Origin of the sequence: Psychrobacter sp. WY6, from assembly GCF_018448495.1 — a bacterium.
GTDB lineage: Bacteria > Pseudomonadota > Gammaproteobacteria > Pseudomonadales > Moraxellaceae > Psychrobacter.
In genome coordinates, this window is the sequence record NZ_CP049902.1 from 1,499,459 (window position 1) to 1,557,129 (window position 57,671).

Sequence of the window (57,671 nt, forward strand, 5' to 3'; positions counted from 1 at the left end):
CGTCCAATTGTTTTCATCACCTGTTGGCACGACGTCGGTATGACCAGCAAAACAGATAACTGGATCAGTGGTGCCACGGCGCGCCCATAGATTTTTGACTTCTGCATGTTCGCCGCTTTGATCTCTATCGCCAAAATACATAAATTCGCAGTCAAACCCAGCTTGTGATAGTCGTTTTGACAAGATATCTTGACAGCCATCATCATCTGGGGTGACGGAGGGACGTTCAAGTAGCGCAATACTTAAATCTAGCGTTTGCTGCTGATGGTTTTCTTGTTGATGGATGGTTTGTTTATTAAAGTCCGACATGAATAAACCTTTTTATTATAAATTAAGATGATAATTTTTTAAAATTGGCAGCCACGATAAAATACAATCAGTCGTTGCTTGTTACTTGCTAATGCGTTTTAAATCTTGTCTTCAACAAAAGGCACCAAACCATCACGGCGCATCCACGTAGCGATAGAGTAACGCTGCCGATGGGCAATTTGTACTTGATGTTGTAGGTCACTGTCAAATATCACCAATCTATTGGCGACAGGCATGACGTTATGATGAACGCCATGTTTATCAATGATTTCTAGTGCGCCGCCGTCAGTTGGTTCCCATTCATCATTGAGATAAAACACCGCAGAGATAACGCGTTCATCACGCCCAGCTGGATTGTCACTATGCCATTGATAGCCAAAACCTACCGGATAGCAAGCATAATGCGCTTCACTGTGGCGAATACCGGCAAATAAACTGCGATTAAATAAGGCGGCAAGCGCATTGATACTTTGTAAATAATAAAACCCAGCAAAGAAGTTTTCTGTAATCCAGCGGATGCGATCACCGCGAATATCACTGACACGAATCCCAGCCGTCAGCTCTGCGTCACGATAGTCAATAAAACCACTCTCTGCTTGCAAGGCTAACAGCGCTTTCGTTTCAAAGACCTCATCAATAATGATCCAACCATCATCAACGAATGTATCCAGTTGTGTATCAGTCAGCTTATCTTGCCAACTGATATCGAAATCAGACTGTTGTAATACGCGCTGAGTCAGTGGTTTTTGGCTTGGGTCGTCGCTATGAGGAAATAATAATGGTGGATTATCTTCTCCTATCGGATGATCAATCACCAACTTTGTCACATCAAGATTGCTAATAATCCTGTCATTTCGTCTCACTATGGTCAGTTAGCTAGCAATACATAGCCAATCAATGCCTTTTTACCAAAACCATCGTTATCTTTTACTCTGCCTATGCTACCATAGATGTAATTTTTCTTATTTAAACTTTTGAGATTATGAACTATAAACACGCCTACCACGCTGGTAACTTTGCTGATGTGGTTAAACACATTTTATTGGTACAACTCCTTAATCAATTGGGGCAAAAAAACAAACCTTTTTATGTGCTTGATGCTTATGGTGGTCGCGGACTGTATTCACTGAGCAGTGAAGAAGCGCGCAAGACAGGTGAGGCCAAAGGTGGTATCCAAGCGTTACTAAATGCCAATACCGACAAGGCACCCGCTGCTGTCAAAGATTATATGGAAGGCATTAAGCAGCGCGTTTCACTTATGACAATAAAGTCTATCCTGGTTCTCCTTGGTGGGTTGCCCATCATATCGAGAAAAATCCAGATGCGGGCGTGCGCGGTGAAGCTTTTGAAGCCAAAGCTAGCGAATATGATGCGCTAAATTATCAGTTGCACAAGTTACCCATTGGTATACAGCATCGTGATGCCTTTGAAGGTATTACCGCCGTTATTCCGCCAAAAGAAAAGCGTGGTCTGATTTTTCTTGATCCGCCTTATGAGCAAGAGCACAAAGATTTTACCCGCCTTATAAATTTACTCGTTGCTGCTTATAATAAATGGCCACAAGGCACTTATGCGCTTTGGTTCCCTATTAAGAACGTTGAAGCCGTTGAATTGTTTTATAAAAAACTGAAGCGTACTGAAATGCGCCGCCAGTTGGTTTGTGAGCTGAATATTTATCCAAATGATGTGGCGGTTGGTCTTAACGGTACAGGTTTACTGGTAATCAATCCACCTTGGCAATTTGATAATCATGCACGTGAGATATTACGCTTCTTACAGCCTGCATTAAAAGTGGCTGATGCTCCAGACTTAACGCCTGATAGCGCAACCAATGTACGCTGGCTAGTCGGCGAATAACCATGTTAGTGAATAACTATGCCGGCAAATAAGGATATTGAGATGACTAACGTGCAATCACCTAAAGACGAATCAAATCATCCGCTTCTAAATGATGGATTGTTACAAGACAGCGCAGCCGCCCAGCCGCCCTTTGTCGATGAGCATGATTTCAATATTCGCTTAGCGGATAATGAGAGTATGATGGCTTGACCTTTGAAGTGATTGAAGCAGAAGTTGCTGAAGGGCAGCGAGTAGTCAGTCGCGGTGTCTATTTAGCGCCAAACCTAATTACAACCTTGTCACTGCTATCTGGCTTTTATTCGATTTTAGCCAGTACGCAAGGCGAGTTCTACAAAGCTTCTTTAGCCATCTTTTTGTCCGCTATTCTCGACGGTGCTGATGGGCGAGTGGCGCGTATGCTTAATGCGCAAAGCCCCTTTGGCGAGCAATATGATTCGCTTGCCGATATGCTGGCTTTTGGTGTTGCACCAGCGATCTTAGTTTATAGTTTTGCGCTACAGCCGTTAGGTCGCATTGGCTTGGGCTGTGCGTTTGTCTTTACCGCCTGTGCCGCCTTCCGTCTCGCACGTTTTAACGTTCAGGTCGGTATTGTTGATAAAAATACTTTGTCGTTGGCCAGTCCACTTGCTGCTATATTAGTAACGGCAGCCGTTATGGTCGCTGTTGACCATAATGAATGGGTTGGGCAGTACGATACGGCAGTCATATTCTTATTTGCTGCTTGGGTGGTGATTTGTGGTTTACTGATGGTTAGTAATGTCAAATACTATAGCTTTAAAGAGTTTGATAAAAAAAGTACCTTTTGTAGTTCTAATAATTGGTGTGTTGGTTATGAGTATTGTGCTCTATGATATACCTGTTGGTATCTTGGCGATTGGTATTATTTATGCGTTATCGGGTATTGTTACGACGATTAAAGCAAAAGCAAATTTTTAGAATTGATTGTTCGTGTCATATTAAGGAATTTACCGTAGGGTAAGTTCCTTTTTTTATACGCTTTATATCAAACCGGCTATCAGTGTATTCATCACGATAAGATAAGAAAGACCAGCTCATTTTTTAGATAATGATCATTGATAACGACTTGTTAAAGAAACCCACATGATTGAGATGAAAAAGCATGCTTATTTACGAGCTTACCTCAGCCCAACGCAAAACCCCGTAGACTGCCATTCAGTTAAAGCAAAAGTAGTGTCGCCATCCTGCTAATTTAGTTTAATCACCAAGTTTATTTAAATTAAGCTAAAATAGCCCTTGACTAAACATTCAAACCCTCTATAATACGCCCTCATCAAGACGAGCTGGAAGCTTATATGTAAGATACATATAAATAACCCAATTCACTTGAAGAAACAAAACATAAAAAAGCTTGACAAATCAAATCATTATGATAAGATAGTCGGCTCGCTAGATAGCTTAACCCGTAAGGGATTGAGACTAAACAGCAAGAGAGATACCCTATATATCAGTTACTGGACGACAGTGATTGAGCACTATTTAAAAGCATAACTAAAGAACAACTTGTGTGGATTTTTGCTGATTCAGAATGCTAAAAAATAAAGTTGGTTTTAACTCCTTTTCGGAGTTCATTCTAACTATAAAAATTATCATTTAAGACAGCAGAAAAACTCAAAGTTAATTCATTACGAACATAATTTTTAGCGATTTTGCCAGATTAGATGAGCCAAGTTTAGAAGCTTCTTTAAAGAGCTTCATAGCAAGATTAAACTGAAGAGTTTGATCATGGCTCAGATTGAACGCTGGCGGCAGGCTTAACACATGCAAGTCGAGCGGAAACGATGATAGCTTGCTATCAGGCGTCGAGCGGCGGACGGGTGAGTAATACTTAGGAATCTACCTAGTAGTGGGGGATAGCACGGGGAAACTCGTATTAATACCGCATACGACCTACGGGAGAAAGGGGGCAGTTTACTGCTCTCGCTATTAGATGAGCCTAAGTCGGATTAGCTAGATGGTGGGGTAAAGGCCTACCATGGCGACGATCTGTAGCTGGTCTGAGAGGATGATCAGCCACACCGGGACTGAGACACGGCCCGGACTCCTACGGGAGGCAGCAGTGGGGAATATTGGACAATGGGGGAAACCCTGATCCAGCCATGCCGCGTGTGTGAAGAAGGCCTTTTGGTTGTAAAGCACTTTAAGCAGTGAAGAAGACTCCGTGGTTAATACCCACGGACGATGACATTAGCTGCAGAATAAGCACCGGCTAACTCTGTGCCAGCAGCCGCGGTAATACAGAGGGTGCAAGCGTTAATCGGAATTACTGGGCGTAAAGGGAGCGTAGGTGGCTCTATAAGTCAGATGTGAAATCCCCGGGCTTAACCTGGGAACTGCATCTGAAACTGTAGAGCTAGAGTATGTGAGAGGAAGGTAGAATTCCAGGTGTAGCGGTGAAATGCGTAGAGATCTGGAGGAATACCGATGGCGAAGGCAGCCTTCTGGCATAATACTGACACTGAGGCTCGAAAGCGTGGGTAGCAAACAGGATTAGATACCCTGGTAGTCCACGCCGTAAACGATGTCTACTAGTCGTTGGGTCCCTTGAGGACTTAGTGACGCAGCTAACGCAATAAGTAGACCGCCTGGGGAGTACGGCCGCAAGGTTAAAACTCAAATGAATTGACGGGGGCCCGCACAAGCGGTGGAGCATGTGGTTTAATTCGATGCAACGCGAAGAACCTTACCTGGTCTTGACATATCTAGAATCCTGCAGAGATGCGGGAGTGCCTTCGGGAATTAGAATACAGGTGCTGCATGGCTGTCGTCAGCTCGTGTCGTGAGATGTTGGGTTAAGTCCCGCAACGAGCGCAACCCTTGTCCTTAGTTACCAGCGGGTTAAGCCGGGAACTCTAAGGATACTGCCAGTGACAAACTGGAGGAAGGCGGGGACGACGTCAAGTCATCATGGCCCTTACGACCAGGGCTACACACGTGCTACAATGGTAGGTACAGAGGGCAGCTACACAGCGATGTGATGCGAATCTCAAAAAGCCTATCGTAGTCCAGATTGGAGTCTGCAACTCGACTCCATGAAGTAGGAATCGCTAGTAATCGCGGATCAGAATGCCGCGGTGAATACGTTCCCGGGCCTTGTACACACCGCCCGTCACACCATGGGAGTTGATTGCACCAGAAGTGGATAGCTTAACCTTCGGGGGAGCGTTCACCACGGTGTGGTTGATGACTGGGGTGAAGTCGTAACAAGGTAGCCGTAGGGGAACCTGCGGCTGGATCACCTCCTTATAGATGGCATTCGGTCAGCAAGAATTCACAACAAGTTGTTCTTTAGTTTAAGCTTACGTTTTAACAAGCGTAATTGGGTCTGTAGCTCAGCTGGTTAGAGCACCGTGTTGATAACGCGGGGGTCAGTGGTTCAAGTCCACTTAGACCCACCATTTTATAATGGGGCCATAGCTCAGTTGGTAGAGCGCCTGCCTTGCACGCAGGAGGTCAACGGTTCGACTCCGTTTGGCTCCACCACTATAGACGAATAAGCTTTAAGTGCTAATAGTATAAATAGAAACAAGTGATTTATCTTTGAATAAAGACACGATTACTTCTTTCTGTTTTATACAGAATCTGTGACTCGACGAGAGCATAGAGACTATTTAAAAACATAGATATGAGTCTGGGTTAGGAAGAGCGTGTTCACGCGCACTTCCTAACCTTAATCACTCACCTCTTAACGACATCAGTTGTTATCCCAGGGGTGAGTGATTAAAAAAAGTAAAGAGAACTGAATCAAGCGTATAAACATAGGTGATATCGTTATCATAATTAGACTTTATAACACTTAGCAGTCGAAAGACTACTTGGGGTTGTATGGTCAAGTAATGAAGCGCACATGGTGGATGCCTTGGCAGTCAGAGGCGATGAAACGTGACAGCCTGCGATAAGCTTCGGGGAGGCGGCAATATCCTGTGATCCGGAGATTTCTGAATGGGGAAACCCACCTACCATAAGGTAGGTATCTTGTACTTGTACAAGAAGCGAACGAGGGGAAGTGAAACATCTCAGTACCCTTAGGAATAGACATCAAATGAGATTCCCCTAGTAGCGGCGAGCGAACGGGGAGAAGCGATTAATGCTAATGTAGAAGAACAGCGTGGGAAAGCTGACCGTAGTAGGTGATAGTCCTGTATTCGAAACATTAGCGTTAACATATTAAGTAGAGCGGGGCACGAGAAATCCTGTTTGAAGATGGGGGGACCATCCTCCAAGGCTAAATACTCCTGACTGACCGATAGTGAACCAGTACCGTGAGGGAAAGGCGAAAAGAACCCCTGTGAGGGGAGTGAAATAGAACCTGAAACCGTGTGCGTACAAGCAGTGGGAGCCTTAATTTATTAGGGTGACCGCGTACCTTTTGTATAATGGGTCAGCGACTTATATTCTGTAGCAAGGTTAACCGTTTAGGGGAGCCGTAGGGAAACCGAGTCTTAATAGGGCGTTTAGTTGCAGGGTATAGACCCGAAACCGAGTGATCTATCCATGAGCAGGTTGAAAGTGCCGTAACAGGCACCGGAGGACCGAACCCACTGTCGTTGAAAAGCCAGGGGATGACTTGTGGATAGGGGTGAAAGGCTAATCAAACTCGGTGATAGCTGGTTCTCCCCGAAAGCTATTTAGGTAGCGCCTCGGACGAACACCATTGGGGGTAGAGCACTGTTTCGGCTAGGGGGTCATACCGACTTACCAAACCGATGCAAACTCCGAATACCGATGAGTGATATCCGGGAGACACACAGTGGGTGCTAACGTCCATTGTGGAGAGGGAAACAACCCAGACCGCCAGCTAAGGCCCCAAATTCCTAGTTAAGTGGGAAACGAGGTGGGAAGGCATAGACAGCTAGGAGGTTGGCTTAGAAGCAGCCATCCTTTAAAGAAAGCGTAATAGCTCACTAGTCGAGTCGGCCCGCGCGGAAGATGTAACGGGGCTCAAACTAGGAGCCGAAGCTGCGGATTTGAATTTGTTTTCAAGTGGTAGGGGAGCGTTGTGTAAGCCTGTGAAGGTGTGTCGTAAGGCATGCTGGAGGTATCACAAGAGCGAATGCTGACGTGAGTAACGATAATGCGAGTGAAAAGCTCGCACGCCGGAAGATCAAGGGTTCCAGTCCAACGTTAATCGGGGCTGGGTGAGTCGACCCCTAAGGCGAGGCCGAAAGGCGTAGTCGATGGGAAATCGGTTAATATTCCGATACTTGTTTATAATGCGATGGAGGGACGGAGAAGGTTATGTCAGCCTGGCGTTGGTTGTCCAGGTGAAAGGATGTAGGCTTACAACTTAGGTAAATCCGGGTTGTTATATGGCTGAGATCTGATAGCAAGCTGTACTTGTACAGTGAAGTGGCAAATACCATGCTTCCAGGAAAAGCTTCTAAGCAATAGTTATAAACGAATCGTACCCTAAACCGACACAGGTGATCAGGTAGAGAATACCAAGGCGCTTGAGAGAACTCTGCTGAAGGAACTAGGCAAAATGGTACCGTAACTTCGGGAGAAGGTACGCTGCTGATGGTGATAGGACACGCTCCTTGAGCTGTTGGCAGTCGCAGATACCAGGCTGCTGCAACTGTTTATTAAAAACACAGCACTCTGCAAACACGAAAGTGGACGTATAGGGTGTGATGTCTGCCCGGTGCTGGAAGGTTAATTGATGGGGTTAGCGTAAGCGAAGCTCTTGATCGAAGCCCCAGTAAACGGCGGCCGTAACTATAACGGTCCTAAGGTAGCGAAATTCCTTGTCGGGTAAGTTCCGACCTGCACGAATGACATAATGATGGCAGCGCTGTCTCCAGCAGAGACTCAGTGAAATCGAAATCGCAGTGAAGATGCTGTGTACCCGCGGCTAGACGGAAAGACCCCGTGAACCTTTACTACAGCTTTACATTGAACTTTGACCTGACTTGTGCAGGATAGGTGGGAGGCTTTGAAGCCGAGACGCTAGTCTCGGTGGAGCCAATCTTGAAATACCACCCTGGTCATGTTGGGGTTCTAACTCAGGTATAACAATACCGAGGACAATGTATGGTGGGTAGTTTGACTGGGGCGGTCTCCTCCTAAAGAGTAACGGAGGAGTACGAAGGTGCGCTCAGACCGGTCGGAAATCGGTCGTAGAGTATAAAGGCAAAAGCGCGCTTAACTGCGAGACCCACAAGTCGAGCAGGTACGAAAGTAGGTCTTAGTGATCCGGTGGTTCTGTATGGAAGGGCCATCGCTCAACGGATAAAAGGTACTCTGGGGATAACAGGCTGATACCGCCCAAGAGTTCATATCGACGGCGGTGTTTGGCACCTCGATGTCGGCTCATCTCATCCTAGGGCTGAAGCAGGTCCTAAGGGTATGGCTGTTCGCCATTTAAAGAGGTACGCGAGCTGGGTTTAGAACGTCGTGAGACAGTTCGGTCCCTATCTACCGTGGGCGTTGGAAATTTGAGAGGATCTGCTCCTAGTACGAGAGGACCAGAGTGGACGAACCTCTGGTGTTCGGGTTGTCACGCCAGTGGCATTGCCCGGTAGCTACGTTCGGATGGGATAACCGCTGAAAGCATCTAAGCGGGAAGCCCACCTCAAGATTAGATTTCCCTAAAGAGCCGTTGAAGACTACGACGTTGATAGGCAGGGTGTGGAAGTGCAGCGATGCATGTAGCTAACCTGTACTAATTGCTCGTTTGGCTTGACCATACAACACCCAAGTGGTTTGTATGAAAGCTCTAATTAATCTATCTTGTATAAGCGAAAGCTTATAGAAACGAGAGAATATTTCGATATCACCTTTAACCTTGATTCAGTTAGGTTACAAGTTGATCGACCATAAACTAAACACTTATAGTCAAACAATAAAAATAACAGACTCATATCTAACCCCCTTTGCTGACGACAATAGCATGATGGCACCACCTGATCCCTTCCCGAACTCAGAAGTGAAACATCATTGCGCCAATGGTAGTGTGGGTTCGCCATGTGAGAGTAGGTCATCGTCAGCTCTCTATTCTAAAAGCTAAACCCCCTTCTGCTTATGCAGAAGGGGGTTTTTCTTTGCGTGGGATTAATTTTTATTGGAACATAAAATGTTAATATGTTTTATGATATTGTAGTTAAATTAATATAATTTTATCAAGATGTTGTGAACTATTAGAGTATTTAATTATGAACTGGGTTATTGCAAACAAAGATTGGTTATTTAGTGGAGCGGCTGTCGCTTTACCTCTCTCGGTAATAGGGTGGTTTTTCTTTAATCGAAAAAATAAACAGGTTCAAAAAGGCGGTGATAATTCAACAAATATACAAGTTGGAGGAAGTTTAAATATAGGAAATAAAAAAAATGATGAATAGGCAGAACCAACAAGCAGGTGATAACTCTAATAACCTTCAATCCAAAGAAATGATGACTGTTAATATATAGAGTAAGAAAAGCGAGCTCGTGAGGTTTTTCAAGAAATGAATTTACAGTTGAAAGATAAGTACTCTGAAGAGGCAATGAAAATCGCTCAAATTAGAATTGATGAGTTTGAGAATAGACTGATGCCTAAGATGGAAGATTTAGAAGGTGCTTTAGAAGTATTTGCAGATCCAAGCTTTCAATTATTACTTGTCGAAGCTCAAAAAACAGCTGCTGCTACCGAAAGACCCGTTGACTATGAACTTCTTTCCGAATTGTTAGTACATAGATTCCAAAAGAGAAAAAATAGAGTAGCACGTGCAGGAATCAGCCGTGCTGTAAAAATTGTAGATGAAATAGACGATGATGCCTTACTTGGATTAACGGTGTTCCATAGCATAAATAGTTTCTTACCACTAACAGGAGATATTTCAAGGGTTAGATGTTTTAAATGAACTATTCGGGAAAGTTTTATATGGAAGTTTACCTTTGGGTAGAGATTGGCTAGATCATTTAGATATATTAGACGCTGTGCGTTTGAGTCCAATTGGTACCTTAAAGAAAATAGAGGATTATTACCCTGAGCAATTATATGGATATGTAGATGTAGGGATAAAGAAAAACTCTGAAAATTTTGATAGAGCAATGAGTATTATTGAAGCAAATAAATTACCTAAAGATATTATAATTGAGCATGCTCTGAACCCTGAATTTGTAAGAGTACCTATTTCAAATAGACAGCATATTGAATCTCTTGTCTTAACAAAACAGCTTTTTCAGCAAGGGTTTTTTATTCCTAAGTCTATAGCTTTATCAGATAGTCAGAAAAAAGCAATCAATACGATATATGATCTTTATTCGCAAGATATAAATTTAAGAATGAAAATACTCGATTATTTATAGAACACTGGGATGAAAGAGCTAATTTAAATACTCTTAAGAAGTGGTGGAATAGTATAAATATAGGTGCTGAAGTTACTTCTGTAGGAAGAGTACTAGCTCATTCCAATGCACAAAGATGCGATAAAAACCTTCCATATCTTGATTAAAATATTTTAAACAGTAACATTCACACTGTTTTATAGTTTATAAAGGACAAGCTATGACGACACGACATCAAAAGTGACCTACCAAGGCGATTTGCGTACCACCGCCATTCATTTGCAGTCAAATAATGAAATCATTACTGATGCACCGACTGATAATCACGGCAAAGGCGAAGCATTTTCGCCGACTGATTTATTGGCGACTAGCTTAGCCAGTTGTATGTTGACGATTATCGGTATCAAAGCTCGTGATATGGATATCGATATTGCAGGCACTACAGCTGAAGTGACCAAAATAATGGCTGCTGATCCAAGACGAGTCAGTGAAGTACATGTTGTATTACTTTTAATCAACCATTAGATGATAAAACGCAAAAGATATTCTAAACACCGCGCTACTTGTCCAGTGCGAAAAGTATCCATCCTGATATCATTCAAAAAGTGACTATTCATTCCAGAAGCCATTAATTCTAAGAGCTTTTAATTCTAAGAACTACTGATTCCAAGAATTGTTAATTCCAAAAACCAGTGACCTTTATAAGGATGGTTGAGATGGCTAGCAAACCTTACTTATGTTGCGCATGCGCCATCACCTAATACTAAGAAGTTGGCGCAAGCGGCTTATGATGGTGCCAATCATCCTGATATAGATATCAATGTCATAATCAAATCTCCCCAAGATACCCAGCCTGAAGATGTATTGGCAGCTGACGCGCTATTATTAGGGACGACTGAGAACTTGGCTTATATGGCAGGACTGACCAAAGACTTTTTTGATCGCTGTTATTATCGGGCGTTAGAGAAGAAGCAGGGCATGCCGTTTGCGGTATATATTCGAGCTGGGCATGATGGGACAGGTACTAAGCTTGCGCTCAAAACCATTACCACAGGACTGCGCTGGTCATGGGTGCAAGAGGCGCTGATTTTACAAGGTGATTGGCAAGAAATCTTTACTGATCAAGTCGAAGAGCTAGCGATGACACTGGCAGCTGGGGTAGAAGCGGGTATTTATTAGTTTTTTCGACGCTTTGCTTGTCGCCATTATTAATATCAAAGCTACAGTAATGAAGATATATAAGGATATTAGCAGTGTTGAATGATGATTTAGATAATAGCCAATCGATTGCTCCTACTGGAATAGCATTTTCTCAAGCGTGTGAAAATAATAAGCAGCCGATTCTAGAATTTTTACAGCAAGAGTTGCAAGGTTCTATTCATGTGTTAGAGGTTGGGTCAGGTACGGGTCAGCATAGTGTGTATTTTGCCCCTAGATTGACTCATTTAACATGGCAGACCAGTGATATGTTGGCTAATCACGCCACCATCAATGCTTGGCATGCTGCCTATCCTGCCCCTAATTTATATCACCGCTTACTTTTGATGTATCGTGTGATTCAGTGCCAATGAAAAATGCGGTCGATATACCGTATGATGCGGTATTTACCGCCAATACCTTGCATATCATGTCGTGGTCTTTAGTGGCTAAATTATTCCAATTGGTCGGTGATATGCTACCCTTAAATGGTAAGTTCATCATTTATGGACCCTTTAACGAAAATGGCAGTTATAGCAGCGCAAGCAATCGTCAGTTTGACCATAGCTTGCGCCAGCGCGATGCTAACAGCGGCATCCGTCATTTAGAAGACGTTATAGATTTGGCAAATACACATCATTTAACGTTAAATAAGCGTTATGAGATGCCATAACAATCAAATATTAGTATTTGAAAAACTATATAACGTAAAAAGCTGAGTTGGTTCACTGTGATAACACTATGAATCAACTCAGCTTTATGTAAGTTCCAATCAGTAAAGCAACCTATTTATAAATACTAACCTGTATTGCGTAGCCCTGCTGCCAAAGCGTTGATACTACGAATTAATGCATCTTCGACAGCAGGTCTATCGTCATTTTCCAGATTGGTCATTGTCAGTGTTATCGGATTGGCGCATACGCTTGAGTAGCTCAATCTGGATGTAGTTAATGGGATCTAAATAGGCGTTACGCCATTCCAATGAATGAGCCAAGTCTTGTTGGTTTGAGAGTAAGAAGATGCTCTAGCAAGGAGTTGAGACCTGCGTGCGTCAGTTCATGCTCATCAATCACTGCCTGCATGACTTGCTCACGTAAGCTTTCGTCTTTACACAGTTGACTGTATGCACGGGCGTCATCTCGGATTTGGTAAAAGCCATTTCAATATTACTGATAAAGACATTGAAAAATGGCCAGTTTTTATTCATCTCCTTCATTAACGCTTCGTCTTTTTTGACGCTATCTAAAGCACTGCCCACGCCATACCAAGCGGGAAGGGTAAAGCGCGCCAATGACCAGCCAAATACCCATGGTATCGCCCGAATCGTCGATTTGCTCGGCAGTCCTTTTTTACGGTGAGCAGGACGCGAGCCAATATTGAGCAATGAAATCTCTTGTACTGGTGTGGCCTCAGAAATAAAACTGATAGAAGCCCTCTGTATTATCCGTCAGCTCTCGATATTGCTGTTCGCCTGCATCTGCCAAATCAGCAAACAACGCTTCATAGCTATCTAGCTGTTTGGGTTGTTCGACAAATCGTGACGAGCTGGCTTTTAGCGCTCCCGTGATTCCCATGGTTAATTCAAACACGGCAGTATCTGGATTGGCATACTTGGCGTAAAGTACTTCGCCTTGTTCAGTGAACTTGATCTGTCCATGTAAAGTGCCAGCAGGCTGAGCAGCGATGGCTTGATGGGTTGAGCCACCACCACGACTGACGGAACCACCACGACCATGGAACAGGCGGGTGGTGATACCATATTGATTGGCGATATCGGTGATGGTTTGCTGGGCACTATATAACTGCCAAGCGGAGGTAATAATGCCGCCATCTTTAGAGGAATCTGAGTAGCCAAGCATAATCTCTTGAATGTTTCCTGAGTGCTCAAGTAAATCACGATATAGCCGATTGTCCAACACCATTGGCATAATTTTATCGATATTTTTTAAATCTTCGATGGTTTCAAACAGTGGCGCAACTGGTAGGGCAGAAAATAAATGCCCGTTCTTATCAATACCCGATAAACCTGCAAAACGCATCAGTAGCAGCACTTCTAATAGCTGACTGGCGTTATTGGTCATCGAAATTACATAGCTACCAAAAGTATCGTCGCCGACCAGTTTACGCAGTTTAGCGACAGAATTCATCAGAGCAAGCTGTTCGTGTGTTTGCGCGCTTAAGTTGTCGGTATAAATCAGCGGTGCACCTGGCTTTTCTAGCAAACGCGTTAGCCATTCTTGCCGCTCTGTTTCGCTGAGAGTGTGATAGTCGGGCAGATTCGAGGCGCTAGCAAAAATATCTGCAATGACTTCGCCGTGATAACCTGAATCTTGGCGAATATCTAGCGAGGCTAAATGGAATCCACAGGTTTTGACTAGGCGAATGGTATCAAGCAGTAAGCCTTCGCCATGCGCTTTGTCATGAGTATTGACACTTTTGCGAATAAGGCGTAAATCATCTAGCAAGGCCGTCGGTGTTGAGTAAGCCTCTTTTGCAGCCTCCTCATCTGTGCCTTGGCTTTGGATATGCTGGTTGGTCGCTTTTATTTTAGCCAGAATAATGGACAGCAGTCTTCGGTACGGCTCATTATTGTAATCATCAGGATTGTAGCAAAAGACTTTTTGATCGAGTGTGTTGTAGTCTTTGATACGGGTATAAATCTCTGGCGCGATATCGACGATAGTATCGCTATGAATCAGCTCACGACGCAATTTTCTGATCAACACTTGGTAATGGCGTAGCACGGTATTAGCATGCATCAATACCGCCATTTCAGTGGTTTCATGGGTGACGAATGGATTGCCATCTCTATCGCCGCCAATCCAAGAGCCAAAACTGACAAAGGCGGGTAAAGGGTAGTTGATTAACTCAGGATAGATATCGACGATAGCGTCTTTTATATTACGATATACTTTGGGAATGGCAGTGAATAAGCTGGCATCAAAATAGTGTAAGCCGTTGTTTATTTCATCATAAACCAAAGGTTTTCGGCTGCGAACTTCGTCTGACGACCACAGCAAGTCAATGGTTTCTGCTGTCTTTTGCTTAGCTTGCATAAAGGCTAGGCTGCCTTCGGGATAGTCGCTCATGGCATCGGTATGCTCATAGAGGGTTTGCAAGATATTCATGGTGGTGCGTCTACGGGCTTCGGTAGGATGAGCCGTAAAAACAGGAATAAATTTAAGGTGATCAATAAGCTCTTTGATTTGCGCAGGTTCGATTTGCCGCTCACGGCATTCTAACAAGGTGCGGCGAAAGGATCCTTCCCAGCTTTGATTGGACTGAGCACGCATAGTACGGCGTTGCTCACGCAGATAGTTTTCTTCAGTTAAATTGGCAAGGAAAAAGTAAATAGAGAATGCGCGAATGACGTTTTTTAAGGTTTGATTGTCTAATGAGGCAATAAGATCGATCAGCTGCTGTTTGTGTGCTGGATTATGCTCGCGGCGCTCCTGAATAAAGCCCTTGCGCAATGTTTCGATAGTACGTAGGGTATCCTCCCCAGATTGGCGAGAAATGGCCTCACCTAAAAATGCGCCTAACAATCTAACACGCGCACGCAATACGTCGTTCTTCAATAACATAATTGGCTTCCTTGGCTTTTAATCGACTCATTTATCAATGAGATAGGCTGGTTAATAATTAAGGGTCGCTGTTCTTATAGGATATGAATTAAAGTTATTTATATTCATTTGCTAAAAAATCCAAATAGCGTTTCCACGAGCGCTCATCGGCACGTGCATCATATCTATCACTGCCGAACACGCTAAAGGCATGTGGTGCACCACTATATGTCACCATCTCATGCGGTACTTTTGCTGCTTCTAATGTCTTACCCAAAGTTGCGAAGCTCTCTAGAGAGACAGATTCATCAGCAGAGCCATGGAATACTAAGATTTCTCCAGTTGTCTTGTCATAACTTTGACCTGTTGGAATATCGAAGGCACCATGGAAGGGTACAAATGCTTTTTGCTCAAATCCTGAGCGCGCCAGCTCCAGAGCAACGGTACCGCCAAAACAATATCCCATGGTAGTGCCTTTACGCACATCATTACCTTGTAGTCTTCCAGCATTCAACGCACCTTGAAGTATGCGGCGCATTTTATTGCGATTATCGTATAATTCCCCAGTTAAGCGTTTGTTTTCTTCAATAGAAGTAGGACGAACGCCTTGCCCGAACATGTCTGCCGCCAATACGTTGTAGCCCTCCGTGGCTAACATGTCAGCACGTTTGCGCTCATAGTCTGTCAATCCATCCCAATCATGAATGAGTAGGATAAAAGGCGCATTAGCTTTGTCGGCTTTGGCGTAATAGCCTTCGTATGCTTGATCATCCACGGTATAGGTAATATTTTTGGTTGTAATGGCGGCAGCTGTTTGGCTGAAAGTCAGTGCCATTAGTCCGATTGACGCACCCATTAGCAATGAGTGATAAGGTTTTTTGGACGTAGTCTTTGAAGTTGATAACATGGTATGTCGCCTTATAATCGTATAAAAAGATAAATAGTTGGCTAAAACCATGCCCATTTTATTTATCAACTGTTTTAATGCTTCCTAAGAGCATACCTTAAAAAATCACTACATGACAAGAATCTATCGTCAACGTTGAGGCTCTGTTTAAATACGCTGAAATTACGGCTTTATCACGGCTGCAAACTTTAACCAAATATCAACAAGGAGTGCCATGAATTAGTCATATTTTTTGGCTAATATTAAAGACAGCTCTATACAAAAGTTCTAAAGAAATAGAGCCTACTTTTAATTACTAGCTAGGATGCATAATGAAAAATAATATTGATCATACTGACCCCGCTAAAGATATGAATACGGAACGTGGCAATGGCGGTGAGACTCACCAGCGCGCAGGGGATGACACCAAAGTATTGACGACCCAACAAGGTGTCATCTCTGATAATCAAAACTCTCTAAAAGCAGGCGCACGTGGGCCAACCTTATTAGAGGACTTTGTGTTACGAGAAAAAATCCATCATTTTGACCATGAGCGTATTCCTGAGCGTATTGTTCATGCGCGTGGTAGTGCTGCTCACGGTTATTTTGAACTCACTGAGTCGCTCGAAAAATACACCACGGCGAAAATTTTGACTGAAACAGGTAAACAGACGCCTTTATTTACCCGTTTTTCTACGGTTGCAGGTAACAAAGGCTCAAAAGATACGCCACGTGATGTGCGTGGTTTTGCTGTGAAGATTTATACCGAAGAAGGTAATTGGGACATCGTGGGTAACAACATGCCAATTTTCTTTATTCAAGATGCGATGAAGTTTCCAGACCTCATTCATGCGGTCAAACCAGAGCCGGATCGTGGATTTCCGCAAGCTGCTTCGGCGCATGACACCTTTTGGGACTTTGTGTCATTAAGTCCTGAGACCATGCATAATTTAATTTGGCTGATGAGTGATCGTGCACTACCACGCAGTTTACGCATGATGGAAGGCTTTGGTATTCACAGCTATCGTTTAATCAACAAAGAAGGCAAGAGTACCTTTGTCCGTTTCCATTGGAAACCTGTACTCGGTGTACAGTCAACCACGTGGGATGAGGCGGTAAAAATCTCAGGCGCTGACCCTGATTATCATCGCCGTGATTTGTTTGAAGCCATTAATAATGGCGACTATCCTGAATGGGAGTTTGGCGTCCAGTTATTTACTGAAGAAGAGGCTGATAAATTCCCGTTTGATCATCTAGATGCCACCAAGCTGATTCCAGAAGAGATGGTGCCAGTGAAAGTCGTGGGTAAAATGGTGCTGAACCGTTATCCCGATAATTTCTTTGCAGAAACGGAGCAAGTGGCGTTCTGTCCATCGCATCTGCCACCAGGTATCGACTTCAGTAACGATCCATTATTACAAGGTCGTTTGTTCAGTTATCTAGACACGCAATTATCACGTTTAGGTTCGCCTAATTTTGCCCAAATTCCAATCAACGCGCCGAAATGTCCGTTTGCCAATAATCAGCAAGATGGTCATATGCAGATGCAAGTACCTAAGACTCGTGTACTCTATGAACCACAAAGTTTAGACCCAACCAGACCACGTGAAAGCGCCAAGCGTGGCTTTGAATCATTCCATGAGCAGTTGGATGATGGTGTGAAAGGTCGCGTGCGCGCAGAGAGCTTTGCCGATCATTATAGTCAACCGCGCATGTTCTATCGTAGCCAAACACCAGCTGAGCAAGCGCACATTGCTTCTGCTTATGCCTTTGAGCTAGGTAAAGTAGATACGGCGCATGTACGTACGCGTATGCTGAGTCATCTACCGCATATCGATGAAGACTTGGCAAATCGTGTGGCAAAAGCGCTAGGTATGGAACTGCCAGAGCCTGCTGATGCCGCTGCTCCTGTACAGGATATGGCGACATCGAAAGCAGTACAAACGATTGGTCTAACGCCTAAGAGTTTAAAAGGCCGTTTGATTGGTATCTTGGTCGCTGAAGGCTCAAAGCATAGTGAAATCAAAAAGTTCGAAGAGGCGGCAAAAGCGCAGGGTGCTAGCGTGAAAATCGTTGCACCCAATAAGGAAGTTGTCTTAGATGATGAGACGCGCATACAGGCTGATGAGCGTCTCGCTGGCGGTCCATCAGTGATGTTTGACGCAGTCGTGAGTATCATTATGCCAGAGCAAGCTAAGAAGCTAGCCAAAGACAGCTCAGCATTAGATTGGTTCAACGATGCGTATGGTCATTGCAAAGCCATTGCTTATTGCGGCGCGACCGATGAGTTTATCTTAAGTAAGCTACCTATCGAAAAAGATGCCTTTGTCACGCCACTAGCTGAATTGGATACTTTTATTGAGAATGCCAAATCTCGTCTGTGGGAACGTGAGCCAAAGGTTCGTGATTTGGCGTAGTTTTTTTAGACCTCTAATAAAGAACTCAGCCTTAGCGCTGGGTTTTTTATTGAATTTTTAAAGCTAATTTCAGAGTGCTTGGTAGCGCCCAAATATTTGAAAATAGAATAAAAACTCAATGTGTATTTTAGTTGTTTTTTGTTAAATAAAGTTTAAATTATCTAACAATACTATTCGTCCGGAATTTTTATCGTGAAAACACTTAATAAGAATTTATCACTTAGTTTGTTGATTCTACTGACAGGCAGTCTAGTAGGTTGTGGCGGATCAAGTGGCAGCGATAATGCTGCTTCTAACGAACAGATAAATACTGAAAAACCGAAACCCGAAAAACCCAAGCCAGAAAATTCAAAACCCAGACCTGAAATACCGAAACCTGAAGCAGTAGAGCTAAAAGATACTTTGACCCTACCTTCATTACCTCTCAATAATAAGCCATTAGATATTGAAGCTAATAATGACGGATTGAATGACCTTAAAACAGGAATATTTGATATTGACATTGGTCGCTACGAGGATAATAACCCGCAGGGTTATAGCTGTACGGACAAGAATCGAACATATTGTACTTTTGTTAAACAGTACAAGCTGGACGAAAGTTTAAATAAAATTGTTGAACGCCATTGGATGTATGAGCCTGCATTAAAGCAATGGCTCTCAGTCAGTGATGGTATTACGGAAGACTTTTTTTATAATAGATACTTTACTGGAGATACTCTAAGCTACAATGGCAAATGGGGCAGCCGCGACGAACTTACGTTTCCTGATTATAGAAGTGATTTTAAGGTAGGCGCGGGTAAGCTGATTTTTGATAAAGGCAGCTCAAAATATGACGTTATTATTAAAGCGGTAGGTCTTCCGGGCGGGGCTAAAAGATACAATATCGACTTTATTTTAACGCAAGGTGAGGTAATAACGCTTGAAGATGTGGATTTTTTCTCAGGAAATAATCAATCAGGAGATGCCAACAAGTATTCAACATTAAAAGCGTATCGTGACGCTCACTCAAAAATTGAAGATTTGGTTTGTGCGCTTAAATTGAGTAACAGTGGACTGGTCTTTAACAAAGACATTCTTGGTGCTACTTTGTATAATATACAACCAGTTGTACTTATGCCATCAATTATAATGTTTCACCTCAAATACTAGAAGAAGGCGTCAAAACAGTAGCTGGGAAAAAAGTAATTTATCTAAATAACCCCACTGATATGTCATTAGAGGCCTCTAAAAATACCAGTGAGCAGCAGTATCTGATGGCAATTGCATTGGGTAGTGATGGAGTTGCTCAAATGGGCCGAGCATATCAACCAGGGTTTGGCCTCTTTAGAAACCCAGATTATGATAGAAAAGGAATTATCAGTATATGGAAATCACCAGTGACGATAAAGAGGCATTGGTTTTACCATTCTAATTTAAAAACAGCATGAATTAATAGGCAGTAAAAACTCAAATAAAACCTAACATTAATGTTAGGTTTTTGCTTTTTAGCCAATGATGATTAAGCCAAAAAAAGAGCTAAGAAGCAAACCTATTTCAGATAAAGCCCATCTCAAGAAAAATAGTCACAAGCGTTCACTCAAAGTCATTACAAGTTGAATGGTGGGCGCTATACTAAATCCTATTAAGGCGCATTAAAAGCGCCTCCTATAGTAGGGATACTATAACAGTGAGCAATCATGTAGCAGGGAATGCAAATGAGTTTATGTGAAATTATACGTTTAGAAGGATATATCCAAAGTACTTATCTTGCGGTATATCCAGATAAAATCATGCTGCTGGACGGTGGTTGCCGCCCTGATGTAGCGATGGTATTAGATTATATTAGAACGACGTTACAGCGACCAATCAGCGATCTAAAAGTCGTCGTGGTGACCCATATGCATCCTGATCATGCAGGCGGCGCTCATCAATTTAGAAAAGAGACGGGCTGTATCATTGTTTCGGCAGAAAAAAAGCATCAATGGTATCGCGGTATCGGTGGGCATGCCATGCATTTTGTGGATATAAATCTTGCGCATTATGTGGCCAGACGTCAAGGTCGCTCCCTTAAAAATCTGTATTATCCTGCCCATCTTACGCCTGATATTATCGTTAAAGATGGGGATAGCGTGCCAAAATTTGATGAATGGCGAGTACTGGAAACACCCGGTCATACAGATCGTGATTTATCTCTATTTCATATACCAAGTCGGCAAGTCTATACGGCAGATTTAATTATCAAACTGCGTCATAAGTTCGTGGCGCCTTTTCCTATTTATGATCCTAAAGTCTATATTCAGTCACTACAAAGAATAAAGGCGTTAAAACCTTCTATGGTCATGATGGCACATGGATGTGAGCTGGCAATCGACGCAGAAACGTTTGATATGCTGATTACGCAAGCACCCAAGCATCCACGGACGATTAAAGACACGATTAAGCATAAGCTACTGTGGCGAAAAGACGCTGACTTCACTATTTTTAAACGAAACCGTAAAAAATAAAGTGAAATTTTAAACAAAAAAAGCCCAGTCACTATTAACATAATGACTGGGTTTTCTAAATATGGTGGGCCGACCGCGACTCGAACGCGGGACCAATTGATTAAAAGTCAACTGCTCTACCAACTGAGCTATCGGCCCTGAAGAGTATATAAAAAAGCATGGCTTTTTTAACTCTGCAAGTGAATTTACAACTTCGTAAATTCGGTGAAGTTTTCTAAAAGAAAGCTTCTTAAACTTTGTTACTTATTATGCCAATACCTGATAGGGCAATGTACATAACAAGCATAATACTAAATATGGTGGGCCGACCGCGACTCGAACGCGGGACCAATTGATTAAAAGTCAACTGCTCTACCAACTGAGCTATCGGCCCTGAGCGAAGATAAAATGAAGTAGTACTTCATCTGAGTGCAAGAGAATTTACATTTTCGTAAATTCTAAAAACTCTATACCTTTACTAGGTTTATATCTACTACAAGATAAATTTCCTTGAAGGCAAACTTATTAAAACTAGACATCTAAAAAATGTCTTTAAACTTAATTTTAATATTAGGTTAATCAACATTAAAAGAGGCATTAAGTTTGTTTCAACGTTTAAAGAATTTCTATCCCTAAACGTGAGAGCACATTATATACACTATCAGGACAATTACAACCCCGTAATATAAAAAAAGTGCAATTAATGCGAAAAAATGCGTTTTTTTTATATAATTTGGCTTATTGGTGGCTGTTTCATGGCAGTAAATGCCTATTTAAAACGTCAGTCGCGACGTTTTAGTCCCTAGACAGTGCTTCAACAGGATCTAATTTAGCAGCATTACGCGCTGGCAAGAATCCAAATACGACACCAATCAGTGTTGAACATATAAATGCAGCAATGATAGAGGTTGGTGAGTAAATCACTTTAAAGCTATCACCAGCAAAATTATTAATGATTTCACCAATAGCAAAGGCCAGTCCAATACCTAATAAGCCGCCCAAAATACAGACGAGTACGGCTTCTATCAAAAACTGCTGCATGATATCGTTTTGACGAGCCCCAACTGCCATACGTACACCAATTTCATTAGTGCGTTCCGTGACCGATACTAGCATAATATTCATCACACCAATACCACCAACGATCAATGAGATAACAGCAACCGATGAGATGAGCAGTGTCATAGTACCTGTCGTTGATTCAATGGTCTGACGAATAGAATCTGAGTTAATAATATTAAAATCATCTTTACCATGGCGACCTTCTATTATATCGGAAATAGCTGACTCAGCTACACTAGATGAGACACTATCATCTAACAGTGCTATAAAACTATCAATATTTGCACTACCAGTTATACGTGACATCACAGTGGTATAAGGCATATATATGACAGGTGTCGTGCTACTTGGTCCAAAGCCACCGTCGCTTGCCTCAAGGACGCCAACCACGCGTCCAGGCACACTACCGATGAGTATGACTTCTCCGATAGGGTTATCTATATCTGCAAAAAAAGCACTCTTGGCATTGTCATCGATAATAATATCTTGACTGCGAAGGTCGATACTTTGCGAATCGAACCTTGACCTAATGCCAGCGTCTCACCAGTGACCTCTAGATAATACTCACCAACACCATTGATGGTCGAGTCTTCCTGCACGCTGCGATAGCGTACACTAGAGCTGGTATTGACTTGAGGGCTCACATTGATAACATACGGTTGACGCTGACCTTCTGCATCTTCTGGTGTGAGGTTGTCGTCATTATATTTACGTCGCGGGTCGCCTCTAGGGTAGCCGTCATTGACGGTGATGGTATTGGTTCCTAGCGAGCTAATATTTGCGAGAATTGCTGCTGAGAGCCTTGACCAAGACCAACGATAGACACAACCGCAGCGATACCGATGATAATGCCTAACATGGTCAGCAAGGTGCGCATCTTGTGTGCACGCATGGCAAGTAAGGACATTTTAAAAGCTTCGAGCAAACGATCCACAAAACTGCCAAAGGCACTTTTACGATGTCCACCGAGGATAGATTCTGGGTGTTGAGTTGTCGGTTTATAATGCTCAGTTTTGTAATCTGCAATGACGTAACCATCTTTTAACTCAATAACTCGTTCGGCTTGGGCAGCAAGTTTGGGATCATGAGTACCATGATAATGGTATGACCTTTAGCATTTAGATCATGTAAGATCGCCATCACGTCTTCGCCAGATTTGCTATCTAGTGCACCAGTGGCTCATCTGCTAAGAACATCGCCACCATTCATCAGGGCACGAGCAACCGAAACACGCTGCTGTTGGCCGCCTGAGAGCTGGCTAGGACGATTATTTACTTTTTCACCAAGACCTAGATCAGTCAAGAGCTTTTCTGCGCGATTGATTCGTGCCTCAGTGTTCATACCAGCATATACGGCAGGGACGGCAACGTTATCTTTAGCGCTAATGTCACCAAGCAGGTGGTAGCGCTGAAAGATAAAGCCAAAATGCTCTCGGCGTAACTCAGCCAATTCATCTGCCTCTAGCTTGTTTGCTGATTGGCCATAAATCTTATAGTCACCTGCTGTCGCCTGATCTAAGCAACCCAAGATATTCATTAGTGTAGACTTACCAGAGCCAGATTGCCCGATAATCGCGACCATTTCACCTTGATTAATCGTTAAATTAACCTCGTGCAATACGCGAATGGTTTGCTCTCGGCAGCAAACTCTCGAATAATACCCGACAGCTCCATAATTGGCTTGTCAGCGGTAGCTGCAGTATTGATATTATTCGGTGATTTTTTCTATCGAAGCACTAGTGCTGTCAGTCGGCTGTTTAGTAGATTGAGATATAGTCATAGCAATGTCTTTAATCAAAGATAGTGAGTGTCGTGAGAAAAGGGCTAAGTTGCTCAAGCCCTTTTATCGTTAACATAGTCAAAGAATTAATTACATCCTTGGAGTACCAGGTATACGAGTACCACCACCCCCACGGTTACCTGGAGCTTTGGCACTAGCTTCGCCGATGATGACTTGCTCACCTTCTTCCAATCCGCTTAAAATTTGCGCATTTACTCGGTTATCAATGCCCACTTCTACTGTGCGAGGTTCTACTGTGCCGTCATCATTTAGTACGCGTACAACCTTGCTGGTTTTTGCTTGACCTTCAGTTTGATTTCTCGCGGGTCTTTCTTGTATGGCTGCTGATGGTACAAGTAGGGTATCTTTGGCTTGATCGATGATGATATAAATCTGGGCGGTCATATCAATACGAAATAATCGCTCAGGGTTAGCTACTTCTACGTAGCCAACATAGTAGATTGCAGAATCGGTTGAGCTGGTCTTGCTAATTTCCTCGGGTGCCGGCTCAATATGCTGTCGTCGCATCATACTGCTTGTCTGGATTACCGATGATATTAAAGTAGGCGGGCATACCAGCATTGACATTGATAACATCGGCTTCGGAGATTTGTGCGTTGATTCTAACAGTAGACAAATCTGCTAAAGTTACGATGGTCGGGGCTGTTTGATTGGCATTGACCGTCGTGCCTTGCTCTGTGGTCACTGAGACGACAGTACCTGATATTGGCGCGCGAATCGTTGTATAGCTAAGGTCTTCTTGAGCCGTTGCGACATTGGTTTGAGACTTTCGTAATGCTGCTTGTTGGCTATTGATGTTTGCAGTGGCTGTTGCAATGGCGGCTTGTGCTGTATCAATAGCAGCGCGGGCATTGGCTACTGATGCCTGAGCGGTAGCAACCTTTGTCGCTTGCGTATCATAATCCTGCTGCGATAATCGCATCGATAGCCAGTAAGCCTTGCAAGCGCGCAAAGTCAGACTGTGCTTGTTTGAGCTCAGACTGACGGCTGGCAAGATCGGCATAGGCACTTTTTAGACTCGCTTGTTTGCTTAACGATTCTGCTTGCGCACTTTGTAGCGCGGCTTCACTTTGCTCAAGACTGGCTTGTTCATTGCTCAGGCTGTTCTTCTGAGTCACTTGATCAATCTGTGCAATCAAATCGCCTTGTTTCACCTCGTCACCCACTTCTACATAGAGGTTTGTGACCTCACCAGAAACCTGTGCACCGACATCGACGGTATTAAGTGCTTTAACTTTACCTGATGCCATGACATTGTTTTCGATATCACCAACCTCAACAGGTGCGGTTAAATAACTGGGTTTTCTTCCTCTGGTTTTAAAAAAGTATAGGCCAAAGCCCCTAATGCTACGATGATTAAGGCGATGACCCCCATTTGATGCAGACTTTTTGCTTTTTTGCGCATAACAACAATCCAGTCACAATGAAATCAAGTGTACATATAGTAGAGGCTTGAAGTCCAAAAGGGAATGGTAATTAGTTTAAGAAAGGTTAAGAAGTTCAGCAGTAGAGATAAGGCAGACTATATTATGGAAATAATAAACAAAGGAAGAATGTAATGTTAAACCATCAGCAAATTCAAAAAATAATTAACGATTATAGTAAAAAGATAGGGCTAAATATTGATGATGTTATTTTAAGAGATATGCCTTCTGGATTTGGTGAGCCACACTTGGAGATAAGCGGTGGCTATTACCACTATGTAATATGTGAGCGCGGTAGTGAGTTATCTAGAGAATCTTTTTTAGATGTAGACGATTTCATTTAGTTTTTTGAGATGGTAACGTCTAGGGTAGCAGGCGAGTATGAGCAAGAGAATAGTGTCATGAGTGAAGATCAAAGAGTTATACGCTTTAATAAGCAAATTGAACTTATGACGCAGCTATCATGGGGTAGAAAAAAAGAGCAGATATAACAGAAACTTTAAAAAAATTTCCTTATTCAGTTAATAACAGAACTTACGATAAGAAAACTTGGTTAAATAAGTTATTGAATTTTTCAACCAAAAACGGCAAACAGCCGCTTACCTGATAACTCAAGCGCTGCCTGCAATAATAACTCCCACGCTGGCTGACGCACGAGTCCTTTGATGGCTTGGTCACATTTATAAAGCAGGGCAGGCCATTCAGCCGTTTGAGTTTTTGACTGGCGACGGCAAGCTTGCTGGTACAACCCTTGTTTGCTACGCCAAATACCAAGCGCTTGCGGATCTTGCCCATCCATCAATTGCATAATTTGCCGCATGTCTTTACTAATCGCCCATAATACCAAGGTGGTTGGCTCGTCGGTGGCTTTCAGCTGAAACATGATTTTGGCGACTTGCGTGCTGTTACCGGCAAGCATGGCATCCGATAAATCAAAGACGCTAAATTGTGCATCACTGACCAACGCGGCTTGTAGATCCTTAATGTCTAAGGCAACATTGTTTGGAAGTTGTGTAGAGTGATCAGCCTGATGATTAGCCTCAATATTCTTAGCGACTAGCTGCGGCGCAAATAAATAGGAGAGCCGCCATAAGGTCTGATAAGCGCTTAGCAGATGGTGCTCAGTATGCGACATAAGCAGCTGCCACGCCTCTTGCGATAGCCGTAAACCAAACTGCTGAGCTTGTATTTGCAGTAGCTGCTGTCGTTGCTGCTCATTATATAAATTGCAATCAATGACATGACCATATTGAGCAAATGGCGTAAACCACTTGCTGCTTTGCGCTCGTTTGTCTTGCTTGGGCGTGAGCCATAATAAACTATGACTGTGCGTCCCTGTTTGAGCTTCAACGGCAAAGTGCTCAAGCTCAGTGATGACCGCCTTGTCAGGCTTATGGTTACCCGTCACGATGAGTGCACTGGCATCATCAAATAAAGACTGGCTACCAAGCTCTGACAATACTTCTTGCCAGCTCTTGACTGATATCAGCAATACGCTTAATCGCGTAATTCTGCGCGCGCCAATGTGGTCGCAGGGCATCGATGAGCCATTGACTGAGTAGTGGCTCATCACCATGCGCCAGCCACAAGCCCGCGACTGCAACGGAAGGCTGTAGTAGCTTTGGGTAGGCTTGTATAAAGGTATCTTGCATAGGGTAATAAGTACACAGATTGATGAAAATAAACGTGGAATGTGTTGCGCATTATAAACTATGGGTTTGGCACCACCACCGCGATCGATGTTGAGCCATTACCGCTTTGCACAGATTGTCTGACTCCAGAAGAGCTGACCTTTGGTAGGGAGATGGCGACATATTGATCAGTAATTCGGCGTGCCAAACTGTCATAGAGCCAGTCACGAATTTGATCGCCTTGCTGATCATCAGTGCTTACCGATGCTTCATTATATTGATAGCTACGCTCGACTTGGATAGGGTTGCTTAGCGTAATTGGTTTGCCATTTTCCATGGTCTGATAGCTGACATCTGCTGAAAGTACCAAGCGGATCTCTGTCAGTACACCGACCAGCTCATAACGCTTAAAACGGACGTTATTGATGGTGATAGCGGCAATAGGTTCAGCATTTGCTTGTTTGTTATTGTTCGCAACATCAGCTGCTGTCATGTTGTCAATGACCTCAACACCTAAAGTTTTTAGGCGTCTTGTCAATGGCAGCTTAAGCGGAAATGAGGTGCGATTGTCTTCGAGAATCACGGCTGTTTTGGCGACATCAAGCAGCATCGGCGCATCATAGCCACGCAGTTGAAAGCCGCAGCCACTAATAGCTGCCGTTGCACTTAGTAGCGTAAACATTGGCAGGGCAGTTAGAAAAGCCGCCGCCAGTTTTTGTCCGTTTGATTTTTTGGCAAAAGCGTCTTTTTTGCTTAAGCTGGCTTTGGGTGACTGACCTGCTCGATATTTATACGACATAATCGCTATCCTAATATTATGAAAAGGCTCAGACTAATCATTAAACTAATAAAAAGTACTGAGCCTAAAAAATCTAGCCTACCACCACGATGTTTACCAGCTTATTAGGGACGACGATTTCTTTTTTGATGTCGCCAGTCAAGAATTTTGCCACACTTTCCATTGAGCGTGCTTGTGCTTTTAGCTGTTCTGGATCGCTATTTGGGGCTACGTCCATTTTACCGCGCATTTTACCATTGACCTGTACCACCATCGTGATCATATCTTGTACCAGAGCATTTTTATCAACTTCTGGATAATTCAAGGTAATGGTATCTAAACCCAATTGCTCAAGTAAATGTTCACCAATGTGCGGCGCATATACGGATAGCATAATCAGCAGATCCGTCAATGCCTCATGCTGTACCTGTAGGTCTTGCTTGCTATTGGCCTTAAAACCAGTCAGCTCGTTGGTAAGCTCCATCAAACTTGATACAGGTGTGTTCAATGCCAAACGATCACCCAAATCACTATCAATTTTAGCAATGGTTTCATGGGTTTTACGGCGTAAGTTTTTGGCTTCTTTGCTTAAGCCATCAGTGCTCAAAGCTTCATTGTTCAGCGTCTCGATACTTAGGTTCGCGGCAGTAAGCGCTTGCATGTGTTCAGTAGCAATACGCCATACTTTTTTGACGAAGTTATAAGGGCCTTTGAGCGCATCATCTGACCATTCTAGCGTTTGATCCGCAGGTGCGGTGAAAAGCGTATAGAGGCGAACGGTATCAGCGCCATATTTATCGATGGTAATTTGCGGATCGACACCGTTATTTTTTGACTTAGACATTTTCTCGATTTTGCCAATGGTCACCGGCTGCCCATCAGATTTTAAGATGGCTTTAATCGGTTGACCACGTTCGTCATAGTCGATATCAATGTCTTCTGCAAAATAGTAGGTGGTACTGCCATCCGCATTTAGGCGATAGAATGTCCCTGCCAATACCATGCCTTGCGTCATCAAATTAGCAAACGGCTCATTTCCTGACACCAAGTCTTCATCACGCATCAGTTTATGGAAGAAGCGTGCATAAAGTAGATGCATCACCGCGTGCTCAACACCGCCGATGTATTGATCGACAGGCAGCCACTTATTGGCGGCAGATTTGTTGACCATGCTTTGCGCATCATTTGGGCTTGCAAAGCGTGCATAGTACCAGCTTGACTCCACAAAGGTGTCAAAGGTATCGGTTTCGCGCTCGGCAGGATTACCGCATTTAGGACACGTCGTATTGACAAACTCTGGAATATTTTTTAACGGATTTCCGCGACCATCAGGAACGACATCCGTTGGCAAGACAACGGGCAAATCTTGCTCTTCGACAGGTACGGTGCCGCAATGCTCGCAATTGATCATTGGGATAGGACAGCCCCAATAACGCTGGCGAGAAACACCCCAATCACGGAGACGGTATTGGATTTTTTTCTTAGCAAGCTCTTGTGGTTCTAGTTTGGTCAGCATCGCTTCAAATGCTTGCTCAAAGTCTAACCCATCAAATTCATCTGAATTGACCAAAGTATTGCGTTCGGTATAAGCACGATTAATCTCAGTATCGTTCGCCTTTGCATCTGCTTCTAACGCATCGAAATAGCCGACAGGGATATCGATGACTTGTTTAATGGGTAAGCTGTATTTAATAGCAAACTCATAATCACGCTCATCATGAGCAGGGACAGCCATCACCGCGCCTGAGCCGTAGCTCATAAGCACATAGTTGGCAACCCATACTGGCACTTCTTCGCCAGTGAGTGGGTGCGTGACCGTAAGACCAGTAGCCATGCCGATTTTTTCAGCTTTAGCTAGGTCTGCTTCTGCAACTGAGCCTTTCTTGCAAAGCGCACAGAATTGCGCAATCGCTTCATCATGCTCAGCCGCATACTGCGCTAGCGGCGGCGGCGACCGCCACATAAGTCACACCCATTAAAGTATCAGGGCGAGTAGTGAACACATCTAAGGTATTGGTCTCGCCAGCAAGCTCATAAGGGAAGTGTACTTCCATGCCTGCGCTACGACCAATCCAGTTGCGCTGCATGGTCAATACTTCTGATGGCCAGTGACCTTCTAGCTGATCCAAATCATCGAGCAATTCGTCTGCATAATCGGTGATATTGAAGTAATACATCGGAATGTCGCGCTTTTCGACCGCAGCGCCACTACGCCAGCCTTTACCATCGATGACTTGCTCGTTGGCTAAGACGGTATTGTCAACAGGATCCCAGTTGACTGTCGACAGTTTTTTGTAGACTAAGCCTTTTTTGTATAGCTGTAAAAACAACCATTGTTCCCACTGATAATACTCAGGGCTACAAGTGGCAAATTCACGTGACCAGTCGATTGATAAACCAAGCAGTTTAAGCTGCGCGCGCATGCTGTCAATATTGGCAAACGTCCATTTGGCAGGTGGCGTCTGATTGGCAATCGCCGCGTTTTCTGCTGGCAAGCCAAAACCATCCCAGCCCATAGGCTGCATGACCTCATAGCCCTTGAGGCGATAGTAACGGCTCAGTACATCAGAGATGGTATAGTTACGCACGTGACCCATATGCAGCTTACCGCTTGGGTAAGGGAACATCGACAGCATATAGCGACTTGGCTTATCGCTTGGCTCATTGCTCACTTCAAAGCGTTTATCAGTTGCCCATTTGGCTTGCTGCGCCGCTTCTATCGCTTGTGGGTTATAATGATTATTTTCAGCTTGGTCAGATGTCACAGTATTGCTCATAGTTGGCTCGAGATTGAATATTTTGATAAGAAATTAGATACGCTAGAATAGCGCAAATCGGCAAAAAATGCGATGGGGCAGCGCAATAATAGAGCAGTATTAAATACTATATAAACACTTATGGACTTACAGTAAGGCTAGGCATGCAAAAACTAAAAAAAGGGCAAGTATTAACATATCCTATTGATTTGTATTTATCAAACAAACACATATTATTAATTTTGGCTTTGGGGTTGTTGATTTTTCCGCTGTATTACTGCGTACCTATAATGCAAGAGGAGGGCGGTTGGGTTGCCGTCATAATCTTGTTGTTACTTATAATACTTATCGTTTTAGGAGTAATAGTGTCATTACTGGCTTTACTTAGCGGTAAACCTGCCTTACAGATCAGTACGAATGGACTAACCATTTTGCAAGTTCTACGCAAGTCAAAACAAAAATCTGTGTTGTGGCGTGATGTTGAGTGTATAGATATAAGTTATCAGGTTTATGGTAGAACAGAGACTTGGGCATTGGTTATTCAACCAAAACAAGGTAAGGTCATACAGTATCCGTTAAAAACTATGAGGTACAAAGATACGCTACTCAATGAGATGGAGATTTATCATATTGTTAAACTCGCTTTTGAAGGAAAGCCTGCCATACATTATCAGTCGATTGAAATGGAAAGAATAAAGCTGATTACTAAAAAAACCAAATGGCTATTATTAAATTTTTATACTGTTATCGCTCGTTTATTTTTTTCAGTAAATAAGCATTTAATTTATATTTGACGTTGAGGAGTCTCTATGACCATCACTATTTACGGTATCAAATCGTGCAGCACCATGAAAAAAGCCTTTACCAAACTAGACGAGCTCGGTGTCAGCTATGAATTTCATGATTATAAAAAACAAGGTATCGATAAAGATAGCGTTCAGCGTTGGGTAGCTAAATTAGGCATCGATAAAGTGCTTAATAAACGCGGTACGACATGGCGTAAGCTAGAAGATGCTCAAAAGCAAGCGGCTGATGCTAGTCTAGATAACGCCATTGATTTGCTCGTAGAAAATACCAGTATGATTAAGCGTCCGATAGTTGAAGGTGAGCTGACTGATAAAAATAGGATTATACTACTATGCGGTTATGATGAAGCTGAGTTTGATAAAGTTTTTTCGTAAAAGAATACGGCTACCATCAATAAAGCCCGAGCTAAGAACCTCTTAGCTCGGGCTTTATAACACCTAAAATAACCAAATCACACTTGCGAGCCATATCAAGACGTAAAAGCGAATTTGTTCAGCATTCCAATCTAGTGCAAACCAATTAATGAGGAAAAATGACTTCCACCCTTCTATCCATTTTGCGCCACCATAGCCAATAATCCACCAGCAATATAGGCTTTCTAAGATAAAAAGCAGACACCAAAGCCATAATGCCATGATTTACTCCTGCTACTCGGCCAATGATGAACCTAAATCACGACTGATTAATGTACCAACCCCTTCATTGGTAAAAATCTCTAACAGTGTGGCATGAGGCACGCGACCATCGACGATCACCGCGCTTTTACACCGCTACGTACCGCATCAAGTGCACATTGGATTTTGGGAATCATGCCGCCTGAGATAGTGCCGTCTTCAATGAGGCTGTCGACTTTCTTTGGTGTGAGTCCAGTCACGACTTCGCCGTCACGACCCACGCACACCTTTGATATTGGTTAGAAGCATGAGCTTTTCAGCTTGTAAGAATTCGGCTACTTTACCTGCAACCAAGTCGGCATTGATATTGTACGTATTGCCTTCGCTATCGACCCCAAGTGGCGCGATGACGGGAATAAAGTCAGAGGCAATGAGCATGTTAATCACGTCTTTATTGACACTGACCACATCACCGACAAACCCTAAATCTACGGGCACAGCAATCCCATCTGCGCCAATTTTTTCCATCATCAGTTTTTGGCTAGGATTAAATTGGCATCTTTACCCGTCAAACCGATAGCGCGGCCACCGTGCTTGTTGATTAAGCTAACAATAGATTTGTTGACACTACCACCCAAACCATCTCGACAATATCCATGGTGCTTTTATCGGTGACGCGCATCCCATCGATACGGTCTGACTGACGCCCCAACTCTTTTAACAAATTATCCACTTGTGGACCACCGCCATGCACGACCACGGAATGCCAACGGTTTTTAACAAGACGATGTCGCGGGCAAATGAGCTTTCAAGCGCAGGATCCGTCATCGCATTGCCGCCGTATTTGACCACGATAAGCTTATCGACAAAGCGCTGGATATAACAGCGCTGTGGTCAATACTTCAGCAGTGTTTTTGGCATCATCTAAATTAAGCGTCATTATAAACTCCTAAGTTATGGTATTAAAAAATCATATTTTTATGTGACAGCAACTACTTTGACGGTAACTGTTTTGATCAAAACTATTCGGCAGGAATAGCGACAATTTGTTCCGCTAGTTTTTTATCAAATGGGCGACATAAAGCGGCAAATTTGCTTGGATGTCGCGTAAGTCTTCTATGCTATCACCAGCAAAGCGTGCGGTAAGATTGTGACTGGTGTTTGATTGGCGGAGCACCCCAAAACCATGGTCGAAATCCAAACGCACGCCATCAATACAGCTCAGCTTCGTCCCCCTGGCAATAAGCATTTGGCTTGCTTGGACGTCATATATTGCCGACTCATCGAACAACGGCAAAGCGATGGCTGGCTAGTAGCTATCCAATGATCACCAGAATCTTCTGCCACGGTCGCTTCCACGAGCTGGCGTAATACTGACAAAATTTGGTCAGCTGTACGACGAGAGCATCGTCTTTTCTAAGGGTTTTAGGCATCGGCAAATAATGATCCGCCGTACTGACCATAGCAGGCAATTGCTCTGTAATATCAGTCAGAGATTTTTTACCGTGAGCATCGTAAGCCGCTAGCCAATGCAGCAATCGCAAGGCCGCGTACATGGCGTCATCATAAATAATAAAGCGGCTATCGTTAAATATGAAATGCCCTGACAATTCACCTGCAAAGACGATTTGACCAGCAGACTGCTGCATCTGTCGGCGCATAAAGCTGCTGCCCGTTTTACTGAGCACAGGTGTTGCGCCAAGCTCAGACAAGAGTTTCGGTAGATGATGGGAGCATTTAATATCAAAAAGGATTTGAGAGGGCAGTTGTGAATGGCCTCGGCCTTTAGAACACAGCGATTCGGGGTGTTCGGTCAGTGCTACTTGCGCTAATAAATATAGCAAGTGATCGGGCGTGACAACTTTACCGCTATTATCGACGATCATTAAGCGATCGCCATCGCCATCAAAAGCGATACCTATATCTGCTTGATGTTGACGCACACTTCGCTGTAATTGTTTAAGACGGTGTGGTTCAGTGGGATCAGGATTGCCAGAGGGAAAACTGCCATCTGCGGTGTCATTAATCATGATGACCTGCTGGCAAAAATGCTCAAATAAACGCTGGGCGATATTACTGGTCGCGCCATGCATGCAGTCTATGACCACCACCACATCAAGGGTGCCAGATGGTTGTTGGTTATCTTTGAGAAGTGGTTTATTACAGGGATGGATTTGCTTAAAGACTTGAGCGATAGCCTCAATATAAGTCGTCGCGACTTGTGCATCAGATAAATTGAAAGGTTGATTACAAATAGATTTAGCAGTTGTATTTTTCAGCGTATTTTGAGCATCAACCTGTGCTTGAGCGTGATTGAGGTGGCAAGCATAGGTAGACCGTGTTTTTTGCCAAAGCAACTGAATCTCTGCATGGCTCGGAGATTGATGGTTGACCAACCATTTAATACCTAAAATGTCTTTAGCAGAATGACTGGCGGTAACGATGATGCCATGACCAGAATATTGCTCTGCCCAAAAAACCATCATGGGGGTAGTAATTAACCCCAGCTGGATAACTTGTAAGCCATATTCAGTCAGTATATTAGCCAATCTCTGAGCGATAATATTACTACCGAGACGCACATCATAACCAAGCACAATGACGGTTCTTTTGCGGTCGATACTTGGTTTTGGTAGGCAGACCTTGACAGGAGCTGCGGTTGAGTTGCAATCTGCGGCACTATAAAGCTGAGCAAATGCCTTGCCCAATGCTTGAATAAAGTCAGTGGTAAAATGCTGGCGTGAACCACGAATATCATAAGCACGAAATAAGCATTGCTGCGCAGCAAAAGACGGCATCGCTTACTCTCCTTATGGCGTGATTCACGTGATGGTGATTTTGTGATGACTAAAGTACAATTAAAATGGCAAATCAGTAATGATAACTAATTACTGGCGGCCTGAATGTCCAAAGCCGCCTGCACCACGTGCACTGGTATCACTAAACTCTGATACCACTTCAAACTCAGGGCGGGCAACGGGTACGACGACATATTGTGCCATACGTTCCGCAGGATTCAACACAAAGTCTTCATTACTACGATTCCAAATACTGACCATCAGCTCACCTTGATAATCGGCATCAATCAAGCCAACCAAATTACCCAAGACGATACCGTGCTTATGACCGAGACCTGAGCGCGGTAAAATCATTCCTGCAAAGTTAGGATCTTGGATATAAACCGCCAAACCAGTACCAATTAAATGCGTGGCACCTGCTTTAATCGTCAATGGCTCATCAATACAAGCGCGCAAGTCGATACCAGCGCTGCCATCAGTGGCGCGTGTCGGTAACGAGAACGCTTTATCTTCAGTAATTTTGGGGTTTAATACTTTAACTTGTACAGCTTGCATAACGCACTCACTTAACGGTTGGATAGTTTCTAAATAATATTGTTTCTAAATAAGATAATTTCTAAATAATATTGCTTCTAAATAATATTGTTTGAACGTTGGCTATGTGATTATAGTATCAACACACTTGCCAAACCCAAGAATGACATAAAGCCGACGATATCTGTCACGGTGGTTAAAATAACCGAGGCGGATAGGGCAGGGTCAATATTCATGCGTTTTAGGAGCAGTGGAATACTAATGCCCGAAACGTTAGCAGCAGTCATATTAATGGCAATGGCAAAACCAATGACGGCGCTAATTTTAATGTCATGAAACCATAATTGGGCAATAATCGCCATGATTATCGCCCATATGATACCGTTTATCGCACCAACCCACAGCTCTTTATTTAATAACCACAAACGGTTGGAACCACCGATTTGACCCATCGCCATACCACGAATAACCACTGTCAGAGTTTGTGACCCAGCAATACCGCCCATACTCGCGACCACAGGCATGAGTATCGCTAGCGCCACCACTTTTGCCAGTACCGCCTCGAACTGACCAATCACAGCGGCAGCCAATAAGGCGGTACACAGGTTAATACCTAGCCAAATACTGCGGCTTTTAGCACTGGTTAAAATAGGCGCAAACAGCTCTTCATCTTGGCTGACACCCGCGAGGTTTTTCATGGTGCTATCAACATCATCTTGGATAATTTCCATGATGTCCTCGCCATTTAACTGACCGACCAACTCACCATGGCTATTAATAACGGGGGCAAAACGAATGTCCTCTGAGCGGAAAATCGCTGCGGCATCTTGGATGTCTAAGCGATCATTAATGGTGATGGCGTTATCAATCAATTCTGAGACTAAGGTAGTTTGATCATGTTTAATCAAATCGACCAGACTGAGCAGCCCGAGTAATTGTTGGCTTTGATCGACGACCAGCAGCTCTTGGCTTTCATCATCGAGCAAATCGTCATTTTCTCGTAGCCAGTTCTGTACTTCTGCAAGGGTGATATCATCCCTGATCTGAATGAGGTCAGGATCCATGTAACGCCCGACTTCCCAGTCAGCATAGGTATCGAGCTTATTGACCTGCACTCGGATGTCTTCATCCAAGGTTGCCATCACTGAGGTACGCACACTTTCGGTGACGGTGTCTAAAATCTCAGAGATGTCTTGCGCATCAAGGTCTTGGGTAAATAAGGAAATATCTTTCGATGAAACGTTTTCTAACAGCGGCTGGCGTGTATCAAACTCTAACTCGGCAAGTACTTCGCCTTTGATGTTTTCTGGTACTTGTGCCCAAATCAATAAGCGATTTTGGCTAGGGAACGATTCTAATAGGCTCGCAATCTCATATTTGGACTGCTTTTCTAAAAACTCAGTAATCGCCTCGTATGCCTTGTCAGCAACCAAACTTTGCAGGTATAAAAGCTTATATTCGCCGCTATACTCTGCCGGATTATAATCTCCCTGTAGCGTAGATGGTCTTTCCTGATCAGGCATAGGGGTAGGCATAAAGGTTCCAAAGTTTTTAGAAAGTATAAATAATAACACTAAAATGTCGAATAAGTGCTAATTTCTCATGTCGCTAACTGGTGATGCTCTCAAGCGTTGAGCCTAACGCTAACGATTAACCAATAAAGCGCGAATATTAGCCAAGTATTCATCAGCAACAGCTTCTGGGTCTTTCTTTGTCGCTTTTTTCTTTTTCGCCTTGGCTGGCCAGTCGATATGCTCTTCTGGTAACTCATCTAAAAAGCGCGATTCAGAAGTGACACGCATCTGACCGCCCGCACGGCGCTGAGTCGCTAGTGTCAATGTCAGCTCTCGACGCGCACGAGTAATGCCGACATACATCAAGCGCCGTTCTTCTTCGACCGTCTCGCTTAGGATAGAATTGCGGTGCGGTAGCATTTCTTCCTCAAGCCCCATGATATACACAAAATCAAATTCCAAACCTTTTGCTGCATGCAAGGTCATCAAGTTAACCTTGTTGGTGTTTTCTTCTTCTTGCTGTTGCTCGAGCATATCCAGCAACACCAGCTTACGAATGATAGTATCAATGGTGCGATCTTCGTCTTCTTCGGCGCGATTAATCAGCGATTGAATACTAGTGTAGAGCATATCAATATTATCGATACGGTTTTTTCTTGTTGCGGCGTTTTGGCGTCGCTACGCACAAAGTCGATATAACCCGTTTCATCAATCATTTGGCGGACGATAGGCACAGGGTCAGGATGCTGATCGAGCTCACGCGTATAATGTTCAATAAACTCACCGAACTCCTTTATCGTACCATAAGCCTTCGACGGTAAAACATGCGCGAGCCCTGCATGCGTACAAGAAGCGAGTAGCGAGATGCTATGCTCTTGTGAAAATAAGCCTAACTTCTCTAGCGTTGCTGGCCCCATTCCACGCTTAGGCGTATTGATAATACGTAAAAACGCACTGTCGTCTTCAGGGTTCAGAATCAAACGTAGATAGCCCATGATGTCTTTGATTTCACTACGCGCAAAGAACGACTGACCACCCGACAACTTATAGGGCACTTGCAGTTGACGCAACTGCGCCTCTAGCATGCGCGCCTGAAAGTTACTGCGATAAAGAACGGCATATTGCTCCCACTCATTACCGAAACGCAGTTTATGAGTGACAATCTCTTTTGCCACACGCTCAGACTCATCATCATCATTACGACAGTTAATAATGCGAATTTTTTCGCCTTGACCTTTATCTGACCAGAGTTTCTTTTCAAATAAATGCTCGTTATTGGTAATAACAGCGTTGGCAGAGGTCAAAATACGCGTGGTCGAGCGATAGTTTTGCTCAAGCATGACGATTTTGAGTTTTGGGAAATCTTCTTTGAGTAGCGCCATGTTTTCCGGTTTTGCACCGCGCCACGCATAGATAGATTGATCGTCATCGCCAACGACGGTAAAACGCCCTTGCGGTCCGACTAAGTATTTAATCATCTCATACTGGGCGGTGTTGGTATCTTGATATTCATCGACGAGTAAGTAACGAATACGGTTTTGCCATTTATCGCGCAGCTCTCTGTTTTCACGTAATATCTTGGTCGGCAGGACAATCAAATCATCGAAATCAACGGCGTTATAAGCACGCAAATTGCGCTCATATAAGGCATAGAGGGTCGCAAAAATCATGTCTTCTGGATCGTCTAAGGTTTCCATCGCCTTATCCGGTTCAATCAGATCGTTTTTCCAGTCAGAAATCATTTTAATGGCTTTGCCGACCAATTCACGACTTTCAGCGCCGCTTAAATTATCACGCATCATCAGCTCCATCAGCAAACGCTTACTGTCGTCACTGTCCATGATGGAGAAGTTACCTTTGAGCGGGGTATGAATCAGCTCATAACGTAAAAACTGTAGCCCAAATTGGTGAAAGGTAGACACCGTCAGCCCGCGAGTTTTTTCACTCGGCAGCAATTTACTGACACGGGCTTTCATCTCGCGCGCCGCTTTATTGGTAAAGGTCACCGCGGTGATACGCTCGGCTGGCATGTTGCATTCTTCGATTAGATACGCAATCTTGCGGGTAATCACCGATGTCTTACCGGAGCCGGCACCTGCTAGCACAAGCAATGGACCGGATACGTAAAGCATCGCTTCTTGTTGTTTGGGATTAAGTTGACTCATAAGGTGACCTGTAAGACAAAAGCAAAAAGAAAGCAAAAAAGGCGAGTGTTGATATCAAGCGTTGCTCAGTGAGATAAAAACAGCACGTATGAGGCAGATCGATAGCGCAAAATGGCAACATAGCATTATAGTTGGTTGCATCATTTCGATATCAAAACATGGCGTCGATAAGGTTAATCAACCTATCCGCTAATCACGCTCATGACCATTAATATTTTGTGACAATTAATCAAGAGAGCCATCGTTAAAACAGCCGCTGATACTACCATGCAATTAGGCGGGATTATAAAGCAAAAACCGTCACATTGGGGAGGAGTTCAAGGATCGGCACCCAGTAAAAAAGCGTTAATTTTTCGTGACTTATACTATATATACTAGCGTCCACTCAAAAATGTGGATTTGGGCTTAATATAAGGTAACGTCTATATCATAATTTATGGTAAAAAAAACATGTTTCTTTCGCCTATAAAGTGACCGTTCAATACAGTTAAAAACTAGCTTTTAGGCACTGATATGCGTATAGTACGTAAATAATTTATGCCAGTTGTCTCGTCATTGTTGACCACGTGTAATGAGCTATTAAATCAATTAAATAAACTATCGAATATGATATTGATTTAATACGTTGATCTTACGTTGTTAGAAGATGCGTTAGGCGACCAGCCTTTCTCCGTTAATATCGGAGTATCTATAGTTGGTCATGTCTGACATCGTCGTCAATAAGCTTGATAATTGGTTATTACCAGCACAGTATCTATATGAGCCATTGAGTTATTAAGACCCAATGGCAGTTACTTTGTGTTTTCGTCTGCGTTATGCCAGTCGCCATTACCACTCTATAGTTTGTGAGTATGCGCGCTGCGCTTGACACTCGATTGGGTGAGGAGCACGTATTATCATGTCTGCTTTTAATTGGTCAGCCATTGCTTTTATCTTAGCCGCCATTGGGCTAGTGGTCTTTATGCTGGTTGTGCCGCGTTTGCTTGGCGGTCGCTCTCAGGGCTCACAAAAAGAAGAAGTATTTGAAGCGGGTGTTGTCGGAGCTGGCAACGCCCGTATTCGTTTGTCTGCCAAATTCTATTTGGTGGCAATCTTCTTCGTTATCTTTGATTTAGAAGCACTATATTTGTACGCTTATGCTGTTTCAGTACGTGAAGCAGGCTGGCTTGGCTTTGCCGCTGCCGCGATATTCATTACCATCTTGATTATAGGCTTGGTATACGAGCTCAGTCTGGGTGCGATGAATTGGGCACCATCGGACAAGCGCCGCAAGCAACCACGTCTATATGCAGCTCCAGCAGGTTTTAATTTGGCAGATATTACGCAGTTTGATGGCGTCGATGAGCTGATGGTCGATCCAACTGGCAAGATACCAGCCCAGTCTTCAGGGCAGATTAATGTCTCGAACAATATCGAGACCAACCGTCGTCACTTGCAAAATATCGATCATATTAATACTACTGGTAATGTGACTTCCATGGATTTTGCTACATCTGCGCAACAAGACAAAGTCAAACGCTAATCGCTTTTGACGGTCTTGTGGCACATTACTGCAAAATGGTCGCCTATTAATAATAGAAGTTAAGGCGATAGCGGAAGCAAGATGATTGCTGCGCTTCGCCTAATATAAAGGTTGTATGTTATGAAATACACATTAACAAAAGCCAACCCTGATGCAGATGTCTATCCTGCACAGACCAGTCAAACGGTCAATGATCCAATCGAAGACGAAGTGAATAAAAACGTCTTTATGGGTCGTCTCGAAGACCTTGTCCATTCAACAGCAAACTGGGGGCGCAAGCACTCACTTTGGCCATTTAACTTTGGCACCTCTTGCTGTTATGTCGAATATGCCACCACCCTAACCGCCGTTCATGATTTGTCACGTTTTGGTGCCGAAGTCATTCGCGCGTCGCCCCGTCAGGCGGATGTGATGATCGTTGCTGGTACTTGTTTTGTCAAAATGGCACCGGTTATTCAGCGCCTGTATGAGCAAATGCTTGAGCCAAAATGGGTTATCTCGATGGGCGCCTGTGCCAACTCTGGCGGTATGTATGATATCTATTCGGTCGTGCAAGGCGTGGATAAAATTATCCCTGTTGATGTCTATGTGCCCGGTTGTCCGCCGCGTCCAGAAGCGTTGATCCAAGGCTTGATGTTGCTGCAAGAGTCGATTACTAAAGAGCGTCGCCCGCTAGGTATTCATGTCAATGATCAGGGTATTTATCAGCCACAAATGACGCCTGAGCGTGACCGTAAGCAAGCAGATCGTATCGCTGTGAAAAACTTGCGTAGCCCAGACAGTATTTAATCAGCGAGCCTGTAGCCAAACTGCATGTGATAAACAGCATTTAGGCATAAATTATTTGGCTATATCATGTTTTAGTTTGGCTCAATCATACACAATCCGTAAAAGTGCTCAGTACGCATATATTCATCGTAGTTCGCTTATGTTTAGCGTAGTTCAGTTATGATTAACATGGTTCAGTTATGATTAATGTAGCTCGGTTAGGCTCAACATAGCTCAATGATGATTAATGAAGGAATACATCATTCATGGTCACGGTAGTCGAAAACATAGATCCTAACATTAAGCCTGTTCCAGCGGTTATCACCGAGCTGGAGCAGAAGTATGCCGGTAAGTTTGTCGTGCAGCACACTGTGGATGAGATTCCAACGGTTTGGGTGGCACGTGCTGATTTGCTGGATATTCTTCTATACCTGCGTAAATTACCCCAGCCATACGTCATGCTATTTGACTTGTCAGCGATAGATGAGCGTCTGCGTCAGCATCGCCAAGGGTTGCCTGACAGTGACTTTACAGTGTTTTATCACCTAATGTCGCTTGAGCGTAATAGTGATGTGCGTATTAAAGTCGCGCTGAGTGAAGACGATGTCAATGTACCGAGCGCTACGCAGATTTGGCCAAATGCCAACTGGTACGAGCGTGAAGTGTGGGACATGTTCGGTATTGTCTTTACCGGTCATCCGCATTTGACCCGTATTCTATTACCAAAATACTGGGAAGGTCATCCACTGCGTAAAGAGTATCATGCGCGTGCAACGGAATTTACCCCGTACTTCTTGAACACTGCCAAGCAGCAATACGAGCAAGAAAACTTGCGTTTTGTCCCAGAAGAGTGGGGCATGAAGCGTTCAGGTCGTGATGAAGACTTTATGTTCTTGAACATCGGTCCTAACCATCCTTCTGCTCACGGTGCATTCCGTTTAGTACTACAGCTTGATGGTGAAGAAGTCGTCGATTGTATCCCTGATATCGGCTATCACCATCGCGGCGCAGAGAAGATGGCTGAGCGTCAAACTTGGCATTCATTTATTCCTTATACCGACCGTATCGATTACCTCGGTGGCGTGATGAATGAGCTGCCGTACATCATGTCGGTTGAAAAGCTTGCTGGAATTACGATTCCACCGCGCGCTGAAACCATTCGCGTGATGATGAGCGAGTTTTTTCGTATTACCAATAACTTACTGTTTGTTGGTACGTTTATTCAGGATGCGGGCGGCATGACCCCGGTATTCTATATGTTTACCGATCGCCAAAAAGCCTATGACGTCATCGAAGCCGTGACTGGCTATCGTATGCATCCTGCTTGGTTCCGTATCGGCGGTACGGCTGCTGATCTGCCACGTGGCTGGCAGCGTCTGGTTCGCGAATTCTTGGATTGGATGCCAAAACGCTTGGACGAATATGTCAAAGCGGCATTGCAAAATAGCGTGCTCAAAGGTCGTACCCAAGGTGTTGCGCAGATAATGCTAAGCAAGCACTTGCTTGGGGCGTGACGGGCGCTGGTCTGCGAGCGACAGGCGTTGATTTTGATCTGCGTAAAGCGCGTCCATACATGGGCTATGAGAATTACGATTTTGAAGTGCCAGTGGGTTACAACGGTGACGCTTATGATCGCTGTATGGTCAAGGTCGAAGAGATGCGTCAGTCGTTACGTATCATTCGCCAGTGTATGGACAATATGCCACAAGGCCCTTATAAAGCCGATCATCCACTCGCTGTACCACCGCCAAAAGACCGTACCTTAAACGATATTGAAACCTTGATTAATCACTTTATCTCAGTATTGGGGTGTGATGCCAGCGGGCGAGTGTACGACAATTGTAGAAGCGACCAAAGGTTTGAACAGCTATTACATCACCTCAGATAAGGCGACGATGAGCTATCGTACCCGTATCCGTACGCCGACGTTTGCACATTTACAGCAGATGCCATCGGTGATTAATGGTTCGCTCGTTTCTGATGCCATCATGTATTTGGCATCGATTGATATCGTAATGGCCGACTGTGATCGTTAGTACCGTGATCGCTAATACTTTAGTCTAATGCTTTGATCAGAAAATTATCGTTATTAAAGAAATACGTTTATCAATATATCATTGCCAAATGGCACACCAAAATGCTGATATCTTGCCATGTAGCGACACTCATAAGACTGTCGTTATTAGCTGATAAAGCGTGATGAGTGAGGACAGATAGAAGACTATGAAAATTGTTTCCGACAAAATGCCAAAAGTAGATGTGGCAAGCATCCTCACTAGCGAGGAAATTGCGGCTATTCATGAGTTTATGCACCATTACCCACAAGCGCGTGCTGCTTCGCTCGATGCGCTAAAGATTGTGCAAAAGCGCAACGGCTGGGTCGATGACGCACAAGTGAATGCCATTGCCAATATTCTAGACATTCCGATGTCAGATATGGACGGAGTCGCCACTTTCTTTAACCGTATTTATCGTCAGCCTGTCGGTCGCCACGTCATCCTTATTTGTGATTCAGTGGCTGTTTCTTGACAGGCTATGAAGCCTTGTCTGCTGAGATCAGATCGCAGCTGGGTATTGAGTATGGTCAGACGACGGCTGATGGTCGCTTTACGCTATTGCCAATTTGCTGCTTAGGTAACTGTGACAAAGGCCCTGCTGTGTTGATTGACGAAGACACCTATGGTCCAGTACAGCCCGAAGAAGTCACGCAATTATTGGAGCTATACGCATGAGATTAACGCTTTCAGAGCAGATTGCTCAACGTAGTCAAGGCAAAGCACCTAGCCAGCTCAATGAGCAGAGCATTCCAATTTATGGTGATAAAGCCACAGCGACTAGCGAAACCAAACCGTTAACATGGCGTCTAGCACATCATGATGCCGTACTAGATTTGACCACCTATGAGTCGTTAAAAGGCTTTGATGGCTTAAAGCAAGCTTGAGTCAATCGCCTAAAGAAGTCGGGAATATGATCAAAGCTGCCAACGTCAGAGGTCGCGGCGGTGCAGGTTTTAATGCTGGTTTGAAGTGGACATTCATGTCACCACCAGATGGTTTACCTCGTTATCTCATCTGTAATGCTGATGAAATGGAGCCGGGTACCTTTAAAGATCGTCTATTGATGGAGCGTCTACCGTTTCAGCTGATTGAAGGTATGTTGATTACCGCACATGCGATTGGTGCGACTGACGGTTATATCTTTATCCGTGGTGAATATATCTTAGCCGCCCAGCGTCTGGTCACTGCCATCGAAGAATGCTTGGCTAACAATCTCATGGGCAAGAACATTCTAGGCTCAGATTTTAGTTTTAATCTGCATGTGCATACTGGCGCTGGACGTTATATTTGCGGTGAAGAAACCGCATTGATTAATTGCTTAGAAGGTCGCCGTGCTAATCCACGTACCAAGCCACCTTTCCCGCAAATTTCTGGTGCATGGGGTCGTCCAACCGTCGTCAACAACGTTGAAACCTTGTGTAACATGCCAGCCATCCTAAACCATGGTGTTGAATGGTATCAGTCATTATCTAACATCAAAGGCAAGAGCCAGACACCGGGTACCAAACTGTTTGGCTGCTCAGGTTTAGTCAATGACCCAGGTCTGTGGGAGTTACCGTTTGGTTATACGGCACGCGAAATCATTGAAGATTTAGCGGGTGGTATGCAAGATGGTAAAACCCTCAAAGCTTGGCTACCGGGCGGTGCCTCTACTGACTTTTTAACCACTGAGCATTTAGATGTGGTGGTGGATTTTGACACCATTCAAAAAGCAGGTAGCCGTATGGGTACTGGGCTAATTATGGTCGTTGATGAAGCACAAGATATGGTGCCACTCGTTCGTAATCTCGAGATTTTCTTCCAACGCGAATCCTGCGGTTGGTGTACGCCATGCCGTGACGGTCTGCCTTGGGGTGTCAAATTGCTTACCGCTATCAATGATGGTGAAGGGCAAGTCGGCGATGTCGAAAAACTAGAAGGCCTCACGCGTGACTTATGGATTGGTAAAACTTTCTGTGCACATGCGCCAGGTGCGATGGAACCACTGATGAGTGCGATTAAATATTTCCGTCCAGAGTTTGATCAAAAAATCGCGCAGGCGGTTGGTGTCGATGTCATTGATGCGGCAGCCAATCAACAGCCAGAAGTGAAATAAGGAGAGCGGCATGGCAGTCATACATATTGATGGAACCACTGTCGAAGTAGATAGCGCAGATAACTTGCTACAAGCCTGCTTATCACTCGGCATTGATGTGCCGTATTTTTGTTATCACCCAGCCCTTGGCTCAGTAGGGTCGTGCCGTCAGTGCGCGGTCAAGCAATTCCAAAATAAAGAAGACATGGAAGCAGGTCGCGGCCGTCTTGTGATGTCATGTATGGTCGCTCCGGGCGATGACATGTATATCTCTGTCACTGACGATGAAGCCAAAGCATTCCGCAAGTCGATGGTTGAGCTACTGATGACCAACCATCCACATGACTGTCCAACTTGTGAAGAGGGCGGACATTGCCATCTGCAAGACATGACGTATATGTCAGGTCATAGCCGTCGTCGTTATCGCTTTACCAAACGCACCCATCATAACCAAGAGCTTGGCCCATTCATCGCGCATGAGATGAACCGCTGTATCGCTTGCTATCGCTGTGTCCGTTTTTATAAAGACTATGCGGGCGGCGAAGATTTGGGTGTTTACGGCTCAAACAACCGCGTTTACTTTGGTCGTGACAAAGATGGTCAGTTCGAAAGCGAATTCTCAGGTAACTTAACGGAAGTATGCCCAACGGGTGTATTTACCGAAAAACGCATTCAGAGCGCTACAACCGTAAGTGGGACATGCAGTATGCACCAAGCATTTGCCATGGTTGCTCAGCAGGTTGTAATATCTCACCGGGTGAGCGTTATGGTGAATTGCGCCGTATCGAAAACCGCTACAACGGTGAAGTGAACCGCTATTTCTTATGTGACCGTGGTCGCTTTGGTTACGGCTATGTCAATCGTGACGATCGTCCAACCCAAGCGCTTGAGCGTATCAACGATAAGCATGTCAAAATCAATATTGACTATGCACTTGATGAAACCATCAAACGACTCAAAGACAAAAAAGTCATTGGTATTGGCTCACCTCGTGCCAGTTTAGAAACCAACTTTGCACTAAAAAATCTGGTTGGCTTTGATAAGTTTTCAACAGGTCTCAATCATCAGCAGCAAGCATTGGTTAATAAATGCATCGAAGTATTGAGTACTGATGGCATTTATAACCCAAGCATGACTGATATCGAAAGCTATGATGCGGTATTGGTATTGGGTGAAGATATCACTCAAACCTCATCACGTGTCGCGCTGTCAGTACGCCAAGCGGCAAAAAATGAAGGCCTGAAAATGGCAGCGGCATTGCAAACGCAGTCTTGGCTTGCAGAACCGGTTAAACGTATTGCTCAAGATGCGTTAAGCCCAGTTTATGTCATCGACGTGGTGCAAACTAAGCTAGAAGACATCAGTAAAGTCAGTGTGGTAGCAACGCCTGAAGACATCACTAAGCTTGGCTTTAAAGTCGCTGATGAGATTGCTAACTTCGCTGATGATTTAGCAGAAATAACAGACCCACAAGCGGCTGATCAAGATGTCGATACTGCTACTAGTACTAATGCCAGTACTGAGACTGACGGTATGCAAGCATTAGCGAAGCAAATCGCTTATGACTTGATTCAAGCGGATAAGCCATTGGTTATCTCGGGTAGCAGTTTATCCTCTACGGCTTTGATTGAAGCAGCGGCGCAGATTACTCAAGCATTGACCCAAAAACGCTCAGCCATTAAAGCGACTGAACAGCAGCAAGTGGACACGTATAATGCTCAAGTCCGTGATGAGCAAGCGCAAATAGAAGATAAAGAGCTATCCGCTAAACCAAACAAACCTGAAACCGGTGTTGATACAGAAACGCAAGACAATGTAGAACGCGCTCCTGCTAAAAAACTTGAGCTGAAAGAAGTAAACAGTAAATATCAGGCACAAGCAGGTATCTACTTAACAGTTACCGATGCCAATAGCATGGGTGTTTGCATGCTTGGCGGTCAATCAGTCGAAGAATTACTGGCGACTGATTTTGATGTGGTCATCGTCGCTGAAAATCAGCTGACTGATGCCATCGATGCCAATAAATTGACGCAGCTATTATCTGATAAAACTGTCATTGCACTGGATCATCAGCTACTTGATTGGCACAAAGATGTCGATATTGTATTACCTGCGGCTAGTTTTGCAGAAGCAGACGGTACGCTGATATCGGCTGAAGGTCGTGCACAGCGCTTCTTCCAAGTTTACGACAACGAATACTATCATCCGATGAGCAGTATTAAAGAAGGCTGGCGCTGGTTACATGCAGTGCATAGCAGCATCGAAGGTCGTGATGTTGATTGGACGCAGCTAGATGACGTCATCAATGCATTGATCGTAACGCACCCTAAGCTTGCTGGGATTAAAGGCGCTGCACCTGATGCCGATTACCGTATGACGGGTCTTAAAATTGCTCGTCAGCCGCGTCGTTATTCAGGCCGTACCGCCATGCGTGCGCCGATATCCGTACATGAGCCGATGCAACCAAAAGATTTAGACACCGGTTTGACTTTCTCAATGGAAGGTTATAGTGGTAAAGAAACCCCAAGCTCGATGATTCCTTTTGCCAATGCGGCAGGTTGGAACTCACCACAAGCGTGGAATAAATACCAAGACAAGGTCGGTGGTCATCTAAAAAATGGCGACCCAGGTGTGCGCATGTTCGATCAGCTAGCACGTTTAGAAACACGTCAATATGTTGCACCAGATGCCATGTCTGCGACGACGACCGATATGCAGCAAGGACAAGCCAAACTGGTGCCTATCAATAATATTTATGCCAGCTCTATGATGGCGTCACGTAGCCCAGTGGTTGCGGAGCAACTGCCTGTTGCTGCATGGCGTATCGGGATGGATGATGCTAAGGACTGGAACATCGCTAATGGCGATTACTTAGCGATTGAAATCGATAAGCAACAAATTACCTTACCAGTACAGATTGTCGGTTATTTAGCAGAAGGCTGTATTGGTTACCCAGTTGGTCAGGTGAGTATTATTCATCCATCAATGGCAGCGTCGGTTCGTAAAGTGGATGCACCAGTGACGATGATGGGTAGCATAGCTAACGATATGATGAACAATAACGATGCTGCGCAAATGAATACAGCACCGACCACCACACAGGAGGTGTAATATGCAAGTTACCCGTATTATCCCTGATGTGCCAAGCTTCTTGGCTGGTAGCATGAGCTTTGATGCTTGGTCCATTTTATTTATGGTCGGGCAATCACTGGTCATCTTCTTGGTCGTGGTTATGGTTGCCGCTATGATGATTGTCTATGAGCGCCGCATGCTAGCTTTATGGCAGGATCGTTACGGTCCAAACCGCGTCGGACCCTTTGGTTCGTTGCAGCTGGTTGCTGATATGCTCAAAATCTTCTTTAAAGAAGATTGGACGCCAAACTTTACCGATAAGTTTATGTTTACGTTGGCACCTGCGGTCGCGATGTTTACCGCATTGGCCTCATTTGCCATTATTCCTATCTCGCCAACGCTTGGTGTGGCTGATTGGGATATCGGTATTCTGTTCTTCTTTGCGATGGCAGGTATTGCTGTCTATGCCGTGATGTTCGGTGGTTGGGCGTCTGCCAATAAATTCTCACTACTCGGCGGGCTACGTTCAGCAGCACAAACGATCAGTTATGAAGTCTTCTTGGGCTTATCACTGATGGGCGTGGTTGCATTAACCGGCTCATTTAACTTGCGCGCCATTGTTGAGGCGCAAATCGACGGCTGGTATATCATTCCGCAGTTTTTTGGCTTTTTGACCTTTGTCGTTGCTGGTGTTGCAGTCACCCATAGACATCCATTTGATCAGCCAGAAGCAGAACAAGAGCTAGCTGAAGGCTATCATGTTGAATATTCTGGCATGAAGTTCGGTATGTTCTTTATTGGCGAATATGTCAACGTTGTACTGATTTCTGCCTTGATGACTTGCCTATTTTTTGGCGGTTGGTTGGCACCTTTTAACTTAGATATTCCATTTATTCCACCAGCTTTTTGGTTCATGATTAAAACGCTGTTCTTTATGACCATGTTTATTTTGGCTCGAGGCTCACTCATGCGTCCGCGTTATGATCAAGTGATGAACTTTGGCTGGAAAGTTTGTCTGCCAGTAACGCTGATTAATCTGTTGGTTACTGCTGCGGTCATTTTGATCTTTTCCCCAACGTTGTAGTCATCATTAGCCATCATTGATGAACTAGGGTAAAGCTGATAAGGATAATAATCCCATGTTTACTACCATAAAAAAGACCGTCATTGGACTATTTACCATTGTCCGCAGCATGTGGATGGTCAATAGTCATGCGCTCAGACCGCGTGACACCATCCTTTATCCTGAGGTGCCGGTACCTGTGCCGCCGCGTTTTCGTGGACGTATTGTTCTAACGCGTGACCCTGATGGAGACGAGCGCTGTGTGGCTTGTAACTTGTGTGCGGTGGCATGCCCGGTAGGGTGTATCTCCTTACAAAAAGCGGAACGTGAAGACGGTCGTTGGTATCCAGAGTTTTTTCGAATTAACTTTTCGCGCTGTATTTTTGTGGCTTGTGTGAAGAGGCGTGTCCAACGACAGCCATTCAAATGACGCCTGACTTTGAGTTGGGTGAATATAAGCGCCAAGACTTGGTCTACGAAAAAGAGCATTTGCTCATTTCAGGGCCGGGTAAATATCCTGATTATAACTATTATCGTGTGACGGGTATGGCGGTAGCGGACAAACCAAAAGGCGCAGCACAAAACGAAGCTGCACCGATTGATCTAAGGAGCTTGCTACCATGATGAATATTTTGAACCATCCTGAACTGGCGGGGTTTTATTCGCTTGCAGCAGTGGCCATATTTGCCAGTCTGCGCGTCGTGACTCAGGCCAATCCAGTGCATGCTATCTTATCGATGATTGTGTCATTACTGGCAATCGCAGGGATATTTTTCGTCCTAGGCGCGCCATTTGCTGGTGCGTTAGAGATTGTCGTCTATGCCGGCGCCATTATGGTGCTATTTGTCTTTGTTATTATGATGCTTAATTTAGGCATGAGCAATGATGAGCGTGAAGAGCGCTGGCTTGATGCGGGCACTTGGGCGCTACCGACAGGGTTAACGATTATTATCGCGGTTGTGCTGTATGCGATGATTGGTATGGGTCATGACGAAGCGGCAATGATTGGTGGCTCGACAATATCTGCCAAAGCAGTCGGTACGGTGCTATTTACTAAATATGTGATGTTGATAGAAGTGGCTGCATTGCTACTATTGGCAGCCTTAGTCGCCGCTTATCATTTGGGTAAAGAGTCTATCGCTGATGAGGTTACTGTTAATGCAAACCACAGTAATGGTAGTCAAGGATCTAATGCTAATGTCGCAAGTATCAAACACTACGATGATCACGGCATGCCGATAGATGCTGACGCGGCGAAAATGGCAGAATCTTACGAATATAAAGATGTTGACCCGCATGACTATGTAAGTATGAATGTAGGTACGCAGCTGGGTGTGAATAAAGTCACGCGCAAGGAGTCAGACTAATGGTACTAGCAGCGAGCGTGGCACAAGATGTGTCAAACGTGCCGTTTGCCCACGAGGTAGCAGGCTTAGTACAGCCAGTTGCTGAGGCGCAGAATGTACTGGGCATGATACCCATGAGCCATGGACTGATTTTGGCAGGTATCTTATTTGCCATTGGTCTGTGCGGCGTCATGGTACGACGTAACTTCCTATTTATGCTAATGAGCCTTGAGATCATGATGAATGCAACAGCATTAGCATTTGTGGTGGCAGGTAGTCGTTGGGTTGATCCAGATGGACAGATTATGTTTATCTTTATTTTGACCTTGGCAGCAGCAGAGGCCGCCATTGGTTTGGCAATATTATTGCGGTTTTATCATCAGCGTGGGCATCTCGATGTCGACAGTGCCAATGAGATGAAAGGATGATGTCATGAGTTTATTACCATTAACCTTTATATTCCCGCTCGTTGGCTTTTTGATTTTAGCCTTTATGCGCGATAAGCTAACAGAGCAGGTGGCAGCGATGTCAGCGATTGTCGGTGTCGGTAGTATGCTGTTATCAGCACTATGCACGCTAATCGTTAGTTATACTTTTTTAACCAATAATCCAGCAGGAACAGTCATAGAGATTCCGCTGTGGACATGGTTCCAAGTCGGAGATTTTGCCCCAAGTTTCGGTCTGAGCTTTGATGGTTTGGCACTGACGATGACGGGTGTCATCACTGGGATTGGCTTTTTAATCCATCTCTTTGCCGCTTGGTATATGAAAGGCGACACTGGCTTTGCCCGTTTCTTTAGCTATATGAACTTGTTCGTCGCCAGCATGTTATTGCTAGTCTTGGCAGATAACTTGTTCTTGCTTTATCTTGGCTGGGAAGGCGTTGGTATCTGTTCGTACTTACTGATCGGTTTTTATTACCATGACCGCGCCAATGGTCTTGCAGCGATGAAAGCCTTTACGGTGACGCGCGTGGGTGATGTATTCTTAGCCTTCGGTCTGTTTTTATTATTCCGTGAATTTGGTACGCTTAATATTCAAGAAATTATTACTCGTGCACCAGAAGTGTTTGATATCAACAATCCAACGATGATGTTGACCACCATGTTGGTTGGCGGCGCGATGGGTAAATCAGCGCAGCTGCCATTACATACATGGCTGGCTGATGCAATGGCAGGTCCGACGCCAGTATCAGCGCTTATTCACGCGGCAACGATGGTCACCGCAGGTGTTTATTTAATCGCTCGCTTACATCCATTGTTTGAGCTGACGCCTGGTATTTTATTATATTGGGTCGGCGGCGTAGGGGCGTTGACGTTGGTCGTTGCTGGATTCTGTGCGCTGGCACAAACCGACATCAAACGTATTCTCGCTTATTCAACCATGAGCCAAATTGGCTATATGTTCTTAGCACTCGGCGTTGGGGCATGGCAAGGGGCGATCTTCCATTTGATGACGCATGCTTTCTTTAAAGCCCTGTTATTCTTATCATCAGGTGCAGTCATCCTTGCGGTACATCATGAGCAAAACATCTTTAAGATGGGCGGTCTACGTAAAAATACCGTTGGTATTTTGGTGCTATATCGTTGGTGGCGGTGCACTTGCGGCAATACCTTGGGTCACGGTCGGATTTTATTCTAAAGAAGCGATTCTTTGGGAGAGTTATGCAACCGGTCACATGGTTTTATTCTATATGGGCGTATTCGGCGCATTTTTAACCGCACTTTATACTTTCCGTATGATTTGGATTATCTTCTTTGGTGAAGAGAAAACGCACGCGCATAAGTTATCTGGTGTGTCGTATTGGCTGCCACTTAGTGCGTTGCTCGTATTATCAACGGCAGTGGGTGCATTTATCACTCCGCCATTACAAGGCGTCTTGCCAGAGAGTGTTGGGCATTTATTGGAAGTCGCTGGTCAAGCGCATGGTAAGCATACGGCTGAGTTTATCGCCATGGGTGCGATGCTGGCTGGTCTAATAATAGCGGCGCTATTATATGTGGTGGATAAAGGTCGCATGCTCACCCGCTTTAAGCGCTCACGTGTTGGTGGGGCGCTATATCACTGGTGTTATCATGGTCTAGGTTTTGATGCGCTATACGATGTAATTTTTGTAAAACCCTTTTTGTTCATCGGCCGCTTATTTAAAGCCGACCCTATCGATAAAGCGTGGCTCGTCTTGCCTAAGCTGGCATCTGCTGGTAATAAGGTATTGTCTGCGACGCAAACTGGGTCACTTCGAGGTTACGCTGCAAGCTTTGGCTTGGGCATGGCTGTATTACTAGTGCTGGTAATGATGACGGTGGTATAAGATGATTGAGTTACAACAAACGTGGATGCTACCAGCATTAATTGCAATTCCCTTTATTGCCGGGTTGTTATGTTGGTTGGTCGAGCGATTTAATAAACGTCTGCCGCGCTGGATTGCTTTAATCGGTATGACGTTGACCTTTGTGTTGTCGCTAGTGCTGTGGCAATACGGCGACTTTAGTGGCATGAGTAAGCAAGTGATTGCGCCAGACGCTGCTGTGCCTTGGGTCGCTGAATTTAGTGTGCCATGGATACCAAGCTTTGGTATTAGCTTCCATTTAGCGATGGATGGCTTGTCACTGATGATGGTGGCGTTAACAGGATTGCTTGGTATTGCTGCTGTGGCTTGTTCGTGGAATGAGATTCAGCGTCGAGTCGGCTTTTTCCATCTTAACCTTTTGTGGAGTTTGGGCGGCGTCATTGGGGTGTTCTTAGCCATTGATCTGTTCCTATTCTTCTTCTTTTGGGAGATGATGCTGGTTCCTATCTACTTCTTGATCGCGATTTGGGGTCATGATGTGGTTGGCAAAACCAAGGAATACGCAGCGACTAAGTTCTTTATTTATACTCAAGCGTCTGGGCTTATTATGCTGGTTGGGATCTTGATATTGGTCATTATCAGCTACGCTCAAAAAGGGGTGGTGAGCTTTAATTATAATGATTTACTCGGTACGTCACTTGGCGGCTGGGAATATCCGATCATGCTGTGCTTCTTTATTGGCTTTGCGGTTAAGTTGCCGATTATTCCGTTCCATGGTTGGTTGCCAGATGCGCATGCGCAAGCACCAACGGCAGGTTCGGTGGATTTGGCAGGGGTTTTGATTAAAACCGCCGCTTATGGCTTGATTCGTTTCGTGTTGCCGTTATTCCCAGCAGCATCACAAGATTTTGCGCCGATTGCGATGACCTTGGGTATCATTGGTATATTCTACGGTGCATGGCTCGCCTTTATGCAGACCGATATGAAGCGTTTGCTCGCTTATACCAGTATTTCGCACATGGGATTTGTGGTATTAGCAATTTAGCTGGAACCTTACTCAGCTTGCAAGGTCTAATGATTCAGATGTTAGCGCACGGCTTAAGCTCAGCAGCGCTATTCATCATGGCAGGGCAGTTATATGAGCGTCTACATACGCGTGATTTGACCTTGATGGGTGGTATGTGGGGTCAGTTCCGTTACTATGCACCGATACTGATGTTCTTCTGTGCCGCATTGCTCGGTATTCCGGGGACAGGTAACTTCATCGGCGAGTTCATGATTTTATTTGGTGCCTTTGCTCAGTATCCAGTATTTGTGGTCTTTGCAACATTCAGTCTGGTACTAGCAGGGCTATACTCGCTTATTTTGATTCACCGTGCATTATTTGGCAAAAACAACATCGAAGCAGTCGCCATGCAAGAAACCAAAGCACATGGTTTGCCTACGCGTCCATTAAAAGATTTGGGTAAGCGTGAGTTGTCATTGTTATTGATGCTCGCTGCAGGCTTGGTATGGCTTGGTCTATATCCACAGCCGTTCCTTGATACCTCAAGTCATGCGATGCAGTGGATCAATAACGCTTATATATACAGTCAAGTCACACAAGTAGATGCGTCGCAACTGCTTGATGCAATGGAGGCACGTTAAGTCATGAATGATATTACGATGAATGATTTGATGGGATTGTTGCCTTATGCGCCAATCATTGCCGTCGTTATTACGGTATTGGTGGTCATGATTGCCATCGCAATTAAACGCTCACATATGGTGACTGGTACGATAACGGTCGTCGGCTTAAATATTGGTCTGTTTACCCTCATTGGGCAAATGACAGGGATTGTGAATAGCGGTACTCTCATACCAAACGCTGAGCAGTTATTCGTTATTGATAACTTTGCTCAGTTTAATATGGTGATTATTTTTATCTGTGCATTGGCTTGTTGTACGCTCTCTTATGCGTATTTGGCAAATCTCAAGGATAATAAAGAAGAGCTGTATTTGCTCATGTTGCTATCGACGATTGGTGCTTTACTGATGGTCAGTGCTCAGCATTTAGCGTCATTCTTTATGAGCTTAGAGATGCTGTCTATACCGCTATACGGTATGCTGTCATATACCTATATGCGCAACCGCTCGCTAGAGTCTGGGCTGAAATACTTGGTGCTGTCAGCGACGGCATCGGCGACATTGCTCATGGGTATGGCATTTATCTATGCCGAAGTAGGCTCGCTCGCCTTTAAGCCAATCAGTATGGTATTGGGTGATGTTTTTGAGTCGCCACTTCTGATACTTGGTGCGGCGATGATGATGTTCGGTATCGCCTTCAAACTCTCTGCTGCGCCGTTTCATATGTGGACACCAGATGTTTACGAAGGCGCTCCAGCACCAATTGCTACCTTTTTAGCATCGGTATCAAAAGTAGCTATGATGGGCTTAGCGGTTCGTTTCTTAATCGATACGTCTTTATTGGCCTTACCCTCGGTACAGATGCTGCTCATGGTCATGGCAACTCTATCTATCTTAGTCGGTAACTTATTGGCAGTACGTCAAACCAGCCTAAAACGCCTATTGGGTTATTCATCCATTGCTCATATGGGTTACGTGTTGATTGTCATCGTCAGTATCGGCGCGGCAGCGGATAGTATCTCTAGTATGTATATGGCGGTTTATGCCTTGACCTCTATCGGTGCCTTTGGCGTCGTAACCTTGATGTCGAGCCCTTATCGCTTGTCTGGTGAAGCTGATGAGCTAACCCATTATCAAGGTCTATTCTGGCGTCGTCCCGTATTGACTGCGGTTATGACTATTATGATGTTGTCATTGGCGGGTATTCCTTTGACGGCTGGCTTTATTACCAAGCTATTTGCGATATTGGCAGCGGTACAAGGAACTAATTGGTTCTTGGCAGCGATGATCATCTTGGGTAGTGCGATCGGCTTATTCTATTATTTACGTGTGATGCTCACCCTCTTTAAACGTCCGAAACAGTTCATTGAGTTTGACGTTTCTAGCCAATGGGCGATGCGTACTGGCGGGATCATGGTTATTGCGGTGACCGCGATGATTATCTTCTTTGGTATCTTGCCAAACAGCATGATTGAATGGGCAAGTCTGGCACGTATTTGGTAAATAGCAAAAGGGTAAGTAGGGGTATGCTGATACCGCTGCTTATCTGTTATTACGGTCAGAAACCCAAGATGCGCCAGCTTTATGATAAGCTTGGCGCATCTTTTATTTTGTGTCGTTCAAAGTCTTGATAAAAATAATGATTACTAAAAAGTGAGTCGATAATTTATGAGTGATAATATTCAGACAGTAACGTGCTTAGTAAGACTACGTGGACGCCAAACCTATTTAGCTTCACTGTCAGCCGTCCTGATAGCTTTAAGTTTACTGCGGGTCAATTTGTGCGTTTGGGCGTCAATCCCAGTCAATTAAAATATTACCAGCAGCAACAAGGCGACACCGTTAACGATGTACCTGATGCTGCATTGAATGAAGACATCTTTCGGGTATTCCATCGTCTCTTCACCTTTTGATGAAGTATTAGAATTTTTTCTATTGTCATCCCCGATGGTGCATTTACGTCGCAGTTGCAGCATTTAGAAGTGGGCGATGAGCTGCTGCTTAATACTATGCCGTTTGGTTTTTTGACGTTAGCACGTATCAAAAGCCTTTACCAAAAGATTTATGGCTGCTCGCGACTGGAACGGGCTTGGCACCATTTTTGTCAATGTTACAAGATTTGCAGACGTGGGAAGATTACGAGCACATCATCTTGGCTTATAGTGCGCGCTCGATAGAAGAGCTTGCCTAATCGACAAGATGAAAGCTTGCAAGAAGACTTTGGTTCTCGGTTGACAATCTGCAAAACTAAATTTTATTCCCATCGTTACCCGTGAACCTGTCGAAGGCGCAATGACAGAGCGTTTGCCCAAGCTGCTGCTGGATGGCACGCTACAAGAGCGCGCAGGGATTGCCTTAGATATTGATAGCACGCACGTCATGTTATGTGGCAATCCAGACATGGTGGAAGACACCAAAGAAGCGCTCAAGACTTTAGGTTTGGTGATGAATCGTCGCGGCGAGGGAATATTGCGGTAGAAATTACTGGTAGTTGCATGATTGATGACGGCACGCTTTAGAAGCCATTGAAAATTTGCTTGATAAAAAGCGCTGACGCTAAAGACAACAATAGTCTCTAAGTGTCAGCGCTTTTTGCTAACTAAAAAACGTCATTTTTATACTGAGGGATTTATACCTGACTCGGTTCGGTCGCATCATCTATTGGGTTAATAGGGCCTTGCATCAGCTCAGGCTCATCATCATCGCCGATGATATCTTCGTTACTGCTGGCAGCCAATAAATCACGATAATTGATTTGAGTTTTCAAAATCATTTGCTCTTCTTCAAGTTCGCCATAGTTGACTTGAACTTTATGCAAAGTGCTCATGATTTTTTTGTTCTTTTTTAACCAGCGATTGATATCAAGGTAGATAACCTCGTCCTTTGCACGGGCGATATTGATATAGGAGAGAATAAAGCCTAAAGGGTCTTTTTTCAGAATAGTGTGATAAAACCAAATAAACAGTTTGATACCTTGGCGCTTAATAAACGAC

Annotated in this window: 31 protein-coding genes, 4 tRNA genes, 3 rRNA genes and 20 pseudogenes (2 of these 58 running past the window's edge); 37 read left to right on the forward strand and 21 right to left on the reverse strand. The window is 44.3% G+C overall.

The window, feature by feature from the left end; genetic code table 11:
* Window positions 1-309, reverse strand: a pseudogene (dapE, locus tag G7Y90_RS07565) (succinyl-diaminopimelate desuccinylase); it reaches 903 nt to the left of the window's first position.
* Window positions 310-407: 98 nt separating this feature from the next.
* Window positions 408-1,127, reverse strand: a complete 720-nt coding sequence (locus tag G7Y90_RS07570) for a 2OG-Fe(II) oxygenase (protein ID WP_502937422.1) — start codon at window positions 1,125-1,127, stop codon at window positions 408-410.
* Between the two features lie 164 nt (window positions 1,128-1,291).
* On the opposite strand from G7Y90_RS07570, the pseudogene G7Y90_RS18445 reads away from it, so the two are divergent.
* The 14 genes and pseudogenes from G7Y90_RS18445 (at window position 1,292) to G7Y90_RS07635 (ending at window position 12,322) form a co-directional block, all read left to right on the forward strand.
* Window positions 1,292-2,166, forward strand: a pseudogene (locus G7Y90_RS18445) (23S rRNA (adenine(2030)-N(6))-methyltransferase RlmJ).
* A 42-nt stretch (window positions 2,167-2,208) separates the two neighbouring features.
* Window positions 2,209-2,358, forward strand: a complete 150-nt coding sequence (locus G7Y90_RS18450) for a hypothetical protein (protein WP_349773404.1) — start codon at window positions 2,209-2,211, stop codon at window positions 2,356-2,358.
* Window positions 2,355-3,105 (forward strand): annotated as a pseudogene (pssA, locus tag G7Y90_RS07580) (CDP-diacylglycerol--serine O-phosphatidyltransferase). The gene G7Y90_RS18450 and the pseudogene pssA overlap by 4 nt, the downstream one beginning before the upstream one ends.
* A 789-nt stretch (window positions 3,106-3,894) precedes the next feature.
* Window positions 3,895-5,433, forward strand: a 16S ribosomal RNA gene (locus tag G7Y90_RS07585).
* A 75-nt stretch (window positions 5,434-5,508) separates the two neighbouring features.
* A tRNA-Ile gene (locus G7Y90_RS07590) sits at window positions 5,509-5,585 on the forward strand.
* A gap of 9 nt (window positions 5,586-5,594) precedes the next feature.
* A tRNA-Ala gene (locus tag G7Y90_RS07595) sits at window positions 5,595-5,670 on the forward strand.
* 344 nt (window positions 5,671-6,014) lie between these two features.
* A 23S ribosomal RNA gene (locus tag G7Y90_RS07600) occupies window positions 6,015-8,873 on the forward strand.
* A gap of 188 nt (window positions 8,874-9,061) precedes the next feature.
* A 5S ribosomal RNA gene (gene rrf / locus G7Y90_RS07605) occupies window positions 9,062-9,175 on the forward strand.
* Together the 16S, 23S and 5S rRNA genes with 2 tRNA genes alongside form the textbook arrangement of a ribosomal RNA operon.
* A 163-nt stretch (window positions 9,176-9,338) precedes the next feature.
* The gene (locus G7Y90_RS07610; RefSeq protein ID WP_201553421.1) at window positions 9,339-9,524 is read left to right on the forward strand and encodes a hypothetical protein; all 186 of its coding nucleotides are present in this window, start codon (window positions 9,339-9,341) and stop codon (window positions 9,522-9,524) included.
* Window positions 9,525-9,620: 96 nt separating this feature from the next.
* Window positions 9,621-10,025: pseudogene (locus tag G7Y90_RS07615) on the forward strand (LPO_1073/Vpar_1526 family protein); the annotation flags it as partial.
* 34 nt (window positions 10,026-10,059) lie between these two features.
* A complete protein-coding gene (locus G7Y90_RS07620) occupies window positions 10,060-10,473 on the forward strand; it encodes a hypothetical protein (RefSeq protein ID WP_250163816.1) in 414 nt (137 codons plus the stop codon).
* Between the two features lie 219 nt (window positions 10,474-10,692).
* On the forward strand, window positions 10,693-10,977 hold the full coding sequence (locus G7Y90_RS07625) for an OsmC family protein (protein ID WP_250163817.1): 285 nt from the start codon (window positions 10,693-10,695) through the stop codon (window positions 10,975-10,977).
* 186 nt (window positions 10,978-11,163) lie between these two features.
* The gene (locus tag G7Y90_RS07630) at window positions 11,164-11,631 is read left to right on the forward strand and encodes a flavodoxin family protein (RefSeq protein WP_250163818.1); all 468 of its coding nucleotides are present in this window, start codon (window positions 11,164-11,166) and stop codon (window positions 11,629-11,631) included.
* A 74-nt stretch (window positions 11,632-11,705) separates the two neighbouring features.
* A pseudogene (locus tag G7Y90_RS07635) lies at window positions 11,706-12,322 on the forward strand (DUF938 domain-containing protein).
* A gap of 125 nt (window positions 12,323-12,447) precedes the next feature.
* Here the strand turns inward: G7Y90_RS07635 and G7Y90_RS07640 are convergent.
* From G7Y90_RS07640 to G7Y90_RS07655, 4 genes and pseudogenes are all read right to left on the reverse strand, one after another.
* Window positions 12,448-12,543 (reverse strand): phosphoenolpyruvate carboxylase, encoded by a 96-nt coding sequence (locus G7Y90_RS07640; RefSeq protein ID WP_250163819.1) that lies wholly within the window; start codon window positions 12,541-12,543, stop codon window positions 12,448-12,450.
* Window positions 12,524-13,033, reverse strand: a pseudogene (locus G7Y90_RS07645) (phosphoenolpyruvate carboxylase). The gene G7Y90_RS07640 and the pseudogene G7Y90_RS07645 overlap by 20 nt, the downstream one beginning before the upstream one ends.
* Window positions 13,034-13,058: 25 nt before the next feature.
* Window positions 13,059-15,233 carry a phosphoenolpyruvate carboxylase gene (locus G7Y90_RS07650; RefSeq protein WP_250163820.1) on the reverse strand — a complete coding sequence of 725 codons (2,175 nt, stop codon included), beginning with the start codon at window positions 15,231-15,233 and terminating at the stop codon, window positions 13,059-13,061.
* Between the two features lie 94 nt (window positions 15,234-15,327).
* Window positions 15,328-16,119 (reverse strand): dienelactone hydrolase family protein, encoded by a 792-nt coding sequence (locus G7Y90_RS07655; RefSeq protein ID WP_201553433.1) that lies wholly within the window; start codon window positions 16,117-16,119, stop codon window positions 15,328-15,330.
* Between the two features lie 311 nt (window positions 16,120-16,430).
* Here G7Y90_RS07655 and G7Y90_RS07660 point away from each other — a divergent pair, with 311 nt between their 5' ends.
* The 4 genes from G7Y90_RS07660 (at window position 16,431) to G7Y90_RS07675 (ending at window position 20,998) form a co-directional block, all read left to right on the forward strand.
* Window positions 16,431-18,515, forward strand: a complete 2,085-nt coding sequence (locus G7Y90_RS07660; RefSeq protein ID WP_250163821.1) for a catalase — start codon at window positions 16,431-16,433, stop codon at window positions 18,513-18,515.
* A gap of 192 nt (window positions 18,516-18,707) precedes the next feature.
* Entirely contained in the window at window positions 18,708-19,664 is a 957-nt protein-coding gene (locus tag G7Y90_RS07665) for a hypothetical protein (RefSeq protein ID WP_250163822.1), read from the forward strand.
* Between the two features lie 59 nt (window positions 19,665-19,723).
* The gene (locus tag G7Y90_RS07670; RefSeq protein WP_250163823.1) at window positions 19,724-19,942 is read left to right on the forward strand and encodes a hypothetical protein; all 219 of its coding nucleotides are present in this window, start codon (window positions 19,724-19,726) and stop codon (window positions 19,940-19,942) included.
* Between the two features lie 267 nt (window positions 19,943-20,209).
* On the forward strand, window positions 20,210-20,998 hold the full coding sequence (locus G7Y90_RS07675; RefSeq protein WP_201553445.1) for an MBL fold metallo-hydrolase: 789 nt from the start codon (window positions 20,210-20,212) through the stop codon (window positions 20,996-20,998).
* A gap of 62 nt (window positions 20,999-21,060) precedes the next feature.
* On the opposite strand, the gene G7Y90_RS07680 is transcribed toward G7Y90_RS07675, so the two are convergent.
* From G7Y90_RS07680 to G7Y90_RS07695, 4 genes and pseudogenes are all read right to left on the reverse strand, one after another.
* A tRNA-Lys gene (locus G7Y90_RS07680) sits at window positions 21,061-21,136 on the reverse strand.
* A gap of 159 nt (window positions 21,137-21,295) precedes the next feature.
* Window positions 21,296-21,371, reverse strand: a tRNA-Lys gene (locus G7Y90_RS07685).
* Between the two features lie 401 nt (window positions 21,372-21,772).
* Window positions 21,773-23,712 (reverse strand): annotated as a pseudogene (locus G7Y90_RS07690) (MacB family efflux pump subunit).
* A 196-nt stretch (window positions 23,713-23,908) separates the two neighbouring features.
* Window positions 23,909-25,244: pseudogene (locus G7Y90_RS07695) on the reverse strand (efflux RND transporter periplasmic adaptor subunit).
* A 153-nt stretch (window positions 25,245-25,397) separates the two neighbouring features.
* Here G7Y90_RS07695 and G7Y90_RS07700 point away from each other — a divergent pair.
* Window positions 25,398-25,607: a hypothetical protein gene (locus tag G7Y90_RS07700; protein ID WP_250163824.1), complete on the forward strand. Its 210-nt coding sequence runs from the start codon at window positions 25,398-25,400 to the stop codon at window positions 25,605-25,607.
* 9 nt (window positions 25,608-25,616) lie between these two features.
* The gene (locus G7Y90_RS18925; RefSeq protein ID WP_502937408.1) at window positions 25,617-25,754 is read left to right on the forward strand and encodes an Imm63 family immunity protein; all 138 of its coding nucleotides are present in this window, start codon (window positions 25,617-25,619) and stop codon (window positions 25,752-25,754) included.
* Between the two features lie 83 nt (window positions 25,755-25,837).
* Here the strand turns inward: G7Y90_RS18925 and holA are convergent.
* From holA to leuS, 3 genes and pseudogenes are all read right to left on the reverse strand, one after another.
* Window positions 25,838-26,915, reverse strand: a pseudogene (gene holA, locus G7Y90_RS07705) (DNA polymerase III subunit delta).
* Window positions 26,916-26,973: 58 nt separating this feature from the next.
* Window positions 26,974-27,693, reverse strand: coding sequence for an LPS-assembly lipoprotein LptE (locus G7Y90_RS07710; RefSeq protein ID WP_227675937.1), 720 nt, complete (start codon window positions 27,691-27,693; stop codon window positions 26,974-26,976).
* A 73-nt stretch (window positions 27,694-27,766) separates the two neighbouring features.
* Window positions 27,767-30,449 (reverse strand): annotated as a pseudogene (gene leuS, locus G7Y90_RS07715) (leucine--tRNA ligase).
* 143 nt (window positions 30,450-30,592) lie between these two features.
* Between leuS and G7Y90_RS07720 the strand changes: the two are divergent.
* Both G7Y90_RS07720 and G7Y90_RS07725 read left to right on the forward strand, forming a co-directional pair.
* The gene (locus G7Y90_RS07720; protein WP_250163825.1) at window positions 30,593-31,222 is read left to right on the forward strand and encodes a hypothetical protein; all 630 of its coding nucleotides are present in this window, start codon (window positions 30,593-30,595) and stop codon (window positions 31,220-31,222) included.
* A gap of 15 nt (window positions 31,223-31,237) precedes the next feature.
* On the forward strand, window positions 31,238-31,609 hold the full coding sequence (locus tag G7Y90_RS07725) for a Spx/MgsR family RNA polymerase-binding regulatory protein (protein ID WP_201553474.1): 372 nt from the start codon (window positions 31,238-31,240) through the stop codon (window positions 31,607-31,609).
* Between the two features lie 63 nt (window positions 31,610-31,672).
* On the opposite strand, the gene G7Y90_RS07730 is transcribed toward G7Y90_RS07725, so the two are convergent.
* The 7 genes and pseudogenes from G7Y90_RS07730 to G7Y90_RS07765 form a co-directional block, all read right to left on the reverse strand.
* On the reverse strand, window positions 31,673-31,870 hold the full coding sequence (locus tag G7Y90_RS07730) for a hypothetical protein (RefSeq protein WP_250163826.1): 198 nt from the start codon (window positions 31,868-31,870) through the stop codon (window positions 31,673-31,675).
* Window positions 31,871-31,882: 12 nt separating this feature from the next.
* Window positions 31,883-32,731, reverse strand: a pseudogene (gene argB / locus G7Y90_RS17815) (acetylglutamate kinase); the annotation flags it as partial.
* 172 nt (window positions 32,732-32,903) lie between these two features.
* Window positions 32,904-33,098 carry a hypothetical protein gene (locus G7Y90_RS07745; protein ID WP_250163828.1) on the reverse strand — a complete coding sequence of 65 codons (195 nt, stop codon included), beginning with the start codon at window positions 33,096-33,098 and terminating at the stop codon, window positions 32,904-32,906.
* Between the two features lie 67 nt (window positions 33,099-33,165).
* The gene (locus tag G7Y90_RS07750) at window positions 33,166-34,647 is read right to left on the reverse strand and encodes a phosphohexomutase domain-containing protein (RefSeq protein ID WP_250163829.1); all 1,482 of its coding nucleotides are present in this window, start codon (window positions 34,645-34,647) and stop codon (window positions 33,166-33,168) included.
* Between the two features lie 90 nt (window positions 34,648-34,737).
* Window positions 34,738-35,202 carry a dUTP diphosphatase gene (gene dut / locus G7Y90_RS07755; RefSeq protein ID WP_045444733.1) on the reverse strand — a complete coding sequence of 155 codons (465 nt, stop codon included), beginning with the start codon at window positions 35,200-35,202 and terminating at the stop codon, window positions 34,738-34,740.
* A 110-nt stretch (window positions 35,203-35,312) separates the two neighbouring features.
* Window positions 35,313-36,716 carry a magnesium transporter gene (gene mgtE / locus G7Y90_RS07760; protein WP_083475673.1) on the reverse strand — a complete coding sequence of 468 codons (1,404 nt, stop codon included), beginning with the start codon at window positions 36,714-36,716 and terminating at the stop codon, window positions 35,313-35,315.
* Window positions 36,717-36,824: 108 nt separating this feature from the next.
* A pseudogene (locus G7Y90_RS07765) lies at window positions 36,825-38,860 on the reverse strand (UvrD-helicase domain-containing protein).
* A gap of 898 nt (window positions 38,861-39,758) precedes the next feature.
* On the opposite strand from G7Y90_RS07765, the gene ndhC reads away from it, so the two are divergent.
* The 15 genes and pseudogenes from ndhC to G7Y90_RS07835 all read left to right on the forward strand — a co-directional run bounded on the left by ndhC (window position 39,759) and on the right by G7Y90_RS07835 (window position 57,169).
* Complete coding sequence (ndhC, locus tag G7Y90_RS07770; RefSeq protein WP_055124534.1) at window positions 39,759-40,382, forward strand: NADH-quinone oxidoreductase subunit A; 624 nt, start codon at window positions 39,759-39,761, stop codon at window positions 40,380-40,382.
* A gap of 120 nt (window positions 40,383-40,502) precedes the next feature.
* Window positions 40,503-41,171 (forward strand): NuoB/complex I 20 kDa subunit family protein, encoded by a 669-nt coding sequence (locus G7Y90_RS07775; RefSeq protein ID WP_025653094.1) that lies wholly within the window; start codon window positions 40,503-40,505, stop codon window positions 41,169-41,171.
* A gap of 245 nt (window positions 41,172-41,416) precedes the next feature.
* Window positions 41,417-43,186: pseudogene (gene nuoC / locus G7Y90_RS07780) on the forward strand (NADH-quinone oxidoreductase subunit C/D).
* A 187-nt stretch (window positions 43,187-43,373) separates the two neighbouring features.
* Window positions 43,374-43,882, forward strand: a pseudogene (nuoE, locus tag G7Y90_RS07785) (NADH-quinone oxidoreductase subunit NuoE).
* Window positions 43,879-45,302, forward strand: a pseudogene (gene nuoF, locus G7Y90_RS07790) (NADH-quinone oxidoreductase subunit NuoF). The pseudogenes nuoE and nuoF overlap by 4 nt, the downstream one beginning before the upstream one ends.
* A gap of 10 nt (window positions 45,303-45,312) precedes the next feature.
* Window positions 45,313-48,392 (forward strand): annotated as a pseudogene (gene nuoG / locus G7Y90_RS07795) (NADH-quinone oxidoreductase subunit NuoG).
* A 52-nt stretch (window positions 48,393-48,444) separates the two neighbouring features.
* A complete protein-coding gene (gene nuoH / locus G7Y90_RS07800; RefSeq protein WP_045445151.1) occupies window positions 48,445-49,437 on the forward strand; it encodes an NADH-quinone oxidoreductase subunit NuoH in 993 nt (330 codons plus the stop codon).
* A 55-nt stretch (window positions 49,438-49,492) separates the two neighbouring features.
* Window positions 49,493-50,040, forward strand: a pseudogene (nuoI, locus tag G7Y90_RS07805) (NADH-quinone oxidoreductase subunit NuoI).
* The gene (gene nuoJ / locus G7Y90_RS07810; protein WP_201559964.1) at window positions 50,037-50,783 is read left to right on the forward strand and encodes an NADH-quinone oxidoreductase subunit J; all 747 of its coding nucleotides are present in this window, start codon (window positions 50,037-50,039) and stop codon (window positions 50,781-50,783) included. Before nuoI ends, nuoJ begins: the two are co-directional and overlap by 4 nt.
* Before the next feature lie 98 nt (window positions 50,784-50,881).
* The gene (gene nuoK / locus G7Y90_RS07815; RefSeq protein WP_045445153.1) at window positions 50,882-51,190 is read left to right on the forward strand and encodes an NADH-quinone oxidoreductase subunit NuoK; all 309 of its coding nucleotides are present in this window, start codon (window positions 50,882-50,884) and stop codon (window positions 51,188-51,190) included.
* A gap of 64 nt (window positions 51,191-51,254) precedes the next feature.
* Window positions 51,255-52,422, forward strand: a pseudogene (locus G7Y90_RS18930) (NADH-quinone oxidoreductase subunit L); the annotation flags it as partial.
* A gap of 33 nt (window positions 52,423-52,455) precedes the next feature.
* A complete protein-coding gene (locus G7Y90_RS18935; RefSeq protein ID WP_502937453.1) occupies window positions 52,456-53,073 on the forward strand; it encodes a hypothetical protein in 618 nt (205 codons plus the stop codon).
* Between the two features lies 1 nt (window position 53,074).
* Window positions 53,075-54,699: pseudogene (nuoM, locus tag G7Y90_RS07825) on the forward strand (NADH-quinone oxidoreductase subunit M).
* 3 nt (window positions 54,700-54,702) lie between these two features.
* Window positions 54,703-56,181, forward strand: coding sequence for an NADH-quinone oxidoreductase subunit NuoN (nuoN, locus tag G7Y90_RS07830; RefSeq protein ID WP_250163830.1), 1,479 nt, complete (start codon window positions 54,703-54,705; stop codon window positions 56,179-56,181).
* A gap of 191 nt (window positions 56,182-56,372) precedes the next feature.
* Window positions 56,373-57,169, forward strand: a pseudogene (locus G7Y90_RS07835) (ferredoxin--NADP reductase).
* 138 nt (window positions 57,170-57,307) lie between these two features.
* Here the strand turns inward: G7Y90_RS07835 and G7Y90_RS07840 are convergent.
* Window positions 57,308-57,671, reverse strand: partial view of a hypothetical protein gene (locus G7Y90_RS07840; protein ID WP_045451664.1) — the 3' end only. The gene runs 416 nt beyond the window's last position; the window shows 364 of its 780 coding nt (coding positions 417-780); its start codon lies off the right edge, out of view — the gene reads right to left on this strand; it ends in the stop codon at window positions 57,308-57,310.

What these genes read in the sequence shown, in the direction of transcription:
- G7Y90_RS18450 (WP_349773404.1), top strand. Translation starts at nt 2,209, where the DNA reads ATGACTAACGTGCAATCACCTAAAGACGAATCAAATCATCCGCTTCTA.
- nuoH (WP_045445151.1), top strand. Translation starts at nt 48,445, where the DNA reads ATGAGCTTTGATGCTTGGTCCATTTTATTTATGGTCGGGCAATCACTG.
- G7Y90_RS07710 (WP_227675937.1), bottom strand. Translation starts at nt 27,693, where the DNA reads ATGTCGTATAAATATCGAGCAGGTCAGTCACCCAAAGCCAGCTTAAGC.
- nuoN (WP_250163830.1), top strand. Translation starts at nt 54,703, where the DNA reads ATGAATGATATTACGATGAATGATTTGATGGGATTGTTGCCTTATGCG.
- G7Y90_RS07745 (WP_250163828.1), bottom strand. Translation starts at nt 33,098, where the DNA reads ATGCTTATTGCCAGGGGGACGAAGCTGAGCTGTATTGATGGCGTGCGT.
- G7Y90_RS07670 (WP_250163823.1), top strand. Translation starts at nt 19,724, where the DNA reads ATGTCATTAGAGGCCTCTAAAAATACCAGTGAGCAGCAGTATCTGATG.
- ndhC (WP_055124534.1), top strand. Translation starts at nt 39,759, where the DNA reads ATGTCTGCTTTTAATTGGTCAGCCATTGCTTTTATCTTAGCCGCCATT.
- G7Y90_RS07640 (WP_250163819.1), bottom strand. Translation starts at nt 12,543, where the DNA reads ATGACCAATCTGGAAAATGACGATAGACCTGCTGTCGAAGATGCATTA.
- G7Y90_RS07720 (WP_250163825.1), top strand. Translation starts at nt 30,593, where the DNA reads ATGCAAAAACTAAAAAAAGGGCAAGTATTAACATATCCTATTGATTTG.
- G7Y90_RS07750 (WP_250163829.1), bottom strand. Translation starts at nt 34,647, where the DNA reads ATGCCGTCTTTTGCTGCGCAGCAATGCTTATTTCGTGCTTATGATATT.
- G7Y90_RS07730 (WP_250163826.1), bottom strand. Translation starts at nt 31,870, where the DNA reads ATGGCATTATGGCTTTGGTGTCTGCTTTTTATCTTAGAAAGCCTATAT.
- G7Y90_RS18925 (WP_502937408.1), top strand. Translation starts at nt 25,617, where the DNA reads ATGGTAACGTCTAGGGTAGCAGGCGAGTATGAGCAAGAGAATAGTGTC.
- G7Y90_RS18935 (WP_502937453.1), top strand. Translation starts at nt 52,456, where the DNA reads ATGGGCGTATTCGGCGCATTTTTAACCGCACTTTATACTTTCCGTATG.
- nuoJ (WP_201559964.1), top strand. Translation starts at nt 50,037, where the DNA reads ATGATGAATATTTTGAACCATCCTGAACTGGCGGGGTTTTATTCGCTT.
- G7Y90_RS07700 (WP_250163824.1), top strand. Translation starts at nt 25,398, where the DNA reads ATGTTAAACCATCAGCAAATTCAAAAAATAATTAACGATTATAGTAAA.
- G7Y90_RS07660 (WP_250163821.1), top strand. Translation starts at nt 16,431, where the DNA reads ATGAAAAATAATATTGATCATACTGACCCCGCTAAAGATATGAATACG.
- dut (WP_045444733.1), bottom strand. Translation starts at nt 35,202, where the DNA reads ATGCAAGCTGTACAAGTTAAAGTATTAAACCCCAAAATTACTGAAGAT.
- G7Y90_RS07675 (WP_201553445.1), top strand. Translation starts at nt 20,210, where the DNA reads ATGAGTTTATGTGAAATTATACGTTTAGAAGGATATATCCAAAGTACT.
- G7Y90_RS07610 (WP_201553421.1), top strand. Translation starts at nt 9,339, where the DNA reads ATGAACTGGGTTATTGCAAACAAAGATTGGTTATTTAGTGGAGCGGCT.
- G7Y90_RS07775 (WP_025653094.1), top strand. Translation starts at nt 40,503, where the DNA reads ATGAAATACACATTAACAAAAGCCAACCCTGATGCAGATGTCTATCCT.
- mgtE (WP_083475673.1), bottom strand. Translation starts at nt 36,716, where the DNA reads ATGCCTACCCCTATGCCTGATCAGGAAAGACCATCTACGCTACAGGGA.
- G7Y90_RS07725 (WP_201553474.1), top strand. Translation starts at nt 31,238, where the DNA reads ATGACCATCACTATTTACGGTATCAAATCGTGCAGCACCATGAAAAAA.
- G7Y90_RS07650 (WP_250163820.1), bottom strand. Translation starts at nt 15,233, where the DNA reads ATGTTATTGAAGAACGACGTATTGCGTGCGCGTGTTAGATTGTTAGGC.
- G7Y90_RS07655 (WP_201553433.1), bottom strand. Translation starts at nt 16,119, where the DNA reads ATGTTATCAACTTCAAAGACTACGTCCAAAAAACCTTATCACTCATTG.